The sequence below is a fragment of the Bradyrhizobium guangdongense genome (assembly GCF_004114975.1).
Lineage (GTDB): Bacteria > Pseudomonadota > Alphaproteobacteria > Rhizobiales > Xanthobacteraceae > Bradyrhizobium > Bradyrhizobium guangdongense.
The window spans coordinates 2615896-2673566 of sequence record NZ_CP030051.1; the positions used below are offsets into that span (position 1 = coordinate 2615896).

Consider the following 57671-nt stretch of genomic DNA (forward strand, 5'->3'; position numbering starts at 1 on the left):
GTCCAGCGGGGTCTCTCCAAATCTAGCGGAATGTCTATTTGCCCTGCCTGGGGGCTGTTTGCGCAACTCTGCATAGCGTTAGTTGCGTCGGCGCAGCCTGCGGATGCGACTTCGTGGCGTGATTGCGGCATTCTTGCGATGCTTGCTGCAAACTGCGCCCGCTTTCTGGTTGAAAAGGCGGGCAACCTTGACTACGCAGGAACCCCAGTGCCTCGCAGTCTTAGGAGTCGCGGCGTGCCTCAGGACAAGACCAGCGACCCCCGGCAGTCGTCGGGTAATAAACTGTCCGTCCTGCGGAAGCATCCGATCTTCGCAGATCTGGATCCGGAAGCGCTCGATCAATTGTGCCGCTACGCCAAGCACATCACCGTGAAGCGCGGTGCAACGATTGCGGCCAAGGGCGATCCCGGAAACAACTTGTTTGCGGTGATCTCGGGCACAGTGAAGATTTCCTCTTCTTCGCCCGATGGTCGGAACGCCATTCTCAATCTGATCGGCCCTGGTGAAATCTTCGGCGAAATTGCCGTTCTTGATGGTGCACCTCGGTCAGCGGACGCGACTGCCAACACCAACTGCGAGCTCTATATCATTGACCGCCGCGACTTCCTGCCGTTTGTGAAGAGCCAGCCCGCGCTCGCAATGAAATTCATCGAACTGCTCTGCGCGCGGCTGCGCTGGACTAGCCAGCAGGTCGAGCAGGTGATCCTGCAGAATCTGCCGGGGCGGCTCGCGAGCGCGTTGCTCGGGCTCACCGAGGAGCGCAAGCTCGACTCCGGCAGCGGCACGCTCTCGATCACCCAGCAGGAGATCAGCGAGATGGTGGGAATGACGCGCGAGAGCATCAACAAGCAACTGCGTGCCTGGGCCGGACGAAGCTGGGTGCGCCTCGAGCATGGCGCCATCGTCGTGCTCGATACCGATGCGCTCCGCGAACTTGCCGAGAGCGGGCTCGACGGCGAGTGACCTTGCCAGTCAGGGGTCGCTGATGGCCTCCACGCGGGTCCAGCCCCGCGATGCGCGCTCGGTCTTCCGCGAAGAGCCTGGTTCAGTGCAGGATGTGACGCGGCAGCCAGAGCGAAATCTCCGGCAGGAAAGTGACGAGCATCAGCACGAACAGCATGACGCCGTAAAACGGCCAGATCTTGCGCATGACCTCTTCGAGCGAGACCTTGCCGACCGCACAGCCGACGAACAGGATCGCACCGACGGGCGGATGGCACAGGCCGATGCCGAGGTTGAGCAGCATGATCATGCCGAAATGCACGGGATCGACGCCGAAATTCTGCATCACCGGCAGGAGTATAGGCGTGGCGATCAGGATTGACGGTGCCATGTCGAGCAGCGTGCCAAGCAGCAGCAACAACACGTTGAGCAGCAGCAGGATGACGTATTTGTTGCTCGAGATCGACAGGAAGAACGCCGTCATCTTCGCTGGCATTTGCGTCAGCGCCATGATGTAGCCGACGGCGGAAGCGCAGGCGATCAGCGTCATCACCATCGCGACCGTTCGCAAGGTCCGGTGTAGCAGCACCGGCAGATCGCGCCATTTATAGTCGCGGTAGATGAACATGGTGACGAAGAACGCCCAGATGCATGCAACTGCACCCGCTTCGATCGCAGTGAAGATGCCGCCCAGAATGCCGCCGAGGATGATGACGAGCGTGATCAGCCCCCAGGCTGCGTCGATCGTGATCTTGACCGCATCCCTGGCGGGCACAGTGCGGCCGTGCGGGTGCCCTTCGCGATAGGCGATCACCAGGCACAGGATGATCAGCGAAAATCCGATCAACAGTCCCGGAAAGACGCCGGCCATGAACAGTGCGCTGATCGAGATGGTGCCGCCGGTCGCGAGCGAATACAGCACGGCGTTGTGGCTCGGCGGCACCAGGAGCGCCTGCACTGACGAGGAGATGGTAAGGTTGGTGGCGAATACGCGTGGGTAGCCGTTCCTCTCCATCTGGGGGATCATGACCGAGCCGATCGCCGAGGTATCGGCCACCGCCGAGCCTGAGATTCCACTGAGGAACGTCGTCGCCAGTACGTTGACGATCGAGAGCCCGCCGCGCAGCCGCGTCAAGCCGACCAGCACGTCCGCAAAGGCGACGAGCCGCCGCGCCATGCCGCCTTCGGCCATGATCGCGCCGGCGAGCACGAAGAATGGGATCGTCAGCATCGCAACCTTGCTGACGCCGTCCGATATCTTCAGCATCAAGGCTTCCAGGGGGATGCCGACCGACAGGGCGCCGGCGATCGCCGCCATCGCCAGCGAATAGGCGATCGGCATGCCGATCAGGAAGCACACGATCATCGTGCCGAGGAGGATAAAGATGTCCATTGCAATGACTCCCGGCTCACTCGAAGGGGGCGGCTTCGGAATGCTTCCCGATCGGATCGGGCGGCACGCCGAGGAAAATTCGCTCGATCACGAAGAGCAGAAGGCAGACTCCGCCGATCGGAATTGGCAGATAGGTGACGCCGACCGACAGTGAGGGGAAGTCGGGGATAGTGTTGTACCAAGTGACTTCGACCAGGCGCTCGCCCCAGATCACCATGAACAGTGCGATCAGCGCCATCAGCAGCTGCACCAGGATGTCGGTTGCCCGTTGCAGAGGCGGAGGCAGTTTCTTGGCGAAATAGGCGACATTCATATGCAGGTTGAGTCGATAGCCGGCGGCGGCGCCGATGAAGGTCAACACGATCGTCAGCAGCACGGCCGTCGGCTCCGGCCAGGAAGCTGCACTGTTGAGCACATAGCGCGTGAACACAGCCCAAGGGATCACCGCGGAGATCGCGACCAGCGCGGTGCAGCCGACGATCACGCATGACAGGTAGAGAAAGTCCATCGCTCGGCGAAACAGTGCGGCCATCGGCGTTTCCTGCTCTGTCAGTGGTTCGAATAGTCAATGCCAAAGCGCGAAGAGTGATGGTCGCGCTTTGGCTTTCGTTTGAGATCGCTCAGAGCGCCTGGATGCGCTTGATCATAGCCTGGTATTTCGGACCATACTTGTCCCACACCGGCTTGACCGCGTCCTGGAATGGCTTCTTGTCGGCAATCTCCACGATCTCGCAGCCGGCCGCCTTGGCCTTCTCCATCGCAGTCGTTTCATACTTTTTCCAAAGCTCGCGCTCCTCGAGCTGGGCTTCGCGCGCGAACTTCTTGATCAGCGCCTGGTCGTCGGCCGAGAGCGCGGTCCATGACCGCTTGGAGAAGCAGAGGATCTCCGGAATGATCAGGTGCTCCGTCAGCGAATAGTATTTTGCCGCGGTGTAGTGGTTGCTGAATACGTAGCTCGGCGGGTTGTTCTCGGCACCGTCGATCACCCCGGTCTGGAGCGAGGAGAACACCTGATCATAGCCCATGGCGATGCCGTTGCCGCCGAGCGCATTCACCATGTCAATGAAGATCGGGTTGCCGATCACGCGAAGCTTCAGGCCATGAACGTCGGCGATCGACTTGATCGGGTGCTTGGTGTTGTAAAAGCTACGCGCGCCGGAATCCATCCAGCACAAGCCGACCAGATTGGCGTTCGGGCTGGCAGTGATCTTCTCGAGCAGCTCCTGGCCGACCTCACCGTCCATCATCTTCCAGGATTGTTCCACGTTCTTGAACAGGAACGGCATGTTGACGACGTTGATGTCGTCGACGATCGGGCCGACTGCGCCGGCGCTGACGCGCAGCATCTGGATCGCGCCGATCTGGGTTTGCTCGATCGTTTCCTTTTCGGCGCCGAGCTGGGCGGAAGGATAAGTCTGGATCGACAGACGCCCTTGGGTCGCCTCTGCGAGCTTCTTGCCCATGCTCTCGACGGCGGCGACCGTCGGATAGCCGACCGGCTGCACGTCGGCAGCTTTGAACACGGCCTTGGTCTGGGCGCGGCCCGAAGAGATCGGAGCCAGCGTGGCAGCACCCAGTCCGGCGCTCAATTTGATGAAATCACGGCGTAGCATGGTCGTCCTCCCTCATTGATTCTTTCGGTGTGTGTTCGTTATTGACCGGAGATCCGGTCATTCCGTGCTGGCGAAAAACTCCGGATTGGTATGTTGCGTCTCCGAGATGTCGCGGAGCAGCCGGTCGAGATGCCGCTCCATCGCAATCCCCGCACGTTTCGGATCGTGGGCCTCGATCGCCGCGAGGATCGGCTCATGCTCGGCGATCACCTGCGTCATGCGCCCGGTGACCGGCAGCGTCAGTTGACGATACCGGTCGACATGCACCTTCACCTGCAGGATCAGCCTCCAGATTCCGGGATGTCCGGCGACATCGGCAATAGTGGCGTGGAACAGCTCGTCGGCCTGATGAAAGGCAACACGGTCGCCGGCCTCATCCGCCTCGCGCTGGCGTTCCACGATCGATCGCAATTGCAGAACCTGGCTCGCTGTCGCGCGCTCTGCCGCGAGCCGCGCCGTGGTCTCTTCCAGCGCCTTGCGGATGATGATGGCCTCGGGCAAGGCGGCGAGTGGGATGCGGGAAACGAAAATACCCGATTGCGGAAAAACGTCGAGCAGACCCTCATCCGACAATTTGAGGACCGCCTCGCGCACCGGGGTGCGGCTGACGCCATAGCTGAGCGCGATCTCGGCTTCGGAGATCACCTCGCCAGGCCGGCGCCGCATCGAGACCAACTCGCTGCGCAGCTCGCTATAGATGCGCGACGAAGCCGTCGCTCGTTGCGGTGGCTTGGCGCGGCGAGGGCCGGTGGCGGCTGAAGCAGACGAGGCTTCAGTTTTCTTTCTTGATCGCGCGGACATGCGAGCTCTGGAAACTGATATATTAGTATGCGAGACGAGCTACAGGAAGATCAACTAGTAGATTAGGAGGGGGGCAGCTTCGGGAAGGCGACAGGAATCGGAAGTTCTCGAACCAAAACCCGGGCGCGAAATGTTGCTTTGCGGCCATGCCGGATATCTCGCGCTCAAGCGCCTCTCCTTGAGTCCATTCCCCGTTTGCCTTCCTAAGGGCGCGCGAAGGAGGGAGTCAAAGTTGAACCCAGCATCGATCGATGCTGTTTTTGGATTGATGGGTCGGCAGCCGCGCGTGCGAATGTTGTACCCAAACCTCTCGCGACTCGGCCCTTTGGCTCGCAATGAGCGATCTGGCTGCAACATAAAAAGGGATGTGACCGTGACTGACTATCGCAAGCTCTTCGATCTCACCGGCAAAACGGCTGTCGTGCTCGGCGCCGCATCGGGCATCGGCAAATCGTCGGCCGAAGCGCTCGCCGGGCTCGGCGCTCGCGTCGTCTGCGCCGACCGCGCGCTTGATGGGGCAGAGACGACGGCTGCGGGCATCCGCGAGAAGGGCGGCTGGGCCGAGGCTTCCGCCTGCGACGCTGCGAACGCTGCCGACGTCAATGCGCTCGCCAGCACGGTGATGCAGAAATTTTCGCGGCTCGATATCGCCGTGACGACGCCCGGGCTCAATATCCGCAAGACCATTCTCGATTATACCGAGGAGGATCTCGACCGTGTCCTGAACCTCAATGTCAAAGGCACGGTCTGGTTCTTCCAGGCGTTTGGCCGCATCATGGTCGAGCAGAAGGGCGGCAGCATCATCGCCTGTTCTTCGGTGCGCGCGGTGACGATCGAGCCGGGCCTGGGCATCTACGGTTCGACCAAAGCGGCGATCGGCCTCCTGGTGAAGGGCTTTGCCTCCGAGGTCGGACATGCCGGGGTGCGCGTCAACGCGATTGCGCCGAGCATCGTGGAGACGGCGTTGACCAGTCCGTTCAAGCAGCGGCCCGACATCTACAATCTCTATGCGGGCCACACCGTGTTCAACCGCTGGAGCAGCGCCGACGAGGTCGCGACCGCCGTTGCCTATCTCGCCTCGGATGCCGCGAGCTATGTCAGCGGCAGCACGCTGTTCGTCGACGGCGGCTGGACCGGGGTCGACGGTCCGCCGACCGGTCTGACGCAATTGCACAAGTAAGGTTCGCATCTAGCCGGCAAAGCCGACGCGCTGGCGCAGCTCTCTGTGCGCTGCGCCGGTCAGCAGTGCGATCAGTGCGGATGCCTCGTCCGGATGCGCGGCCCGTGCGGTCACGGCGGCCGTGTACATCGTCACCAACTCGCATCCGGGCGGCAGCGCCCCTGATAGGGCGATGCCGTCGGTCGCGATGATTTCGGTCGCCTGTGTGCATCCGATCGGTCGGGTCGCAGTGGACATGGCCAGCTCACGCATCGCCGTTGCGCCATTCGCAAAGATCTTCAGGCGCGAAGCCACCTCATAGGCGATGCCGAGCTGATCCAGCACCTTTGCGACGTGCTGACCCGCGGTCGAGGCCTTGGTATCAGGGACGTAGATGGCGTCCGCGGACCGCAGCACCTCGCGCAGATCGGCTTCGGTCTTCACGCTCACCTTGGGATCGCGGCTGCGGACGGCGAGGGCGGTTTCCACCCGCCCGACATCGGCGATTGAGGAGGGGGTGACCAGCCTGTCCGAGGCGAGCTTGGCGAGGAGGGCTTGTGTCAGGATCACGAGATCGGCCGGCGTGCCTGCGCGCAGCTTGTCGGCCATCACACCGACGGCGCCGAATTCGCCATCGATGTCGAATCCGGTCTGCGCCTTGAAGGCCTCGGTGAGGCCGCGCACCAGCCCTTGCGCTGCGCCGCCGCTCAAGATGTTCACTGACGTCACGATGCGAGCTCCATGGCTGCGATGATTCGGTCGCGGGTGATCGGCAGGTCGCGCAGGCGCACGCCAAGGCAATCATGAACCGCATTGGCGATAGCTGCCGTCACTGGGCCATGCGCGGCTTCGCCTGCGCCGACCGGCTCGATCTCCGGCCGCTGGATGATCTCGACATCAACCGTTGGCACCTCGCTAAAGGTCAGGATCGGATAGTCCGTCCAGGAGGTCGAGGTGATGTGGGTCCGGTCGAAACGGACCCGCTCCTTCAACACCCAGCTCGTCGCCTGGATCGCGCCACCCTCGATCTGATTGATCACGCCGTCCGGATTGATGGCCTCGCCGACGTCGACCGCCAGCGTCAAGCGCCTGACGCGGATGTCGTCGGTGCCTTCAATCTCGGCAATCGCGGCGCAATAGGCGCCTGTGTTCTTGTAGCGAGCAAAGCCGACGCCATAACCGATGCCGGATTGCCTCGCAGGCTTCCAGCCGGCGCGTCGCGAGGCGGCGCGGATGACGTCCTTCGCTCGCTCGTCGCGGAGATGTCTCAAACGGAATGCGATCGGATCTTCACCGCGCAGGGCCGCGATCTCGTCGAGCAGGCATTCGATGGCGAACACATTGCCTTGCGCGCCGAGGGTCCGCAGTGCCGAGGTGCGGACTGGCATGGTCAGCAGGCGATGGCTCGTGATCGTCCAGGCCGGGAAGTCGTAGAGCGGAACCGAGCTGCGGTCGCCGCCGCCGCCATTGGCCGCCGGCGGATTCGTCGAGATCATGCGCGGATAGGGATTTGCGAGCTCGCTTGCCGCCAGCAGGGCGGGCTGTGTCGCGCGTCCGGGTCTGGCGGTGTGACCGTTGCTCCAGATCGCATGGCGCCAGCCGACGATCTCGTTCTCGGCATCGAGGTCGGCTTCGATCTCGATCGCCATCGCCGCACCAAACGGCGCGTGGCACATTTCGTCGTGACGCGACCACTGCACGCGTACCGGGCGGCCGCCGGCGGCTTTGGCCAGCAGCACCGCATCGAGCGCGACATCATCGGCCGCATTGTGCCCGTAGCAGCCCGCGCCCTCCATATGCTCGACGACGATGTTCTCGGCCGGCAGCTTGAGCACGATGGCAAGGTCGGCTCGCAGCAGGTAGATGCCCTGGCTGTGTGTCCAGACATGAACTCGGTCGCCATCCCATTGCGCCATCGCACAGGAGGGTGCGATCGATGCATGCGCGATATAGGGTCGGGTGTATTGCCGGCGGAGCGTGCGGGTAGCTCTTGTCGTTACCGCAGCTCTGGTATCGATGATGGTCGTCTCGACCGGCTGGCTTCTCAAGAAGCCAGACAGATCGTTTTCATCCGGGAGCGGCTCGCCGGCGGACCATGTCGCGCCCCGGCGCAAGGCTTTCAGCGCCGTTACCGCCCTAGCCTCGCTGTCGGCGACAAGGCCCGCAAAGCTGCCATCGCGCACGACCGCGATGAGCCCGGAAGTGGCGCGGGCGGCTGCTTCGTCGAGCGTGAGCAACTTGGCGCCTGGCATATCCGGCCGCAGCACGCGTCCGTGCAGCAGTCCCGGCAGCGTATGATCATGGAGGAAGCGCGGCCGGGCGAACACCTTGTCGGGAATGTCGACGCGTTGCACCGAATGTCCGGCTACCGCGCGGTTGGCGGCAGTCTTCGCCGAGACGCCGGCAGAAGCATCTTGGTCGAGCGAAACCTCGCTCGCGAGTTCCCAATAGCTGGTCCTGACATTGCCGGGGCCTGAGATCGTTCCGTCCCTGACAGCGAGGGACGCTGCATCGACGCCGAGACGTTCGGATGCTGCGGCAAGGAAGCACTGGCGGACTTCGGCGCACACCTGGCGCAGCGCGCGGCCGGACTGCTGGATCGATAGGCTGCCCGAGGTGACGCCTTCGTTCGGGCTTGCAGCCGTGGAGGCCCGGATCATCTCGATGCGGCCGATCTCGACGTCGAGCTCGTCCGCCGCGATCTGGGCCAGCGCCGTGACGATGCCCTGGCCGATCTCGACCTTGCCGGGCGAGATCGCGACGCGGCCCTCGCCGGTAAACCTCACCCAGGAGGACAGCCTTGGATTGGCTGCCAGGCTGGCCGGCGGTTTCGGGGCAGAGGATGGCCCATTCATGACGTTGCCATTTCCGCTGCCGCTCGCAGTACGGCGCGGACCATGCGGTTGTGCGATCCGCAGCGGCACAGATTGCGATCGAGCGCAGCTCTCACCTGCGCCTCCGTCGGCGATGGATTGCGCTTGAGCAACGCCGCCGCGCTGATCAGGATTCCCGAGACGCAATAGCCGCACTGCGTCGCCTGTTCGGAGATGAAGGCGTTTTGCAGCGGGTGCGGCTGCTCTGCGGTACCGAGGCCCTCAAGCGTGACGACGTCCTTGTCCAGCACCGACCACATCGGAAAGTCGCACGAGGTCATCGCGCGGCCATCGACCATGACGTGGCAGGCGCCACATTCACCGGCGCCGCAGCCGAAATGCGCACCTGTGATTCCAAGCCGACCGCGCAGCACATCCAGCAGGGGCTGATCCGCATCGGTAGCGACCGCAGTCGGCGTGCCGTTGAGCCGGAACTGAATGACGGGCATAAGCAGAACGGCCTCAGGACTTGTTGAACTTCTTGACGACATCGCCCCATTTCGCGATGTCGCCGCGCAGGAACCTGTCAAATTCCTCTGGGGACATTGACATGGGCACGGCACCCTGCTCGGTCCAGAGCTTGACGATGTCGGCGCGTCTCACCATGGCATTCACGGCTGAATTGAGCTTGTCGATGACAGGCTTTGGTGTGCCCGCCGGCGCCATCAGGCCGAGCCAGATCGTCGCTTCGTAGCCTGGGACACCAGCCTCGGCGGCGGTGGGCACATTCGGCAGCACGGTCGAGCGCTGCTTGCCGGTGGTCGCAAGCGCGCGAACCTGGTTCTCTCCGATGTTCGGCGCCATGGCCGGCACCGCATCGATCATCATCTGCACCTGGCCGCCGATCACGCCGCTGCGGGCTTCGCCGCTGTTGCGGTAGGGGACGTGGACGACATCAATTCCGGCCATGGCTTTGAACAACTCGCCGGCCATGTGGTACGGCGTGCCCTGGCCGGAGGAGGCGTAGTTCAGCTTTCCCGGCTGCGCCTTGGCGAGTGCAATGAACTCGGCAAGGGTCTTCACCGGGACTTGCGGGTTCACCGCGATGACGAGATCGGAATAATTCACCGGCGCGACCGGTGCGAGATCGTGCATCAAATCGTATTTGCGTTGCTCCAGCGTCAGCAGCGATTCATTGGCGGTCTGGGTGTTGGACATCATCAGCAGCGTGTAACCGTCGGCCGGCGACTTCGCCGCCTCGACCGTACCGATGACGCCGCCCGCGCCGGTGCGGTTCTCGACCACGAAGGGCTGGCCAAAGCGCTCCTGGAGGGCTTGGCTGATCAGCCGGGCCGCGACGTCGGCTGGTCCGCCGGCGCCGAATGGCACGACGATGCGGACCGCGTGCGCGGGATATTCTTGTGCCGGGGACGGGCTTGCGGCAAACGCGGTGAGCAGGCCGGCAGCCAGCGCCAGCATCAATCGTCGGGCCGTCACACCCACCTCCCTGAGCTCGTTTTTCTTCGATGGCAGTGTAGCGGCAGCGGCCGCAGACTGTCGACGCCTCACAAAGCCGATTTGATTGGGAATATCGGGCCCATTTCGGTGTGGCGGTGGGGCATTTCGCAGTCGCGGGAGGAACAGCCTCGCGCCGCCTCTAAGCATTTTGCATGGGCATTGCAGGATAAATGCCCTCGGCTCACAGGTATTTTGGTGTTACGAAATCGGGCATGAACCAGCACGCCAAGATCGAGATCCGCCACTCCACCTGTCCCCATGATTGCCCGTCGGCTTGTGCGCTCGATGTCGAGGTGGTTGAGGGCCGCAGCATCGGCCGGGTACGCGGATCGAAGAAGCAGACCTATACGGCTGGCGTGGTTTGCGCCAAGGTTGCTCGTTACGCCGAGCGCATCCATCACCCCGAGCGAGTGATGCATCCCCTGCGCCGGATGGGGCCGAAGGGCTCCGGACAATTTGCGCGGATCAGCTGGGACGAGGCGCTGGACGAAATTGCCGATCGCTTCAACCAGGCCGAGCGCGAATTCGGCGCGGAGTCGATCTGGCCCTATTATTACGCCGGCACGATGGGCGTAGTGATGCGCGACGGCCTCAACCGTCTCACGCATGTAAAGAAATATTCGCGCTTTTATCAGACCATCTGCGCCAACGTCGCGCGCATCGGTTTTGCGATCGGCACCGGCAGGATCGCTGGCGTTGATCCGCGCGAAATGGCGCTGTCCGATCTCGTGGTGATCTGGGGCACCAACCCCGTGAACACGCAGGTCAACGTGATGACGCACGCCGCGCGGGCCCGCAAGGAGCGCGGCGCGAAAATCGCAGCTGTCGACGTCTACGACAACGAGACCATGAAGCAGGCCGATATCAAGATCCTGCTGCGGCCAGGCACCGACGGCGCGTTTGCCTGCGGCGTGATGCATGTGTTGTTCCGCGACGGCTATGCCGACCGCGCTTACATGGATAAGTATACCGATTGCCCCAATGAGCTCGAGGCGCATCTGAAGACGCGCACCCCCGCATGGGCGTCGGCGATATGCGGCGTGCCGGTGGCGGAGATCGAGGCCTTTGCCAGGGCCGTCGGCGAGACCAAGCGGACGTTCTTCCGGCTTGGCTACGGCTTCACGCGTTCGCGCAACGGCGCGACGCAGATGCATGCGGCGAACTGCATTCCCGCGGTGACCGGCGCCTGGCAGTATGAGGGCGGCGGCGCCTTCTTCAACAATTACGCGCTGTGGCACTTCAACGAGTCCGTCATCGAAGGCCATGATGCGCTCGACAAGACGGTCCGCGCGCTCGACCAATCGCAGATCGGCCGCATCCTCACCGGTGATGCCGGGGCCCTGCTCGGCAAGGGGCCGGTCAAGGCGATGCTGATCCAGAATACCAATCCGATGACGGTGGCGCCGGAGCAAGCGCTGGTCCGGCAGGGTTTTGCGCGCGAGGATCTGTTCGTCGCAGTCCACGAGCAGTTCATGACCGAGACGGCGCAGATGGCCGATATCGTACTGCCGGCGACCATGTTCATGGAGCATGATGATCTCTATTACGGCGGCGGACACCAGCACATCTCGGTCGGTCCCAAGCTGATCGACCCGCCCGGCGAATGCCGCTCCAACCATGAGGTGCTGCAGGCGCTGGCGCCGCGGCTCGGTGCCAGGCACCGGGGTTTTGAGATGACCCCGCGCGAGTTGATCGACACGACGTTGAGGCTCAGCGGCCACGGCGACATTGCGGGCCTTGAAGCCGACATCTGGCGCGATCTACAGCCGGATTTCCGCACCTCGCATTATCTCGACGGCTTCGCGCATCCCGACGGGAAATTTCACTTCAGGGCGGACTGGGCGCATCCTCCGTTCGGTCAGACCATGGGCGATTTCGAGCAAATGCCTTCGCTGCCGGACCATTGGGCCGTGATCGAGCACACCGATCAATCTCATCCGTTCCGGCTTGCGACCAGCCCGTCGCGCAGCTTCCTCAATACTACGTTCAACGAGACCCCGTCCTCGCAGGCGCGCGAGGGCAAAGCGAGCGTCATGATCCATCCTCTCGATGCAGCCGCGCTCGATATCGCGGAGGGTGACGCTGTGACCCTCGGCAATGTCAGGGGCGAGACCACGCTGATTGCCGTATTGTTTGAGGGCGTGCGGCGCGGCGTGCTGATCGCGGAGTCCGTGCATCCGAACAAGAACCATATCGGCGGCCGCGGCATCAACATGCTGACCGGTGCGGACACCATCGCCCCGATCGGCGGGGCGGCGTTCCACGACAACAAGGTCTGGATCAGGAAAGCCGCAGCTTGAAGCCACGCTTTGAGGGCGGCAATATTGTGTCGAGGCGCTAATGCGGAGCCTCTGATAGATTACCCTTGCACCTTGCGCCCGAGCTGCCGCAAATGGCTGCAAATCGGGAGCAAGGATAACGCGTCATGACCGACACCACAGCCGTCATCGCCGAGAAGCGCGGGCAGGCGTTCTGGATTACCATCAACCGGCCGGAGAAGCGCAACGCGCTGAACGGCGAGGTGATTGCCGGCATCGCGCGCGGCTATCATGACGCGCAAGATGACAAGGATGTCCGCGTCATCGTGCTGACCGGGGCGGGCGACAAGGCTTTTTGCGCCGGTGCCGATTTGCAAAATTCCGGCGCAGCTTTCGCAATGGATCATTCCAGGCCGAATGTCGATTATGCCGATCTGCTGCGCTTGTCCCAGAACGCCACCAAACCCGCGATCGCGCGCCTCAGTGGCGTCTGCATGGCGGGCGGAATGGGCCTTCTGTGCATGACCGACATGGCGGTTGCAGCCGACCATGTCATCTTCGGTCTGCCGGAGGTGAAAGTTGGCGTGTTTCCGATGCAGGTGCTGAGCCTGCTGCAGGAGATCGCGCCGCGACGCCTCGTCAACGAATGGGCGCTCACCGGAGAGCCGTTCGATGCCAAGGCTGCAAAGGAGGCGGGCCTGCTCAATTACGTGGTGCCGGCGGCCGAGCTCGATGCCAAGCTCGACTGGCTGATCGGCCGCATTGTCGACAAATCCCCGACTGCGATCCGCCGCGGCAAATACGCCATGCGCGCCATCGCCTCGATGTCATTCGACGAGAGCATCGCCTACACCGAAAGCCAGATCGCCCTGCTGGCGATGACCGAGGATGCCAAAGAGGGGCTGAAGGCATTTAGCGAGAAGCGAAAGCCGGTCTGGACGGGGAGGTAGACCAAATATCGAATGGAGGGCAGACAAACGCCTTACGTCCGTTTGGGTGCGAGTTGGTCGGTTAAGCCATCCAGTTCAGAGCGCTGCATGAGCCGCTTTTTGGAGGCCACAATCAGTTGCTTCCGCGTGCGCTTGGCGTAGGTTGGTAATTGATAATTTGAGCGATGGCGGCCAGCCGTGCGCAACTCAGAATCTGTGAGATCGCTGTCGGCACCCTCGGTGAAGCCGCCGTGGCGAAATGATGTGAAGGAAAGCTCGTTTCTAAGTCCAGCCGCGGCGATGATCTTTTTAACCACCGAGCGGAGGTAACGCAGGTCTTTGCGTTCCGTGATCCACGGAAGGGAAACGCTTGATCGTCGATGAGGATGGTCGCGGCGGAAAACTAATCCGGAGGTCTGCCTTTGTTTGATAGCGTCGAGCTCTGTCATCAGTTCAGGGAAGAGCGCCGTGCCACTTTCGTCAAAGAGAGGCCACCATGCTTCTTCACCATTCTTCGGATGTAGAATCCTCACACTATCTGGTCGTCCTTCAGGGCGATAATGCGCTATTTCGAAGATTCCAAACACGTGTTCTTCGCGCTGCAGCCACTCCCAGCTCAGCAAAGCGGCAGTAGCAATCGAGGAAAAACCGAGTTTCTGAGCCGCGTGCCTAAACGCCACAAGCTCAGCCCATTTCGCCGTCGGTGTCTCGCGCCTGGGCAGTCCAGGCGTTCGAGACCTTAGCCCCATTCGCGAGAATGGGTTCATTTCGGGCACCTTTGTCTCGTGAGCGCGCTGACCAACAAACCAAGCGCGCCTGCAGGCCGTCATGGCTGCATTTGCGAAGCGCCGGCGTTCGTATTTGACGGTGGTGCCGTCCGCCAGCTGCCGTTCAACGACCAGCAATTTCGCATAGACGGCATCAACAAATCCTTTCGTGAAGGCTGAAATTGGTTTCGAGCCCGCTCGACTACCATCCTTTAGCTCGTGGTTAGCAAAAAGCGCTAAGCCTTGACCGTAAAGCCGCTGCGTTTTGTGATCTATTTCCTTCCACTTCTGGTGCGCTTTGAAACTCCATACGAGCCAATCGAAAGTGCCAGGTGCAAGCGAAGCCGGAGACATGTCGGTTCGCCCCCCAGAACGCCAGCTGTCAAAAGCTGGTAACAGGACATTCTCGACCCGGTCTACAGCCGCAGCGTAATCGCGGCCTAGTGCCTCAGACTTGACCGTACAGCCTTGTTTACAGGCCCAGGTGGGCGGCTCAAAAAAATACGCCCAGCCGCCATGCTTCAATGCTTTTCGTCTGCAGTAGCGAGGAAGCGCAGGTGTAGTGTTGGACAAATTCATACGAGTGAAACCAAGTTTTGGCGGTCTAGCCTTTTGGGGGTTGCGACGCTGGACGGGGCCGCGAAGTCGTCAATGGCTGCCTTTGACCAAGCTGGCTGCCGGCCGCGTCCAGTTCCATGATAATGCGTGGGACGAGGAGCTTCCCCGCGGATTATCGCCCGTGCAAGTTCGACGGTGTCGCGATAATCCAAATAGGCTGCGACCATGTCCGCCCGCATGACGGCTGGCCATGCGCCGACTGGCGGATAACGAGCAGGAAGTGAAATGCGCGATCCCATGAGTCTCCATCCGTTCGGATCGTTCGCCGCAGATCCAGGTGAGGGTCGCTGTCATCTCTCGCTGGTGCGCGCATAATGACGTCAAGCTGCTTGGCCGGCGTCGTCCATGCCTGACCCGACGAGCTTCAGTTCAATCAAGCGCTCGAATCCCAACACGAAGGTTGACTGAGAAGCAAGGCGCGACGACAGCAGGTGCGGGAATCGGCTGGGTTCGAGCAAAATTGGGTTGGAGTGTGAGCGACCAGATCGGGGCCGGTGCAAGCCCTGGAAATACGCAGCGACCGCGATCTGGTTAGCTTGAGAGCTGTGTTGGAAACGACTGGCTGACGTCGACTAGCAACCCCTACAAAGGTGGGCATCGCTCTCAATGCTCTTCGGCAGGATGATATTTGTCCGCTGATCGAGAGACATCTGACTCTCCTTAGCACTCAGACCTTATTCCAACAATCTGTCGCTAAACTCGCACCGAAGGCAAGGTTTAGGGGCTCCAATTGTCGGAATGTCAGCACGCCTCACTCCGAGGGCAAACCGTGTTCCTGCTGAGAGCTCGTCTGGTAAACCTCCCAGAGATCGCGCCTGCGAGCAAATTCAATTCGGTATCTGGTTTACGCGCGTGCGGCCGGGGCCGCATCAGGCTCTCGTTGAACCGAGCCGCGTCGCGTCTCGGCCTTGCGGCTTCGATCCTTCGCGCAAAAAAATGCGGAGCTCCTCGCCGGGGGCACTCGGGAAAGGGGCTCGCCTGCGGCGATCGCTATCACTGCCCCGTTCCCGGGTGCCCTCTTAACCGGTCTCGTCGCTGCACTCGGTCCCGCGTGCCGCCTTCGGCGCCGCTATGCTCACGCTCCTGCGGGTGCCATTTCTCGAAGGCGATGCGCCGCTGGCGCACGCCTGGTTAGGCCTGCGGCCTTGCGTCAAATTGCGCAAAAGGCTGAGAGTAAGAGTGCAGGCTGGGTTTTTTCGTGACGGGTTACAAGCTGCGAGAGAGGCTCGCGGTGCCCGTTGCGGAGAACCGCGATGTTAAACTCTACTGCTTGCACGCGTACTGGCGAGGACCGGGCGAAGCTCTATAACGAAATCACCGACAAGATCATCGCCGAGCTTGAGGCAGGACGCGTTCCCTGGGTTCAGCCCTGGGGGACCGCCGCGGTCAAACCGGCGCTGGCAATGCCGAGAAACGCGTCAACCAACCGGCAATACAGTGGCGTTAACATCCTCATCCTCTGGGGAGCAGTTATCGAACGGGGATTCACCGGACAAAGTTGGCTCACCTTCCGCCAGGTGCTCTCGCTAGGCGGCCACGTTCGCAAGGGAGAGCGCGGCACCACAGTCGTCTATGCGGACCGCTTCGTGCCGAACGATGAGAAGCGGCGCGCAGCGGAGGCCGGCGAAGATGCGAAAGTGTTGTCATTCCTCAAACGATTTACCGTTTTCAACACCGATCAGTGCGATGAACTGCCCGACAACATCACCGCCGTTGCACCGCCACCGCCGGCTGACCTCATCGAACCGACTGTCGACGCCCTGATCAAGGCCAGCAAAATCCCATTTCGGATTGGTGGAGACCGCGCATTCTATGCCACAGCCGAGGACTATGTGCAGGTCCCACCGCCACAGGCCTATTTCGAAACAATCAACTGGCACCGCACAGCGCTGCATGAACTCGGTCATGCGACCGGGCATCCCTCGCGCCTCAATCGCGACCAGAGCGGATCCTTCGCTACGAAGAAATATGCCTTCGAAGAACTGGTCGCCGAGCTGAGTTCAGCGTTCGGCTGCGCCTCGCTCGGGATCGTCCCGACGGTGCGTCACGCCGACTATATCGGCTCCTGGCTTGAAGTCCTGCGCGAAGACAATCGGGCGATCATGCGCGCCGCCTCGCAGGCGAGCAAGGCTGCGGACTATTTGCTCGGCTTCGTTCCCGATTCTATTCAGCCCGCGTCGCTTGCGGGCATCAGTCAGGGCGAGGCTGCGTGATGCCAAGCAATGCCTCCGAACTGGCACGCCGCCTCGCGCGAGAGGCCGAGGCGGTGTGCAGGCACTACCTCTCCCGGGGCAAGCGAGCGGGGCGATACTGGGTGGTCGGCGACGTCCACAACACGCCGGGCCGCTCGTTGTTCGTACGGCTCGAGGAATCGCCGAACGGACCTGCTGGCAAATGGACCGACGCGGCAACGGGCGAACATGGTGATCTGCTCGACATCATACGAGAAAGCATGAGCTTGCGACACTTCCACGAGGTCGCCCAGGAGGCGCGGCGCTTCCTCAGCTTACCTCATTCCGAGCAGCAGCCGGCATCGAAATCAGTTCGCTTGCCAGCGCCGATCGGATCACAAGAGGCGGCTCGTCGGCTCTTTGCGATGTCCAGCGCGATTGAAGGGACGTTAGCCGAGACGTACTTACAATGCCGTGGAATAACCCGCATCCACCATGGTAACAGCCTCCGCTTCCACCCCCGTTGCTACTATAGGCCGGACGAGCATTCGCCGGCAGAGAGCTGGCCGGCAATGATAGCCCCCGTCACGGACCTCGATGGGCAGATCACCGGTGCCCATCGCACCTGGCTCGATCCAGACGGCTTTGATTACGTGCGCCTCGGCAAGGCTCCGATTGACACGCCACGGCGGGCCATGGGCTACCTTCTGGGCAATGCCGTTCGTTTCGGGATGGTCGATGATGTACTTGCGGTCGGCGAGGGGATCGAGACCATCCTGTCATTACGTCATGCACTGCCAACCTTACCCATGGCAGCGGCGCTTTCGGCCAATCACCTTTCAGCCCTGTTGTTCCCAGCTGGGCTGCGGCGGCTCTACATCGCCCGCGACGACGATGCCGCGGGGAATGCCGCGCAGGAAATTCTTACCCGGCGCGCTGAGGCGATCGGCGTTGAAGCGATCCCGCTCTCGCCTTGGCTCGGCGACTTCAACGAAGATCTGCGCATCTTCGGCCTCGACGCGCTGCGAGCAGCATTGGGGCTTCATCTCGTACCAGAGGACGTCGCCCGCTTCCTGCATTCCTCGATGGTAGCTGCGGAATAGCGCCCGTGCTTCGATCGGGTCGATAGGTCGCTCATACGAGGCCATTGCCGGGAGAGGACGCGACCTCGGCCTTCTAGAGGGCGATCGGACGACGACCGGACCGGGCCGGCAATGGCTACGCCCGGCTATTTTCCGCCGCGCGCCGGCGATGAGAAGGCACATCAGTCGTCAGATCGGCGCGCTTTGCATCGCGAGGCAAAATAGCCGGCCTCCGCCATCCTCCGCTACCGCTTCGGCCCTTGCGGGTTCTGGCCCGTTCCGGCCGCCGTCTCAGTGATCGCCACGAAGGCCGCGAGGTCGCGGCCGATCCGACAAAGGGGTCCCTCCAATGACCGACCAAGACGACATTGAACCGCCGCACGCCTCTTCTCCAACTGACCAGGTCCTCACTGAATTACAGCTGTTTGGCTACCGCCGGTTCGAGGACCAGCCTGACCCACGCCCGCTTCCCGAGGGCAAGATGATCGCTGGCGCCGTCGCCGATGTGTTCGACGCCCTGGTCGCGACGTTGAGCGACACGCGACTCGAGCCGGACCTTAATGATCTGCTCTGGTCGACGGTCAACCTGTTCCACCGCGCCGTCGACCGCGTTGAACGCCAACTCGACGACAACGAACGGGCGCAGCAGAAAAGCCAGCGTGAGCAGAATGGCTCGGAAGTCCGATCGGTCGAACTCGAACGTATGACGGCCGAAGGCATCACGTTGATCGAGCGCCGCAACTGCCTGGAACTCTTCCGCGACCAGGCCATCGAGCGGTTTGAGACACACACCGGCTCATTCTGGCGTCCCCGATCGGGCTCCCTGGTGCACCACCGCACGCTGACCGCGGCGATGATCGACTCTCGCGACTTCATCGCTGCCAAGTGCCGCGCCGAGATCGAGGTCATGATGCCCTCGGGGCCGAAGATCGCGCTCACCGGAGGGCTAGACTTCAACGACCATAACCTCATTTGGGATCGCCTCGACAAGGTTCACGCCAAGCATCCCGATATGGTGCTGCTTCACGGCGGCTCCCCTAAAGGAGCTGAACTGATCGCGTCCAAATGGGCGACGACCCGCAAGGTACCTCAAATTGCTTTCAAGCCCGATTGGACGAAACATGCCAAGGCAGCACCGTTCAAGCGCAACGATGCCATGCTCGAACACCTGCCGATCGGCGTCATGCACTTCCCGGGCACGGGAATCCAGGACAACCTCGCCGATAAGGCAAAGCGCCTCGGCATCCCCGTCTGGAGGTTCGGCGGCGCGTGAGCGTCATTCGCTCTCGGTCAACGAAGCGGAGTTGCAGCCGCGGTAACTCCGCTTCGCTTCGATTTGGGCCGGAGGTTGCACCGTGGTGGTGGAAGGCGGACCGGTAAATTTATGCAGCTGGAGCCATCACCAGGCTCGCCTTGGGGATTACTCTCAACATACTCGGCATCGGCTTGTTCTGCTGGGTGATTTTCGCACTCACAGTGTAGGCCCTGCAGGTTTTTCGTCGCGCTGAGTCTCGGGATGAAGGCGTTCAGAGCGGCGCCGGCCTAATTGGCGCGCTACTTATCGCGACGACCGGCGGTGCGCTGACGCTCGTACTTGGCCAGGTCGCCGTGGTTGCTACTCGGTCCTCTGGCCTTGCGCATTGTGATTGCGACAGCATTTGCTTTTCCCGCCGGCGTCGTCGGCTATCATGTCGGTGTTTCGCTGTGTCGCAGATCGGTGTAGCTTCGCTGGCTTGGCGTGCGTTCTCCGCTTGCGTCGGCGCGGTTTGCATTGGCGTTACGTCATGGACGGGCCTGATGATTTTGGCGAAGACCCGCCCGTTCATGCTAGGTGGGATGGTGGAGAAGCGGTCCTAACTAGTTCTTACAGCCGCATGGACCGAGCGATGACCGTTTCCCGTCTTCATCGAACAGGTACGTAGATCGGCGCGGTGAGCGGGAGATGATTGAAACCTGAGCGAGGGAGAGGCCGTCCTCGGACCCCCTCGACCAAGCTGGCGACATTCGGTCTAGCCCACGCAGCCGCGGCAGAGCGATCTTATCTCGATCGGTCTTGGCAGACGATGCCGCCCTTTGCAGGAGATTGCTTCTCTTTCCCCGCTGGATCGTTTCGACCTCTTGTTCATCAAACCGAGATAACTACGCTTCTCCGTAAGATTGTGGTTCAGCACGCGGACGCACGTGGCCTCGTTGATGGCTTGATCTGGCGAAGATCGGCTTCGCCTCGATCGTCTGAGCCGCAACGCCCTTGTGGCGACTTTCTTCCCCTGGGCTTCGCCCATTCCTCGCGAGACAAGAAAGTCGCCACAACGACGTCCTCCGCTGCGCTCCGGCCCGAGCGGGTGCGTCGCCGATCGTCCTCGGCCCTAGATCGCCATCGAGACCGCGGTGGTCGCGGGCTCGAAACACAATAGGAGAAGTGACATGGCTAACATCGGTTCTTTCAAGAAGATGGGCAATGATTTCCATGGCGAGATCGTCACCCTGAGCCTGCAAGCCAAGGGCGTCCGTATCGTCGCGGAGACCAATAAGTTCAATGACAACGCTCCAAGCCATCGCATCTACGTGGGCCGGGCCGAGATCGGCGCAGCTTGGTCCAAGCGTTCCGAGGAAGGCCGCGACTACCTCTCGCTCAAGCTCGACGACCCCTCGTTCAACGCGCCGATCTACGCGAACCTGTTCGACGACGAAGGCGGTGAAGGCTACACCCTGCTCTGGTCTCGGGCGCGCAAGAGCGGCGAGTAAGAGCGCCTCTCACGAAGCCCCGTCCGTCCGCCGGGCGGGGCTTCTCAGAAATTGACTACTCCGATCCAAAGAGCACGATTTCCGCTTAGCCCCCCCTCGTGTATTACGGCCGATCCGGCAACCCCGATCGGCCGTGACGACGCATGTCTGTAGACTGTTGACGGGCTTAGGTTCGATCCTAGCCGCGTATGTGCGCGGCGCGCGGTTCGCCTTTTATTGCGCTCTGAATGAATCAGACCTGGGTTAGCGCGCAGCGACTATTTATCCTTTACACTGAGACGAATCCGTTTTCGGCCCTTTGATAGTGGCTTAGGCGTGGCGGCTCCCTTGGGCGGCTCAACAAAGAATTCTGACAGCCGAACACCTAACGTTTCGGCCAGTCGCTCGAGCAGATCAATGGTTGGATTCTCGGTTTGCCGTTCCAGACCGCTCATATACGAGCGGTCGATCCCAGCATCATACGCCAGTTGCTCTTGCGGAATACCGCGATCAACGCGGATTCGGCGGACGTTCCAGGCCACAAGCGCACGAGCTTTCATGCGCAAAAACAGCCATCGTGTAGACCATCAAACCACTGGCTATAACCGATCTATTCGGATACTTTGATTGGGCTCAATCGAATGCCGCGAACAGATATGAGTGGACCTCCATTAAATCCTGATGTCGCTGACGTCCCGCCGAACGAGCCGGCGCTGACCGCTTATGACGAACGGCATGTCGTCACGTACATGCGCCTTCTGCAGGCCGAAGGGGAGGGGGCGGACTGGCGCGAAGTGGCTCGAGTGGTTTTGCGTATGGACCCCGAGCGGGAGCCAGACCGTGCGCGGAGCGCATATCAGAGCCACCTCGCGCGGGCCAAATGGATAACTGAACAGGGCCGCTTATTACGTGGCACTGGCTTCAAATAGAAGAAATTCGCCGGCCGGCGGCTTGCAGGCAGAACTTATTTTCTTTGCTGATTGGTGGTCACTCCAGTGCACCACGTGGTGCCAAATTAGGGACTACCCACAACCACATCGTTCATGCCTATTGCGACGCAATCGCTGTTAGCATCGTGCAATGGGGCGGAAGCAATGCCTGAATTCGACTGGCGGTCGCCGGAATCCTACAAGAGCCTGCAAGACGCCGAAGTCACCGACATCGCCTGGGAGTGTCTCCGCCGTAACGTCGACTATCAACGTGAGTACGAGGTGATGATTGCCAACAGCGCTAACGGCGAAGTGACAGACGCATTCAGGAGGAAATGGGGCATCTGCTTTCGCCCATGACCCGCAGAGGTCGTTCGACGAGCAGACAATTTTTTGGGCGCCTGAGGTTTTAGCGGCGGTCGTTCCGGTCAAGGTAGCAATGGCCGGCGACGGCAGGGCGTCGTCTCAGCCACTGCTCGACCTTACAGCAGGTCAGGTGCGGCGCGCCGCTGACGGCTGGCATGCCGTTCTGCGCATCAGTGCGGTAGATCACCGTGTCTGGTCCAAGGACCCGCCAGTGCTTGGCGCGTCTTATGCAGCCGAACTGCCGTTTGATGCCGATTTCGATGCGCGTGCGTATGCAGCCCGCCGGCTGTGGCGTGCGATGAATGGACGCGCGCCAGGTCCGGCATTTCACACGCTATCCAGACAGCGTCGCGAACGCCTGAGCGCCGCGATCCGCGCGCTCGATGCACATAGCGCGGGCGGTAGTTATCGCGTTATCGCCGAAGCGCTGTTCGGCAAAAAGCGTATCCCCGATCGCGCCTGGAAGACGCATGATCTGCGCAATCGAACAATCCGCTTGGTGCAAGGCGGCCTCGCGTTGATGCGCGATGGCTACCGCGCACTCCTGCGGCCCGGGCGCAACGACGAGTAGCGCAATCCGAAGGGGTGCCGAAAATCGATCCCTCAAACTTCGGCATCCCCCTCCGAGGTCTTGCTTCTCCATGATGACCGCACACACGCCGGCCTGGCCAGGCGTAGTGCCCTGTCTCCTGGAGTTCTCAAATGCCCGATCCAATGGCCGGTCTTCCCCCGCGCTTCCTGCGTACACCTGAGGCGGCGAGATATCTCGGCCTGTCCGGCCGCACGCTGGAAAAACATCGCACTTACGGTACGGGACCGACGTATCGGAAGATCGGCGGACGCGTTGTCTACGCCTTCGATGACCTGAAAGCGTGGGCCGACCGCGGCGCCAAGACGTCGACCTCAGATCCCGGGAAGGGGACCGTGCTGCCGGCCAAGAAGCATCCGGTGCTGCGCCCTTATGCGGGCCAAGAGCGTCGCTGACCCGAATGGCAGCGAGCAACTGATCTTCGCGGCTACGCCAATTGACCCCTCACGACACGCTTGCGCGGCCGCGGCCTCTTTCCAAATTCGGAGGACAACCTGTGAAACAGCTCGTGCTATCGGGGACCGGATTCTCGTCCTATCGAGGACTGGAATCGAGCTTGAGAGCTTGCTTTTCTGCTCTCTCCAACCGCTCCGAGCTTACTCACCAGAAATCCTTCGGATTTCTTCTAAAAGAGCAGATCGAAAGCGTTCCTTGGCGTGCGGTAACGGCAGTCAGGCAGTCCAAGTTGCGTTCGCTGGCCATGCACACTCTCCGCCGACCCCAAGCTCACGGCCGCCAGCTGTTGCGTCGGGGAGCCGCAGCATGAGTGATCTCACGGAAGTGGAAGTGTTGTGGCTTGAGAAGCGCATCGAAAACCGCGTTCGGTTTGGTCGTGTTGTCAAGGAAAGGAAGCTTGATCATCACCGGCGCGTCCTGTCATTTGCACCCGGCAGCATCTTTGCTTTCGTCCGTTGGACCTCCAGCGATTTTGGAGCGATCATTTCGCGGATCGATATCTTGCGTGCAGTCGCCCCGGGACAGCGCTGCTCGACCGTTCCTTATGTGACGCCCGGCGGAGAGATTTTGCTGCGGCTCTCTGGTTGGCCGAAAGTCGAGCGCGTGCTGCAGATGGTCGAGGCCGTTGAGGCGCTCGGCGTCGATCCGGTTGATGTCGCGCCTGACCATTGGCATCACATTCACAACCGCCTGTCCGTCAACGAAAACCCGCGCCCATATACGAAAGCGCGCCATCAGGCCTGGCTTCACCGCGCGAGGATAACGCGATGACAAGGCATACGAAGACACTGATCGCGACGTTTGGTGCAGCTGCCGCGCTTGTCGCGACGCTCGCTCTGAAGCCGCTTCCGGTCTACGTTTGGAATGCATCCGCGAGTGTGCCAATCGGTCTTTATCGCTTAAGCCCGGCGGTGACCTCCTTTGTCACCGAGCTGGTGGCCGTTCAGCCGCCCGAACCACTTGCGACTTTCCTCGATTTGAACGGCTATCTGCCGCTCGGCGTGCCCATGTTGAAGCGGATCTTGGCGCTGCCAGGGCAAACGGTCTGCAGAATCGGGCTCACGATTTCAGTCAATGGCATTGCAATGGGCGAAGCGCGGGATCGCGATGGACGCGGCCGACCGCTGCCGAAGTGGCAGGGTTGCCGGGTCGTCGGAGACGGCGAGCTCTTCCTCATGAACTGGCAGTCTCGTGACTCTCTCGACGGCCGATATTTTGGATTCTTGCCGACCGCGGCGGTAATCGGCCGTGCGCTGCCCGTGTGGACGTGGGAGGAGTGATCATGCGTGTTTCACGCTGTTGCCCCGCCATTCCTCTGTTGGATCGATCGCGGGACCGGCCCTCCGTCCGGACCGACGTTTGCAGGGCCGACGCGCGCCGCCGCAGTCCAGGGCGGCCGCACAGCCGTCGCGATGCGGCTGTATTCTGGGCCGGGGAGAGCACGACGGGACGCTTTGCTCGGCCGGCCGTGGGTCTTTGGGCTGTCGCGTTGCTGCTGCTTCTTTTCGCTACGTCGGACGATGCTGCTCTAGCCGAGAGTGGATCGGCGTGTGCTCAAGAGCATGCTCAGGCAGGCACCCCGTTTGCAGCTTTCGTCGACGAAGCGTCCAATCGTTTTGCAATTCCAAGGGACTGGATCGGCTCGGTCATTAACATCGAAAGCACTGGGGACGTGCACGCCAGATCAGCAAAGGGCGCAATGGGCCTGATGCAAATCATGCCGGCGACTTGGGCGGAACTTCGCGCACGCTACAATTTCGGGAACGACCCCTACGACCCGCACGACAACATTCTGGCCGGCACGGCTTACTTGCGCGAACTGCTCGATCGGTATGGCTCCCGCGGCGTGTTTGCCGCGTACAACGCGGGACCGTCTCGCTATGAAGAGCATCTCGCAGGCGGCTCTCTGCCAGTTGAGACGCGCGCATACGTCGCAAAGCTTGCAAGTCGGCTGGCCATCGAACTGCCCCCGAGGTGGACGTCAAGCGGACAATCATCGGCAGGCGCGCTATTCGTCACGCGATCCGATCTGATGAAGACTCGCAACCGGTTGCTGGCTCTCAGGCCCTCGAGCGGTGCCACGCCAGCAACCCTGGCGCCTGATGTTGCGCTTATGGTCCCCCGGCCTATTGGTGTGTTCGTCTCTCGATCAGATGCGCGAGCATCGCATTGACCAAATGTGCGGGTTCGCAAGCTGATCGCATATGGCGACCCTTGCCCGCACTCTACTCGTCGCTTCGCTCCTCACGGAGCCACCCTTCCGTTGCCTCGGCCCTTCGGGCGATGATTGCTCTAGCAAGCGCTTGAACTCGGTGGGACTTTGCTAATGGGCCGCCAAGTCGCGGCGGCTATTTTGCGCACCGGTGAGTGGGAAGCCACGACGGAAGAGACAGACCCGACAAATCGAAGAAATGCAGGAACGAGTTGAGTTTGAACGACCCATTAAGAAGGCTCTTCAAATCGGGCTTCGAAATAGCGGTGCACGGGGATAATGCGGCCGTGGCCAAATCCGGAGCCTGGTGCAACGACTTGGAAGGTCGTTGCCACACAGGAGAGCTCCGATGAAACTCTATGTTGGATTGGACGTCGGTCTTGAAGAAACCAGCCTTTGCATCGTCGACAGCGAGGGCCTCACGGTCCGCGAAGTTAAGGTCAGCACCGAGCCAGAGGCGATCCGCTCCGCTGTGGAGAACTACGCGGATCGCCTCGATAGAGTGGGAGTCGAGGCGTCATCGCTTGGTATCTGGCTGTATCGCGAATTGCAGCCAGCCGGGCTTCCAATCATCGTCGTGGAGGCACGCCACATGCGCGTTTCGCTGTCGACGATGCGCAACAAGACGGACCGAAACGATGCACGCGGCATCGCGCAGATGATGCGGTTGGGCTGGTACCGTGCCGTCCATGTCAAGAATATCGACATGCAAAAAATGCGCACGTTGTTGACGAACCGGAAGCTGCTCAAGCGCAAATTGATCGACCTCGAGAACCACGTTCGGGGGGCACTGCGGGCCTATGGATTGCTGGTCGGAACGGTTGCCCGAGGTGCCTACGAAGCTCGCATCCGCGAACTGATCGAGCATTGCGACCCGGTTTTTGTGATGTCTATCCAGGTCATGTTGGACGTGCGCCGCGCTCTCCTCGAGGGCTACGATCGGCTACATCGCGTGCTCCTGCAGGTGGTCCAGCATGATCCTGTTTGCCGGCGCCTGATGACAGTTCCGGGTGTCGGTCCGGTCGTTGCCTTGTCGTTCAAAGTTGGCGTTGATGATCCTCATCGCTTTACCCGATCACGCACCGTGGGCGCCCATTTTGGGCTGACGCCGAAGCGTCACCAGTCTGGGACGTCGATCGATTTTGAAGGTCATATCAGCAAACAGGGCGATATCTCGGTGCGGGAGGCGCTATGCGAAGCAGCTGCAAGTCTGCTGCTGCGAGTCAGGAAATGGTCGGCGTTGCGAGCGTGGGGCCTGCGGATCGCCAAGCGTTCGAGCATGCTGTGTGCGATTGCCGCGGTCGCACGAAAGCTCGCATGCATTCTGCACCGGATGTGGATCAACGAAACCGATTTCAACGTCGGATTCGGCGCCAAGATCACGCAGCGGCTGCGCCTAAAACCGGCGCAATAGCCGCTGAGCAGCCGAGCATAGAAAGCGCTGGGTTTGTGCCCGGCATGTTGAGGAGGAACGAAATTAGAGATCCGCGCGCGCGGTGAGCGGTCCCCCTGGCGGGGCCGCGAAACGGGGAATGTCCGCTATCTCTTGCCTGCTGCCGCCCTTCGGGGACGAGAGCGCAAAACTGCTTGGACAGCCCTGTTTACGAACCTGATGAAGAGCATGCGACGGCCGAAGTGCTGAACGCGAAGGAACGCATGGACCCCGCCTGGTGAATGCACGTCGCGTACGCGGCTGTGGTGAAGTTGTGCGTTGTTGCTGCAGGGAGTCGGTAATGGCTGAAGTACGAAGAGTCGAAGAAAAGCGTAGGAATGAGTTGACTTTGCCCGCCCGATTAGGAAGGCGAGATAAAAGGGTGTCGCCGCTCGAAGCGCAAGCCATTGGCATGGCTTGGGTTCTGGCGTGCAGGTCGGTCGGGGCGCGTGCCACGCCTTGTATTTTGATGAATGCAATCAAAGTCGTTTGCGGCACCGCGTCCGATTTCGACCCTTGGGAGGTCCGACCGTGAGCACAAGCGATAGCGAACTGCGTATCCGGCCTGGGCGCATCCGCAGTACCCGCGCGCCGAAGCACAAGAGCTTCATCAATCAGGTGCTGCGCGCAGCGATGAAGGCAGGACACGCCTCGGGGCAGAGCGTGGTGGGCAGGCGCTCGACAGCTTATGGGCGATCGACGTTCGGCCGTGGTCGGCTCGCCTTTAGCCCAGCCAGATTGTTCGGTCCAACGCGGCGCGTTGTGGTGAAAGCGCGCGTCGTTCGACACAAAGGGCGAGCCTTCCGATCAGCGCCAATGACGACCCACCTCTCATATCTGAAGCGCGACGGCGTGACGCGGAGTGGTGAGGCGGCCGAGATGTTCGATGCCGGCAGCAACCGCGCCGACAGCGCGGCTTTCGCGGAACGGTGCAAGGACGATCGGCATCATTTCAGGTTCATCGTCTCGCCCGAGGACGCCTGCGAAATGACGGACCTGAAGGCCTTCGCCCGAGATCTCGCGAGGCAGATGGAGACCGATCTCGGCACGCGGCTCGATTGGGTGGCTGTGGATCATTGGAACACTGACAACCCTCACCTCCACCTTCTCGTCCGGGGAGTAGATGACAAAGGGACGGATCTCGTGATCTCGCGCGACTACATTAGTCAGGGCTTGCGCTCACGCGCCGAGGAACTGGTCGCGATCGAACTTGGTCCAAAGCCGGAGCTCGAGGTCCGCAATTCACTGGAGAAGGAAGTCACCACAGAGGGATGGACGCGTCTTGATCGGGAGGTCCGCCTGGCAGCCGATGAGACCGGCTATATCGATCTTCGCCCAGAGGATCCCGGCGGGTCCGATCCGAACATCAGGCGCCTGATGGTGGGACGCCTTCAGCATCTCGAGAAAATGGGCCTTGCCGCATCTGTTGCCCCGGGGGAATGGATGGTCGGGCTTGAGGCTGAGCGCAGCTTACGCGACCTTGGCATGCGCGGCGACATCATCAAGACCATGCATCGCGCCTTCATCGAGCGTGGCGAAGCCCGCGGCGTTTCGGAGTTCGTCATCGAAGGTGGGCTGCCGGCGTCCCAGATTATGGGACGACTAGTTGACCGTGGATTGCATGACGAACTGACTGGCGAGGCGTACGCCCTGGTCGACGGAACCGATGGGCGCGCGCACTACGTGCGGTTCGGACGGATCGAGGCATTCGACGACGCACCGCCCATCGGCGGCATAGTCGAGGTGCGACATCTCCGCCAAACCGGCGATCCCCGACCGATGGTGGTGCTAGCGACCCGGTCTGATCTCGATCTGGATGGGCAGATCACGGCTAAAGGTGCAACCTGGCTCGACCATAGGCTCGCCGAACGCGACCCTATGCCGCTCGCCATGAGTGGATTTGGCCGCGAGACCCGCGATGCCATGGAAGCCCGTGCCGAGCACCTGCTCCGGGAGGGCTTGGCGCGGCGACAAGGTCGAGGCCTCGTTTTGCAGCGCGATCTCCTGAACACGTTGCGCAGGCGCGAACTGGACGAGGTGGCGGCAAAGGTCTCGGCCGGCACTGGCCTGCCTCGCGTGAATGCCGCCACTGGGGAGCACGTGGCAGGCACATATCGTCAGCGTCTGACGCTCTCCTCGGGACGCTTCGCCATGATCGATAATGGGCTCGGCTTCCAGCTCGTGCCCTGGTCGCGCGAAATCCAACAGAGGCTCGGCCAACACGTGACCGGCCTCATCAAGGAAGGCGGGGGCATCGAATGGGGTTTTGATCGCAAACGCGACCTCGGCCTCTAATAATCTCTCCAATTCAGTTGTGAAAGGACGCTCGGAATGTCCGGCACCAAAATCCTCTGGGGACAGGTGATCGTTGTCGGCCTGATCGTATTGCTGGCCATCTGGGGAGCCAGCGAATGGGCGGCGTGGCGGCTCGCCTGGCAACCGGAACTTGGGCGACCCTGGTTCGAACTGTTGGGCTTGAAGATCTACTACCCGCCCATCTTCTTCTGGTGGTGGTTCGTCTACGATGCCTATGCGCCTCAGGTCTTTGTCGAGGGCGCGTTCATCGTGGCGTCCGGGACCTTCGTGTCTATCGCGGTGGCAATCGGCATGTCGGTGTGGCGCGCGCGTGAAGCCCAGAGTGTCGAGACCTATGGTTCGGCACGCTGGGCCAGTGCCGAAGAGGTCCGGGACGCCGGACTTCTTGGTCCGGATGGGGTGGTGCTTGGCAAGCTCGAGCGCAACTACCTCCGTCATGATGGGCCGGAGCATGTGTTGTGTTTTGCACCGACCCGATCCGGAAAGGGTGTAGGACTGGTCGTTCCCTCGCTGCTGGCCTGGCCGGGATCGGCCATCGTGCACGACATCAAGGGCGAGAACTGGCAGCTAACCGCTGGCTTTCGCGCGCGGCATGGCCGCGTCCTGTTGTTCGACCCGACGAACCCGAAATCTTCGGCTTACAATCCCCTGCTCGAGGTCCGGCGCGGCGAGTGGGAGGTCCGCGACGTCCAGAACGTTGCCGACGTCCTGGTGGACCCTGAAGGATCCCTGGACAAGCGGAACCATTGGGAGAAGACCAGTCATTCACTCTTGGTTGGCGCCATTCTCCACGTCCTCTATGCGGAAGCTGACAAAACACTAGCAGGGGTTGCCGCTTTTCTTTCCGACCCGAAACGGCCAATCGAGGCTACACTGAAGGCGATGATGTCCACACCGCACCTTGGCGGGCAGGGCGCCCATCCCGTGGTCGCCTCGACCGCGCGCGAGCTGCTCAACAAATCAGAGAATGAACGTTCCGGCGTCCTGTCGACTGCGATGTCGTTCCTTGGGCTCTACCGCGATCCAGTCGTGGCCCAGGTGACCTGCCGTTGCGACTGGCGGATCGCCGATTTGATCGCAGACAGCCACCCCGCGACTCTTTACCTGGTGGTGCCACCTTCTGATATCTCGCGGACAAAGCCCCTGATCCGCCTGGTGCTGAACCAGATTGGGCGGCGCCTGACCGAAGACCTGCACTCCCGTGATCGTCGGCATCGCATCTTGATGATGCTCGACGAGTTCCCGGCTCTCGGGCGGCTTGATTTCTTCGAGTCCGCGCTCGCCTTCATGGCGGGGTACGGAATCAAGAGTTTCCTGATCGCGCAGTCGCTCAATCAGATCGAAAAGGCCTATGGGCCCAACAATGCGATCCTCGACAACTGCCACGTCCGCGTCAGCTTCGCAACGAACGACGAGCGGACCGCAAAGCGTGTGTCAGATGCGCTGGGTACGGCCACCGAGATGCGTGCCATGAAGAACTACGCCGGTCACAGGTTGAACCCCTGGCTAGGTCATCTGATGGTTTCGCGCCAGGAGACGGCGAGACCGCTTTTGACACCTGGCGAGGTCATGCAGCTTCCGCCGATGGACGAGATCGTCATGGTGGCGGGCACGGCGCCGATTCGGGCAAAGAAGGTCCGCTATTACGAGGATCGCCGCTTCACCGAGAGGGCTCTGCCGCCCCCCGATCCCGCGAGCGCCGGCCGGTCATCGCGAACAGACGGATGGTCGGCCCTCGGACCGCTGAAGCCGACGGATGTTCCAGCTGACAGAGTTCCGGCGGCCGAGGAAGACACGGCGAACGGCGGACTTCGTCGTGAGCCCGAGCTCCCCGATCACGTCGCGATCACCAGAGAGACAATCGAGCTAACACCGGCAGAAGAATTCGCTGCCGTTCTTGACGACGACGGTGTGGTCCGTCAGTCACGGCTCGTACGCCAGCAGATGCGCGGTGTGGCCCGTCAGACCGTCCTCGACCCGAATGATGGTATGGAGCTCTGAGGCCATATGCGCAACCGTATGAACGTCTATTTTCCGCCAGAGCTTCTGATGCAGATCTCGGAGCTTGCCGATCGCAAGAAGCTTTCCCGGTCAGCAATCGTGGAGGCGGCTGTTGCATCGTTTCTGTCGCCGGATGGCGCGGACAGGCGGGAGGCGGCATTTGCCCGTCGTCTGGACCTGCTGTCCCGTCAGATGCACAGGCTGGAGCGCGACGTCGGTTTGACCGCCGAGACGTTGGCTCTCTTCATCCGTTTCTGGCTGACGATCACGCCACCATTGCCCAATGACGCCCAAGCGGCTGCGCAAGTCAAAGGCAGGGAGCGATTTGAAGGGTTTGTCGAGACGCTCGGGCGTCGCTTGCAAAAGGGGCAAAGCTTTCTCCGCGAAATCCCGGAGGATATACGGCGTCACGAATCCGCCGACGAAACCTGACCGAGTAGTCTGGATGCGTTAGCGCGCGGTGGTTCCGACCTAACCGGGCAGAGAATTAGCGGAACCAACAAAAGGGGGCCGCGCTATCGGTTCGAACGAGCGGAGAGGAGGAGGCCAAACGACTGCCTCAAGAAGGCCAAGGTAAGAGGGCGCCGCGCTCGAGACCAAAATACCCTGCAGGAGCTGGCCATCGCCGAGGCGGAGGAGGTCGTCTCCACCTGCACCGTGCCGATCACCGTGCTTGAGGCTCCAAGGACTCGATCCACATGTCGCGACCTGAGCTGAAGCGCGTCACGAGTGCGGCGGCTGCGGGCTCCTCGGTGATCTCGCCATTGTTGCCGAGGCTCCGGAGGCTGCCAAGGCGCCAAGCCAGCCAACGCACTCAAGGCAGCGAAGCCGTCGCCGACTGACGCGCTGCAAATCCCTATCCGGCCGCAAGCACATGGGGCCACTCCTCTGGTGCGACCGCCTCGACCCCTCACATCGCGCAACTCCGGGCGTTGGCCCGCGAGAAGAATGTTCGACGCGTCCGACCCCCTAGCAATTTCTCACCTAAAGCATTTGGCTTGTTTTGCGATCTCCGCTAGCTAAATTGTATCCGTGCCAGCTGCGCAATCAGCCGATTATCTCCACCACAATTCGTGCATGGCCTTGTTACCGAAAGCTTAAACCTGATGCCTTTTCCCTCAGCCGAACGGATCGCGCTCTTCATCGATGGGCCCAATCTGTATGCCACGGCAAAAGCATTGGGCTTCGACATCGATTACAGGCGCCTGCTTAGCGAGTTTCAGGGGCGTGGGACGCTGTTGCGGGCGTTCTACTACACTGCAGTCATTGAGGATCAGGAATATTTCTCGATCCGCCCCCTGATCGATTGGCTCCACTACAACGGCTACACGGTTGTCACCAAGGCGACCAAGGAATTCATCGACGCCTCCGGCCGGCGCAAGGTCAAACGCAACATGGACATCGAGCTCACTGTGAACGCCATGGAGCTCGCCGAGTACATCGACCACATGGTGCTGTTCTCGGGTGACGGCGATTTCCGCTCGCTGGTCGAAGCCGTGCAGCGCCGCGGCGTGCGGGTTACTGTGGTCTCCACCATTGCTAGCCAGCCGCCGATGATCGCCGACGAGCTGCGTCGCCAGGCGGATGTGTTCACTGATCTTATAGAGCTGCAATCAAGGTTAGGCCGTGATCCTGTTGAACATCCAGCGCGCGAGCGGGTAGACCGGGAACCGCGCGTGCATGTGCGGAGATCCTTGCAGCAACCTAAGGGAAATGATCATCGAGATTAGCGCCGGGAGCCATCTGGCTGCGGGCGAGGATGCCTTGCATCGCCGTCACCTTCTAGGATTGTGCAAACCAAGACGAGGAGTGTTTGGGTGGCCATCCTTGAAGATTTCGACGGTCGCATTTGCGACGTTCGTAACAAGTCGCGGTCGTGCACATCTCCTGGAGGAGTTTGATGCGCTCGGCACTTTCAAATCGCGGGGCCGCTCGCCGTTTCCCTAGATGACGCATTGCTCAGACTACCGTCAGCGCTGGAATTTTTGCGTTCACGTAACCCGCGCTTTTCGCCAGGGTTGCCGCGGCGGTTGAGCAAGTCGGCTCCGGCACATGGGCTCCGCACCTATCCGGCACGGGAGCGGAAGCCCGTGGGGGCAGTTCCGCCAGGCCGGACCATGCCCCGCTCTGAGTGAAGGTCTGGCGGCCAAGCTGCGGCGCAAACACCTGTTAATGTTGCTCGAAGTTTCATTTTCGGAACCAGCGAAATGATTCGCGGACAGCGGTAATTCCAGTTAATATTCCCTTACCGGGGCTGGCTGCATACTTCACCAATTCATGTGCCCGGTTCATTTGACAAGCGGGCCGCAGCATTCTGACGAGTGCTGCGGCCCATTTGAGTCACGCTGGCGGGTAACCGCAATCAACGTTGTGGTCGGCAGGACTCAGTCGATCCTCCAGGCGTTGTTTGTGGGTGGCGGCAGGGACGCTTCGTAGGCTCCATTCGTCATCGACAAAAAGCCGTAGCGGGGCTTTAACTCCTTCGGTCCGACCTGAAGGGCCTGAGCCTCACGCAACCGCTCACGTCATATGCATTGCAGTCCACAGGGACAGTACTGTAGCGGTGGGTAGGTCATCCGTAGAACGTTGATTTGCCGTAGGACCTGGACTGCAAGCTCCCGCTCCGTCGCGTTCAAGGATTTCTAGGGAACTTGGCTGCAATCTCGCGGGGCGAGGGTTGGTCAATTCGTCGTCTAGTTCGCCAGCGGCGCTTTCCTCATGTCCCCCGTCCGCTGTTAACGGCTCTCTAGCACCGGCTATCCCACGGTCCTTTCCACAGCTGGCTCCAACAGCCTCGACCTTCTGGATGCCAACTCGAATTCATTGGCGACGGCCGCCCTAAAGATACGGCGGAGTTTGGCTAAGCCACAGCTTCCTTGAAGGGGCGCTGTTTGATCGGCGCACGTTCTCCAGGAGTGCCTGCCAGTATTCCAGGGAGTGCTTCTGGAAATCGGCAAGGGCAAGAGAACCCATTTTCTCCATCTGCTTATGTGTGGGTACGCACCTCTATCGCGAACGTCCGGAATTCGCTGGCATTTAGATACCGCTCTAGTCGTCAGCTCTGCGCGCCATTCATCTTGATCAAGTTCGCAACTGGCAGAGACCGCTTCGAAGCAGCGCCTTTCGATTCTGTCGTTGCGTAGGGAATTGGAACGTGGGAGCGACGACGGCCTCGTCGCTCGCATCGGGCCGAATGTCGCATAGCCAAGCAACTCGACGCCTGCTGCATTTGCGGAGCGGGGGGCCGACAAAGTGGCCGCGACCGAAGTTTTATGTTTCCATTCGGCAAGAGTGGTTACATAATCCCCAGGTTTCAGTTCGCGTTTTTCCATGAGGTCTTTGCAATGCCACACAGCGTCGAAGATCTGCAGATGCTACGCTTAGTCAAAGCGTTCCAGAAGCTGTCCGATCAGGATGCGCGGCGTTCGGTCGTACTTTACGTGGAGGAGCAGGTCGAAAGGCAAATCCTGAATTCGCGTCAAAAGCTCAAGCGGACAGAGCACTAGATGCCTGAATCCTTGCGGGCTGCTCGGGTGTGCTGGTAGCGACTTGGCTGTAAGCTGTTTTCATTTGCAAATCCCAATTTGTTGCGGGGTAGCGTTATGTCGAGTGCGATTGAGATGATTGTGGATGGTTACTTGAAACTCAGCGACCGCAAATCGCTGGAAGATCTTAGGATGCACCGTCGACGACTGGCGGTAGACCTGAAGGCCCGCACGGATCACTTCGATTACCGGTCGTCCATCGCTCAGATTGAGCAAGACATTGCAGCGATCGAGGAGGGGCTGGCAACCCTCTCGGGGCCGATAAGCGGGTAGACAAACTACGCGCCTAAATGGAAGTGATCAATTTCCGCTCGCCGCCAATGTTTGACAGGCGCGTCTCTCAGACGGCGATTTGAGCTCAAGATTGTTCAAGCGAGGCTTGAGCACTTTGGAGACGAACGGGTAGGTCAATGGTCTAGTTTGCCCCTGAAGCTGTGTGTGGAAAGCTCAGCGAACGGGTCACTCTCTATTTCAGATCGGGCAGCACGCGAGCCGCAGGCCGCGATCGTGGAGCCTCCGCGGTGCTGTGGCCAGGTTTACTTTGAGGATCATTCCCTTCGTCGCCTCAAAATACAGTCGAGGCCTCGCACCGGGATGCGCGCTTCGGGATCTGCACCGAGCGGTTCAGCGCAGGCCTTGCGACAACATCGGCGCGCCACACGGCAAGTCCGGATACCATCGATCAACTTGGGTTGGCGCCTGGTGGTCGGCCGGCGGCAAGCTTTGCAAGACGAACGATGCAACCTCAAGCAAGGACAGCCTGAAGAATTATGCGCCCAGCTGAGAATGCGTGTTCAGCCAGCGGAGGAAAGATGCTCGAATACGCGTGAGCTGTTCTCGAACCCTCGCCCTCATCCCGCCTCCCGCTCGGCGACTATGCCATGTTCCGGCAGCGGGCGAGTCCAAGCCTGTCATTTCAGACAGGGTCTTGCCCACGAGCGACTGCGAAGTCTTCAGTCATCCATCGGCGCAGATGCTAACCGCGGGCGTCTACGCTTGCGGAGGCTAGCCGGCGGCGTCGCGCATGCCGTTGAACCTCTTGACCACATTCGCCGCGCAATCTTGCGGCTCGGGAGCCCAGCTAACCTCGTCCGAATAAGCTTGCGCGCGCGGCCCGTTGCAAGCCAGCGGCGCTTCTTACCCGATCAAGATGCAAATCAATACGTGCCGGGTCTCGCGATAGAATCCGCGAGCTGAGTAATGCTCGCTCTTGTGGAGCCCTTAAGAACAATTCCGGCCAAATAGCTAATTTGGAGCAGGACGGCGAAGATCAAAGCGGATAGCCACGGTTGCGATGAAATCGCAGCGATTACTAGCCAGCCCACCAGAATGACCGGCGGCAGAACGAGGACGCGATACCGAAGGCCGAGTACCAGTCCCGTCATGATTGTATAGGCAGCGAGCATCGTCATCGGGTGACTCCCTCCTCACGATGCTACGCGGGCGGGTCTAACACTGGATTAAATAGGTAGAATAATTTGTTGTTTTGAGCTGGATGCGTGCATCGCTAGCCTCGCGAGCTCCCATGCAATGGGCCATCCGGTCGTTCGTCTCTGCGGTCGGCCGTCCCAGAGTTATTACCTATTGGCCTCTCTTACCTCGGAACGAATGAAGCCCCTCACGCGTTTGAGACAGCATTAGGACCCCGCCGAAGCTGGATGTGAGCATTGAAGGGAAACCGTTAAGCCGTCGTTATCCATCTCCGCTCAAGCGCCGATGTCGCCGTCGGAAATGAAGCAGTCGGTAAAAGTGTAGCAATCGGTTTGAGCCCGGGGAAACAGGCGCCGTATTCAAATGCCTCCGTGGAGCCCGCAACAAGCTTGCGACGGGGGCGTTAATGTCTACTAGCAACTACCGCATTTTGACCGATTTTGCCGTGCCTCCCGGCAGGGATGCCGTGGACGGGCTTGCAGCGATCGCTGCGGCGCTCGACCGGGGCTTCGATGCTGTGCCTCATTCGCGCGCACAGAAATCACTTGATATCGTCGCCATCGTCTGCGGCTGGGCCGTGCTTGTTACGGTCGTGCTGCACCCTGAGCTACAGCTCGCTGCCATCGGCCTCTGTGCCGGTTTCATGGTCCTGCGCACGGCGTTTCGCACTGCATTTGGCGCGCGGGCACCGTCGTATCTGTAGGCCGACCTAAGTCGGCGAACGGGCTCCTGAACTCAGGAGGGGGGCGGGGCCGGATCAGTCGCGATGGGAAGTTGAAGCTCGCCCATCTGGATCGGATAAGAGTGAGACGTCTTGTCCCAGACCAACGGTTTCCCTGATAAGCGATGGCTGGTGTAGATGCGAACCGCACGCCATGTCGCAAAGAAATTGACGAAGTTGCCGACGATGAGCCGCGGCGCCGACATCAACGCGTGCCGCAAATTGTAGATCATGCCCGTGAAGATCATGCGGTTTAGCAGGCGCCAGATCAGGAAAGAGAAGGTTACCCAAAACAGGGTCCTGACCCACTCGGAGGACAACAGGGAATAGGTCAACTCGCGGCTCGGGTCGAAAAACCAGCGAAACATTTCAAAAGCAATTAGATTGGCCATCGCAAAATAGGCGAGCATCACGGCCGGGCTGGTGATTACGCCTTTTCGATCTCGCGCCAGAAAGTATTTGGTTCCGAAGGCGCCCTTCCAGCCGATTTCCTCCATCCCTTGAAAGACGATTCCGAGCAACCAGCGCGCGCGCTGCCGGTAGGCGGCCTCCAACCCTGAGGGGAAAAATTCCCGAGTGGCGATCGGAAGAGTCCGACGGAGGATCCCAGGAGCGCCCGCATCGATGTCGATATCGATGGAATAAGTTGCGGGATAGGCGATGAAAGCAGACCTGAAGCCAAGTTCGGAAACACGGAACGCGATGTCGTAGTCTTCAGTGAAGGATGCGACGCGGAACGCTTCGCCCTGATTCTTGTCTACGAGGCGCAGGATAGCCTCGCGGCTGAAGCAGGCGGAAACGCCGGCGCAGGGAATGACGCCTGAAATGCGCTGCCGGACCTCGAGGTCCTTGGTGTGCATTTCCGCAAACTCGTCCATATAGATTCCGCCGATCAGGGACAGAATGGGACGGGAGAACGAGTAGACCGGGAGCTGGACGAAGTCGTAGATGTCGACCAGCTTGTTGAAGAGCTTCAACTCCAAGGGGTGGATCAGATCTTCGGAGTCATGCATGACCATTCCGGCAAATTGGATGCGGTGCTCAGCCTCGAACATGAAGATGTCCGAAGTGATCTGATTGAGGCAATCCGCCTTGCTGGTTGGGCCATCGCGAGGAACCAAGACCATATGGATATTCGGATAAAGACTTTGTGCCTTGCGAATCTCATCCTGGGTCAGAGGGTCATTGAGGTAGACGCCGACGAAGTAGTGGGCTTGGCGATAACGTACAAGCCGGGAATTGGACGACAGCATCGAGAAGATCACATCGTGCTCCTTCCAGCACGGGATCATGATCGCGAGCGGTCGCTCCGGTAACTGCTCGAGAAGTTCGACATCGGGTAATTCGCTCGATTTGGTCTTCCTGCCACCGAGCAGTCTGCCGCTCCAGTACAGCAGATCCACGATAAGATCATCGAAGCTGGAAATGGCGATGATGATGCCCGCTGTGAGCATCATGATTTCGATCAGATATAGATATTGGGCCAGGATGCCAGTCAGAAGTGTCATGGATTAGGATGCATATTGAAGAGCGGCAATCGACGCATCTTGCCTCTGCGGAGCGGTCGAGAAATGTCGATAAAGTGCGTCGACTATTCTCCGGCTGGCATGTCCGTCGCCATAGGGAAACACTGGACGCGCCATTTGGTTATATTTTGTCGGAGACTTGTGAAGGGCGTCGAGCGATCTGAAGACGCCTTCGCGGGAGGTGCCGACGAGCTCGACGACGCCAGAGGCGACAGCCTCGGGGCGTTCCGTTAGATCGCGAAGCACGAGGACGGGCTTGGCAAGCGCTGGAGCCTCCTCTTGCAGGCCCCCACTGTCGGTGACGACGCACCATGAGTTCTGGATCGCAGCAACCATCTCGCGATATCCGAGCGGTTCGACAAGATGGATTCTCGGATTGCCGGCCAGGATTTCGATGGCAGCCTCGCGTGCATTCGGGTTCGGGTGAACCGGGAAATACACGCCCACATCGGGCGTCAGATCGACGAAGGCGCGAACCCCTGTGAGCGCATCCCGCAGTTTCGAACCGAAGTTTTCCCTTCGATGCGCCGTCAGCAAGATCATCCGGCGAGATCCGAACTCGGGTGGAGGCGATGGCTTGGTCGCGGCGACTTCCAGCAGCGAATCGATCACCGTATTGCCCGACACTACCACGCTGTCCTTCGGCACATTCTCGTCTATCAGATTGCGGGCCGCCGCCGAGGTCGGGGCGAAGTGCAGGGTGGCCGAAACCGCAATGGAGCGTCGATGAAATTCTTCGGGAAACGGGGCATCGAGTTCGGAAGTTCGCAATCCGGCCTCGATATGGGCAAAGGGGATCTTGCGGTAGAAGGAGGCAACGGACGCTGCATAGGCCGTCGTAGTGTCTCCCTGGGCGAGGACACAGTCCGGTTTCTCTTCGCCGAAGATGCGGTCCAGTCTATGGATAAGACGGCTGGCAACCTGCGCCGGGCCAGATGAGGCATCGCGATGGGAGATCGTCACATCGGGCTTCAGGTCGAATTCGGCCAGGGTCTGACCAAGCAGCTCCCTCTGCTGGCCACTGGCGACAATCTTCACGCTGGCCCAACTCACACTGCGCAAGCGACGAACGACAGGAGCCACCTTGATGACTTCTGGGCGGGTCCCGACAACGATTAGGAAAGTTCGAAAGGGAATAGAATGTGAAAATTGAACCTGAGGCGGTTGATGCATGCATTAGCCCAAAAAGCGGTGCTAGCGCCGCCGAAATGGTGCCGCGCAAGGCCGGTGACGTCTCAATGTTTGATCAATAGCAGTTTAAACCGACGGTCCGCGTCAGACAATTGATGCTTCAGCGTTTTTGCCCCAATTTAAGAAAACTACTGGGGAGGGTAAATAATGTCGCTCCAGTCGGGCCAAGGAAAGGAGCGGAACGGCGCTGCAACCTAGTTAGGCTAACGCCACCAATGGCCCACAGTCACAACCTAGGCATCCGGCCGCTCGCGCCACATGCTTGCCTCGTACCCGTCAATAATCTGGTTCGTGTGCGTGAATTCCTCCAATTGTCTAAGGGGTTCGATCACCTTCCTTGCAATGAGCACGGTGTTTGGCTCGGCGTGCTTTTGCATATGGCCAGCGATGTCGATAACGCGATCAGAGATGGTCTCCAACTGCGTCGAGTCGTCGAAATAGACTAGACCGGCATTGACGCCACAGCGCACCGAAAAATCAGCCTTGGAAATCTTCACGTCACGATTAAATGCTCTTAGGCTCTTGATCACGTCCTTTCCTGCTTGGCAGGCATCCTCCACGTGGGTAAAGCACGCCATGACGCCGTCGGGCGTCCAGGCAGTTTTCAGCACTCCGCGCGCACGGAAGATGCGCTCCACGAGTTTTCGATATTCTGCGAAATCGTACTGAACTGATGCCGGATCTTCGCCGGCCTTCATTGCGGCTGATCCGACGACGTCGATTGCCAGAAAGGCAACTTCGCGGCCAAACGAATCGAGCTTCTTCTTGGTCTCGGCGAAAACGCGCAGAAGCTCCTGTCGGTTAACAGCGTTTCCGGCCTCGGCGACCCTCAAGGTGCTTTCCAGCTCTTTGTCCAGCGCAGATCCCGGCTTTACACCTTGCTTCGTGCGCCAAGCCTGCGCGGACTTTCGGAGTATCCGTCGGTTGAGCGATTGCTGGCTTCTTTGGGCCAGGGAGCCAGCGACGAACGTGACGATCATGGCGAGCCCAATCAAAATCCAATCTGAGCGATCTGCGCCAGCGATGTTGGTGGGAACGTAGTGGTGCAGGAACGGAGCCGATTTCCTCAGAACAATCTCACGCGCCTCGAGCAAAGTCGCCGAGAAGCTTGCGTTCTTGGGATTGTCGAAGAACAGAAACACCTTGGGGACGAGCAAGACGAGGATAAGTAAGAATGTTGCGATTCCCAGTAATCGTCTCACCGCGAAAAGGAAACTCACAAGGAACGATTTAGGAACTTCGCCATGAACCACTTAAACACTCCAAGGCCATCGAAGGGGTAACCGGACGGGAAAACTTTATAGTCCGCCAGCGCGGCGGGCCGCAATTCTTGGGAACGTCAAACTCGCAAGACTCTGGACAATGTTGATTGTCGCAAATTTGCGGCCCGCCAAGGAGAAGGCGGATAGCCCTCCGGACCGCCAAGGGCAGCACCCCGATCGTATTGGGCTCTACCGGAGCGAGCCGCGCTCAGAGAGTGGGCGGTAAAATTGCAGTTTGGCCCCGGTGCTGGCCAATGATCGGCCAGCGAAAGAAAGATATTTTCCTAACCATGAAGGCCGAAGGGGAACTATCCGGTTGCTTCGGGCAGATATTAAGTTTAGTTTAAACTATATTAACAAAGAGTTATCAGCAAACTCATTCTGTGGCTCAATTTCCTGATTATTGCGTAGGGTTGGGGTGACGTTCGATGTCGATCGGATCGGATTTTCACGAAGAGTCCCGTAAGGTGGTGAACCAGGCCCACAACCAGGGTTCTCTGTGGTCGCTGGACCTTATTCCCTATGTGCTCGCCACCATGGATGCGTTTGTCATCATCCTTTCATGCGTCGGCGGAGGTCTAGGCTACCATCTCGTCGTCGGCATCCCAATTCCAAGCCTTCTTCCGTGCTGTGCCGTCGGTCTCATGGCCAGTTTCATCTACATCTTGCGGATGAGCGGGATCGGTTACTATGACCTTCCCGACAGTGCGAAGCCCGGGACCGAGATTACGCAAATCCTGCTCTGCTGGTTCAGCACCGGCATCTTGCTGGCGTTCTTCGCATTTCTGCTCAAAATCGGCGAGAATTATTCCCGAGGCGCGTTCGTTACATTTTATTTCGTCGCCCCGGTGGGGCTGCTCGCCGTGCGAAAATTCACGAAGGCGAACCTGGCTTCGGCGGTAATGAGCGGTGGCATCAGGCGCTTGGATGCGGTTTTGGTCGGAGATCATCGAGAGCTGGCCGCCCTTGGTCCTCGCGATCGCCTCGCCCTCTTCGGGGCGACCGACGTCAAGGAATTCCGCCTGAGCGGAGATTCTGATCCCGGAGAGCGGCTGGTTGCAGACAACAAATTGTTCCGCGCAGTAGGGGATTTCATTCGCCGCAACAATTGCCGTGAAGTGTTGTTGGTCCTGCCGTGGAATGATCACGAGCGGATCGATTTCGTGCGCGAGCACCTAAAAAGGCTTCCGGTCTCGGCCCGATTGTTGCCCGACTTGCACGTTCGATCATTGTCCAACTTTGTGTCGTCAGCGCGCCAACGCGTGCTTGCGGTCGAGGTGCAGCGTGCTCCGCTCAGCAGCGCCGAGCGCTTTGTCAAGCGGGCCATGGATGTCCTGATCGCTGGAATCGCGTTGAGCCTGCTATTTCCAATTCTCATTCTCACCGGAATTGCCATCAAGCTGGATAGCGAAGGGCCCGTTATTTTTCGCCAGCGTCGCAAAGGCTTTAACGGCAAAGAATTTGTAATGCTGAAATTCCGCACCATGAAGGTGCAGGAGGATGGCCTTGTCGTGGTCCAGGCGACACGCCAGGATCCCCGCGTGACATCAATCGGGCGCTTCCTGCGCGCCGCCAGCATCGATGAGCTGCCGCAGCTCTTCAATGTTCTAAAAGGGGAAATGTCCTTGATTGGCCCCCGACCGCATGCCCTCGCTCACGACAGCTATTTCGAAAAGATCCTGGAAGACTACGCATTTCGCCATCATGTGAAGCCTGGCCTTACAGGATGGGCCCAATGCAACGGTTCGCGAGGCGCGACGCCAACGGTTGAAGCCATCGCTGAACGCGTGAGGCTCGACCTCTGGTACGTCAACAATTGGAGCCTTTGGCTCGATATCCATATCTTGATCAAGACCTTCTTTGAGGTCGCGCGGAAGCGAAACGCCTATTAGGCGGACCAGTTTGTGCGTTTATCAGTCTCTGCCTTCAGATTACTGCGGCCACGCAGCTTCTAATAAGCGTCTGAATTGATTTAGGTTTAGCCCAATTGTGCCCCGGTTCGGCTTGTCGCCATGCTATGACCAAGATAATTGGCGATTGGAAAATGGAAGAAAACAGCCCCATTATTAGAAGATCGAATCAGGAGTCTGGATTGGGCAGCCGGAGACAACTAGGTCATGACGAACCGATGAAGAAACCGAACCTTGACGACCTCTCGGTGGACGAGCTCTGGCAGCTGCACGAGGAGCTCAATCGGTTGTTGTCGGTTCGGCTGACTGCCGAAAAGCGCGCCCTGGAGTCGCGCTTGGCGCAGCTTCGACGAGAGAATGAAGCTGCGAAAGCTCCCTCCGAGCCGCCATCGTCGCGCCCGAAGCGGCCCTATCCGCGAGTTAAGCCGAAATATCGCAATCCCAACCTTCCGCACGAGACCTGGTCGGGCCGAGGGAAGCAGCCGAAATGGCTTGCTGCCGCTCTGCGGACCGGCCGCTCGATTGAGGATTTTCTTATCTCGAACAGATAGTCCTGTGGCCGCCGTCGAGTGCGCGGCGCGTTGCGGCGGGACGCTGCACCAAGCAGGAGGTTTCTCGTGAGAATCGCTCTGGCCTTTTTTGTTTGCTTGGCGTTGTCTCCGCTCGGGCCCGTTTGGGCTGGGAACTTGAGCCCGGCGAAGCTTCGGCTGGCGGACGCCGCCGCCGAAGCTTGCCTGTCGAGTTGTGACAACCAAAATGCGGCATGCAAGCGGGTTTGCCCTACCACCCTCGGGACACCGTGCATCGCCTCCTGCGACAGCCAAGCTCAGGTCTGTCGCCAGCTGTGCCAATCCAAGTGAGGGCTGCCGGTCGCGAGCTTTTCTGACCTGCTTCATCAGGCGCGCCCAGGCCTGCGGGCGCCTGCGTCGGCGGTTCGCTGGGGGCGTCTGCTGCCCGCGGTAACTAATTACTGGTCAGACAATCCCGGCTCATTCTATTTTTTTACCTTGGGTTAACCATGATGATTTACCCATTCTTTACGCTCGAATTCCCGCGCGTGCGCCTCTTCATGGTCGGAGCACCTTTTGCCGATGTCTCGCGGCCCTCTCACGGGTTCTGTGGTTTGCTTGCTCGCAGGCCTGGTTGCTGGCTGTGGCGCTCCGGGAATCGTCAGTCCAACCATGAACGTTCAGCCCAAGCTATCCGGCCAGCCCGTATCCATTGAGGCAAACGCTCAGGATCTGATGCCGACGGGCGCTATCGCGCTTCCAAGCCCGTCCTCGAAGGCGGTCGCCAGCGTTGAGGGAGGCGATGGCCGAATGATCGGTTCGAGTGCCGGGAAATCGACTTCCCCCGCGTCCAACGGCAATGTGGTCCTCAATCTCGCCAACGTTCCTCTGCAGCAGGCCGCCAAGACGGTCCTGGGCGATTTGGTCGGTGTCAATTACGTGGTCGACCCGCGTGTCGACGGGGTTGTTTCGGTCCAGACAAGCAGCCCGGTTTCCAAGGCTGACGCCCTCGAGCTGTTCCAGACGGCCATCGCACCTATAGGCGCTGTATTGGTGCAGAACCATGGGATCTACCGGATCGCGCCGGCCGACCAGGCTGCGACTGGCGCCGTGAGCACTGTCCGCGATGCCACCAACAGCACGGTTACCGGCAGTAGCGTCCGCATCGTGCAGCTGAAATACGTCGCGGCCACCGAGGTGGCTCGTGTGCTTGAGCCGATGGTGCCGAAGGGAGCAATCGTCCAGGCGGACGACGCGCGCAACATCATCGCTTTGAAGGGGTCACAGGCCGAAATTGACAGCATGCTCGATTCGGTTTCGATCTTTGATGTCGATGTGATGAGGGGCATGTCCTTCGCAATTGTGCCCGTGAAGGCCCCTCAGCCTGAAAAGATGGTCGACGAGCTGAAGGCGGTATTTGCCTCTGATAAGGAAGGCCCTCTGAAGGGGAGGGTGCGGTTCATTCCCAATACGAGGCTTGGGGCGATCCTCGTGGTGGCCTCCAATCCAAGCTACCTCCCGCGTGCGCAATCCTGGATTAAGCGCCTCGATGCCCGCGCAAGTGGCACAGAGCCGCAACTGCACGTCTATCAGGTTCAGAACCGGACCGCGGTTGAACTCGCTGGTATCCTCCAGTCTATGTTCTCGCAAGAGATGAAAGTCGTGCGCCCGACGAGCCGTAACGTCTCGCCGAAATCCAAGCAGGTCTCCTTCGCAAGCGAGTCGACGAAATCATCAACAGCTGGCACGGGTGTTTCGGATCCCACAGTGCTCGCCGGATTGGGAAAGACAGCGGATCCGCTGGGAGCATCGCGTTCCCAGAACAATGACCTCGAAAGTCAGGCCGCCGATATCGCTGACAATAGCTCCGCATCGAGCGGCACTCCCGAGCCGATCATGAAGATCGTAGCCGACGAAACCAAGAACTCGTTGCTGATCATGGCCAATGATCGCGACTATCAGCGCGTCTTGCGCGTCGTGCAGGGGCTCGACGTGGTGGCCAGCCAGGTGTTGATTGAGGCCGTCATCGCCGAGGTGTCTCTCAATGACGATCTGCAGTTTGGCCTGCAGTGGCAGTTTGCCAAGAACGGCACTCCGACTGCGGCATTCTCGAATGCCCTAACAGGTGGCGTGGCAGCCGCCTTCCCCGGCTTTAACTATGCGGTCAACACGGCAAACATAGCTGCGACCCTGAGCGCACTGAACGCACTAACTCACGTCAATATCATCTCAACGCCGTCGCTGATGGTGCTCGACAACAAGACGGCGCGCCTCCAGATCGGCGATCAGGTTCCGATCACGACCCAGACGGCGACGAGCACCGTCACCGCGCAGACCGCGATCGTGAACTCCATCACGATGCAGGATACCGGTGTGATTCTTTCAGTGACGCCGCGGATCAATGAGAGCGGGCGTGTACAGCTCGACATCGAACAGGAAGTCAGCAGTGTGGTGAAGACCACGACTTCGAACATTGATTCTCCAACGATTCAGCAGCGTCGTGTCAAGACGACAGTGGTCGTGAATGATGGTGAGGTCCTGGCGCTCGGCGGCATGATTCAGGACAGCGCGAGCAAGAGCAGCAACCAGCTGCCGATCCTCGGAGACATCCCTGGCATCGGAGCGGTGTTCGCAAATCGAAAGGATTCGGTTCAAAAGACCGAGCTCGTCATTTTGATTACTCCGAAAGTGGTCCGCGACGGCACTGAGAGCCGGTTGGTCACCGAGGAGTACCGGCGCAAAATGAACGTCTATATGCCGCACGCTTCCACGCGCCAGCGGGCGCCTTACAATACGGCGCAGCGATTGGTGACGCCGTGATACGCTCCGCTGTCAGGAACTTCTGGTGGGGCAGGGCTTGCGCTTTGCCGCTTCTCTTGGCCGGCTGCGTGACTGACCAGCCCATGGTGATGGATCCGCCGGCGCCCTACATGCTGCTGCCCGTCGATGAGTCGATGTCCTGCAGCGCGATCGCGGGGTCGTTTCGCTTTTCGGTCAGGCGCGCTGCCCGCCTGGAATACTGGCTCGCGGCCGGATCCCTTGCCGGCTACGATTCGGACAGATTTCCGCTTGATGCACCCAAGCAGCTGGTGGACGAGCGCCGGCGGCTCGATGCCTTGACGGATCTTCAGCGCACAAAGGGCTGCACGGTGATCGAGCCTGGTCCTGCCGTCGCAGCGGAGAGAGAGCGGTTGGAGGAGTCGGCAAGAAACTCCAGGCCTCAGCCTGTGCTTCAGTCAAAGGGCTAACCGATCCTCCCCTTCGGCTGTTAAAGCTTGATGCAGGCCTGCGCCGGCTTGCGGGCCGGCAGAGGACGCGCAGAGCCGCCCATGATATCGCCACGGCGCCATTCGCGAATGGCAAAGGGTTGGGCAGAAGATGCTCCGAATGATACGAGAGCTTCCCGTATGTACCTAGACCCATCGCTGGCGCGAACGTCCGCTCGAATCGTGAATTGTCCGGGCAGTGTCGGGCGCCTGGGCTCCATCCCGCCTTGATCGAGACCCATCAGCAAACGCAAGGCCGGCGTCATTGCGTCTGGTGCTGGCTCAACCCGGCCCGAGAGCGTCGTTGTATAGCGCAGGGCGAAGCGGAGCAAGGCGGGCGACATGCCATCGACCTGATCCAACTCGAGGATAGTCGAGAAGCCGGAGCTCTTGATTTCGTTCGCGGGGTTCGTCGGTGCGGGCTGATTGCTGGATGATGTCGTCTGAGTGGCAGTCTCTCTGCGCTGAAGCGGCTTCCGGAAATTGACTATGTTCTGCGCGATCCTGCTTCCAAGCGCCTTGTCATGCGCGGCTGCCGAAAAAAAATGCTCGAGTGTTGTGAGGCTGGCGGCGTTGATATCGATCTTGCCGACCTCCTCTTCAACCATGATTTCAGCCTGTTCGCCTCCGGGCAACCGGCATTTCATCGGAAAGCTGATATTTGGCGTCGGCGAGAGAATGCTCGCGATGGCAAAATTCACCGCACTTTCCGCAGCCGCCGCCGACGAAAGCACCGAGCCATCGGCGGTAGCGGCTCGCGCCCGGTAGCGAGCGCCAACGATCACAGCTGCGCCGAGCAACGTGAGGAGACCTAGACCCCAGACCACCGTAATCAAGGCGAAGCCGCGACGCTCACGGAGGCTCGGTCGGGGCCCGTTTGTGGCGCCCCGGCGATACCGCATGCGGTGAAGTGCAGGCCCAACCGACATGGATTGTGCTCGCACGGATCGGCCTCGTTCGCACATCGATTGCGAGTTCGTAAATGAAAATGGCAAATAAAGTATGAAAAGCCTTAATTAACAAAATCGTTCTAGCGTGAAGTCCATATTCTTAGGTCAGGACTTTTGAGAGCCGATGCCCGCCCACCTGCAGACGCTGATACGCGAGGACGAGCCTGCGGCGGGCGTTCCCAGGGTCCTCACGCCGAAGGAAGACGGATTCGCCGAGGCGTTCGCTGGGCTTCTGGTGCGCGAGGGTCTCGTCGACGCCGGCGCAGTTGCGAGAGCCAGGCGTGCTTCGGAAGCTGCGTCCGAACGACTGGACACCGTCATGGTGAAGCTGGGTCTACTCTCGGAGGCAGATCTCTGCGGCGCATATGCTGTCTATTGCGGGCTCAAGGTCGTGCGATCGTCCGACGTTCCCCCGCAAGCGGTGTTGGCTGAGCGACTGAAGCTGCCTTTCCTCAAAGCGAGCCGCACCTTGCCGATATCGGCGTCGGACGGTGTGCTGCTGCTGGCGACAGTCGATCCGTTCGACGAAGAGGCACACAGAGCGATCGGCTACATGCTCCGTTGCAAGGTCGAGCTGGCGGTGATCGCCCCCGCAGACATCGAACGTGCATTTCGCAAGCTCTACCAGGATACGGGCGTCCCATCGAGCGGTGACGATCAGGAAATGATCGGCGTCGGCGCGACCGATGGGAACGAGATGGACATCGAGCGCCTGCGCGACATCGCCAACGAAGCGCCGATCATACGCCTGGTGAATCAGATCATCGCTCATGCAGCCGAGCGCGGAGCATCCGACGTTCACATCGAACCGGGGCGAGACAATGTTCTGGTGCGGTTCAGGCTTGATGGATTCCTCCAGCAGGAACGGCTCGTGCCCTCCACACTCAAGGCCGCGCTGACGACACGTATCAAGATCATGGCCAAGCTGGACATCGCCGAGCGTCGTCTGCCGCAGGATGGCCGCATCAAAACCGCCGTCCGCGGCACCGAGATAGACGTGCGTGTGTCAACTTTGCCGACGGCTTTCGGCGAGAGCCTTGTCCTGCGAATTCTCGATCGCACCAGGGTTGAGCTCGATTTTTCCAAGCTCGGCCTCGATCAGGACATTCAGGCCGGATTGCGCCAACTCATGGCATTGCCGAGCGGCATTATTCTGGTGACGGGCCCGACGGGAAGCGGCAAGACGACGACGCTCTATACTGCGTTGAAAGAACTCAATCGTCCGGAATTGAAGCTCTTCACCGTCGAGGATCCGATTGAATATCAGCTCGCTGGTATCAACCAGATCCAGGTTCAGCCACAGATTGGTCTCGACTTCCCGGCCGCGCTTCGCTCCATCCTGCGTCAGGATCCGGATATCATCATGGTCGGCGAAATTCGTGATTTGGAGACGGCGCGGATCGCCGTCCAGGCATCTCTGACGGGACACCTGGTCTTCTCGACGCTTCACACAAATAGCGCCATCGCCGCCATCACGCGTCTCATGGACATCGGCATCGAACGCTACCTGCTGGCTTCGACGCTCACCGGTGTGATGGCTCAGCGTCTGGTGCGCAGACTATGTCCGCATTGTGCGCGCCCGGCCGTCTATCGTGCCGAGACCCCGTCGCGCTTGAAGTGGCCTATTCCGGAAGGTCTTGCAATTGATTGGTCAGGTGCGCGTGAGGCGGTCGGCTGTGAGACTTGTCATGGCACCGGCTATCTCGGCCGAACGAGCGTTGCGGAGCTCCTTGTCATTGATGACGAGATGCGAGAAGCGATCGGCAGGCGGAATGATGATCGACGAACTATGATCGCTCTCGCGCGACATGCAGGCTTCCACACTCTCTATGAGGCCGGCCTCATCAAAGTCTCACGTGGTGAGACGACGATTGACGAGGTGCTCAGGGTTTCGCGATTTGATTAGGAGAGCATCGCGTGTCCACGTTCCAGTATCGCGCTTATACCAGGCAGGGCGTCGTTACTTCGGGCACGATCGTCGCTGAAGAACGCGATGCGGCCATCGAGGCACTCTATGGCTCTGGGCTGACGCCGGTGGATACGGTGCTTTGCCCCGACCATGATCCGCCTTCGGCTAAACGTTCGATCGAGCGGAGTGCTCTTGGCCTGCGTGGTCAGGGGGGGAAGCGAATCGGACTAAAGGAATTGTCTGCATTCACGACCGAACTGGCATCACTGGTGAGTTCCGGCGTTCCCGTCGATGCATCGTTTCGGGTGCTCTCCGGCGCCGGTGCGTCGCCCAAGCGGATCGCGCTCGCGAACGGATTGCTGAAGGACATTCTGGCCGGTCTGCAGCTGTCCGAGGCGATGGGAAGAAGGCCTGAGGTTTTTCCTGCTGACTATATTGCGATCCTGGCCGGCGGCGAAGCTGGTGGCCAAACTGCGCAAGCGCTTACCTTGCTGGGAGAGATGCTCGCCCGGCGGGTCGAGATCAGAAACAAGATTCGCGGATCTCTGGTCTATCCTGCAATTCTGCTGATGATGTCGCTCATGTCGATTGCTGTGATCGTCTTCGTGCTGATCCCGAATCTGGCGCCCATCTTTTCTGACGCAGACCTGCCTCTGCCTGGCATCTTGGCAGCGCTTGCCGACCTGCCAGACAATTGGCCCAGACTTCTGCTTTGGAGCGCGCTTGCAATTGTCGTTGGCTGGATCGCCTGTCGCAAGATCGCCGGTGACGAAACGATGATGAAGGAGGTTGATCATTTCAAATGTCGACTGCCCATCATCGGACCGCTTGTTCAACGGCGTGAGGCAGGCCAGTTTGCGCGCTCGGCCGGCAGCCTTCTCGAGGCCCGGGTGCCGCTCATGACCGCCTTGCAGACGGCCGTGTCGCTGGTGAGCAATCGATATTTGAGTACTCGCTACAGCGAGGCAATCAGCCGGGTCCCTGAGGGCAGGGCGCTGAACCAAGTCCTCGAAGGGCCGGGGTTGATACCTCCCGCAATGTTACGCCTCATCGCTGTAGGTGAAGAGACCGGACAGCTCGCAAAGATGCTCATCCGCGTCGCCTCCAACTTGGAAAACGAGGTTCAGAGCAAGATTGATCAACTCGTCGGGCTCCTTACCCCGTTGCTGACCGTCGGCATCGGTGGGCTTGTCGGCACGTTGATCCTGCAGGTGATGAGCGCTGTGCTTTCCATCAACAATCTGGCCTATCAATGAGGCGGGTGGCTTCAACCTCCGGGGGCTTCTCGCTGATCGAAACGCTCGTCGTTCTTTCGATCATGGCGCTGGTCTCTGCCGCCGTCCTGGCCGCCAAGCCAAGAACGGCGGCCGCCCGGATCAATGCCGAAGCTCGCTCGATAGCAGCGAGCCTTCAACTCGCCCGCAGCCAGGCCCGCGCCCGCAATGCTGAAATTGTCGTCGGCCTTGACACCCAGAACAGGCGTTTTGGAATCACTGACGCCATGCGTCCGTTGCCTGCGGGCATGGAAGTGTCCTTAACTGTCGCAACAACTGAGCAGCATGGCGCCGTAGGCGGCGTGCGGTTTTATCCCGATGGTGGTTCGAGCGGCGGGGAGATCCTGCTCACCTATCGAGGACGCAGGGAGCGTGTTGTCGTTAACTGGTTTACCGGCGAGGCGAGGATCGAATGATGCCCGCTCCTGCTTCGACATGCGGATCATCGGCTCATTGCAGTCGTCGTACACTTGAGCGCGGCTTCACCTTGATTGAAGTGCTGATCGCCTTCATCGTGCTTGCCGTCGGTCTCGGCACCTTGATGGTCGGAATTACGACCGCTTTGCGAACCGATGCCAGGGTGCATAATAAGCATATTCTCAACCAGATTGCCCAATCCAGGCTGGAGGCGGCTGGCCGGAGCGCTCCGCTGAAGAGCGGTCGCCGCGAGGGACGCATCGGGCGATATCGCTGGCGGGAAGTCGTGACCGCTGTCCAGCTCGGAAAGAGCACGACGCAGGATGGAGCCGCTACTCCCGCCAACATGGTCGTGCCGTCCTGGGTCGAGGTCGTCGTGCAGGACGAAGCCGGCTTGGAAACGAAGCTGGCCGCCCTCAAGCTTGCCTCGGGAGCTGCACCATGAGCGGATATCGAGAGCCGCGGAGGTTTCGCTGCATCCATCGTCGCCATTCCGAGTGCGGGCTCACCTTGATCGAGCTTCTGGTGTCTCTCGCAATCCTGACCATTCTGACGAGCTTCATCGTTGGCGGATTGTCCACCGCTATCCGCGCATTTAGCGCAGATCGCCGCAACAGTGTCGAAGCGGCGACCAACGCGGCCGGGGAGAGCCTCCGTAGCTTGATCGCCTCGGCCATGCCTGTGGCCAATGCGCTGCAGCCTGGCAGCTTACTGTTTGATGGGCAACGTGAAGAACTACGCTTCGTGACTCTGAGCGAAGGGCGAGCACTGCGTGGGGGGCCACAGGATGTCCGTATTCGTCGGCGCAACGACGAGTTGGTGATCGAGGTCTTCGGAGCGCTGAGAGAAGGGGGGTCTCGCAAACCGCCCGTTTCCTCGACCACCATTGTGGCGGGTCTGCGCGACATACGCTTCCGCTACTTTGGAGTGGCGGGCTCGAATGGCGAAGCGATCTGGCGCGATGACTGGATTAAAGCGCGGCGATTGCCTGCGCTGATTGAGATTGGCTTCAATTTCAAAGAGGCGGAGCGCAATGGTCCCGCGGTCGTCGTGGCGTTGCGCAACGAAGGGGCGCCTGGCGGCTCTTAAAGCCACGGCTGGGGTTACCCCTCGTAAACAATTGGTAAATATATTGATCAGATCGATGTTTGGATTTGCAGGGGAAATGGACCGATGACGGACGTCTCGGTGACAAGAGTACAGGCCCCTCGTGCGATTGCGCAGGGGTGGCAGAAGTTCACGCGCTGGTGGATCAATGAGCTGCGTGAATGTTCGCCAAAGGCCTGGCATCGCATCTTGCAGGCTGGCGTCGAAACGCGCCTATTCCTCACGGCAGACAATGATACCGTCCTTTGTCATTTGGTTGCTCCATCAGGCGTACAGGAATGCCGCTTTCGAGCCGGGCATCTGAACCGCGCAGGGCTGGATGATTGGCTTGCGGAATGTGGGTGCGACCGCGATGCCGTGCAGGTCGGCATCGCCTTGGAATCCGATCTCTTCTTTCAGCGCGAGTTCAGGCTGCCGCGATCGGAACTCGACGCGCTGAAGCGGATTCTCGCGCAAGAGGTCGTTCATCGCACGCCATTCCAGCTCGCCGACATCTGGCATGGGGTGACGCCGGACGCGCCGTCAAATGAGGGCGTGGCGTCCTTTCGGCATTGGATCATTCCGAAGGATCGGGTCGAGGCCGAGATCGCTCGGTTGGGGTTGCAAGTGTCGGAGATCGACTTCATCGCGGTCACGCCGGCGACTGGTGCACCCATTATTGTGGTGACCCTGGAGGAAACTCGGCAAGATGATCCGCCCTGGGTGTTGCGGGCAACCCGCATCCTTGGGGGCGCTTTGGCGATTGCCACGATCGCTGGATTGCTCGGATTCGAGTGGTGGCAGTCAAATCGAGCCGCGGGACTGGAGGACGAACTCTACGAAGCAAAGCAGGGCGTTCAATTTGGGCAACAGGGAGTGGGAGCGACCGCTCGTCTTGTGGCGCTCAAGGCCGTGCCGGGCACCCTGGCAGCTTGGGACGAGTTGTCTCGTGTCATTCCGGACCATACGTTCCTAACGGAAGTCCGAATTGCCGCGGGCACCATCACCTTGTCAGGTGTGTCGTCCGATGCGGCCCGGCTCGTGCGAACTCTCGATGGCTCCCGCCTTTTCACAGGTGCAACTCTGGTGGGCCCGATCACACCTGACGCGGCCGAGCGGCGGGACCGGTTTCGCATGAGTCTGAAACTGCGAAAGGCTGGTGCAGGCCGTGTTTCGAAGCCGGCGGAAAGGCCTCAATCATGACGGGCGCGCTCCTCCGGCGGCGGCTGATTTTCTTCGGCCTGAATGGTGCGATCGCCCTGGCGGTATGCTTTACCATCCTGGCGCCCATCGCTTCTCACTTCGCTGAGCGCAATGAAGACATACTCGATAGCGCAGCGCAGCTAGCGCAGATCCGCGGCATCGCGGAAGAAGCAGCCAAGCTTGCCAGGTCCTCGACACCAGATCTTGACCCTTATCTGCCTGGAGCCGAGGAGCGCGTCGCGAGCGCTGACTTGCAAGCCAACCTTCAGGCCCTTGCCGGCGCGAAGGGATTGGCAGTACAGGTTGTTCGCGGATTACCGGGCCGCGAGGCGGGACAATGGCGAGCAGTCCCGGTCGGGTTGGAGGTAGAGGGGGCGGCAGCTGCTTTGCGCGAGTTGGTTGCCGCGATCGAGACCCAGATGCCATTCCTGTTCATTACAGACTTGTCGCTGCGAACACTCGCCGACGGAGACGATAGTCGTATGCGTGCGAACCTGACGGTCGAAGGAGCACTGCGCATCGCGCCTGCTTCCTCTGGACCGTTGTTGAGTGATAACCGGCCCGTCGGCGATGCGAAGGTAAACAACCGATGACGGAGTTGGCACCCCAAAACGACCGGTGGCGGCTTAGGCAGCCCCTTCAGAGGTTGCCTATCGAGATCTCGGCGGCGAGCATTCGCTCGCTCTTGGGCAAGCTAATCCCTAGCAGGCGAGAGCTGATGTCTCTGGCCCCGCTCAAACGGGGCTTGCTGCTGGGTCTTGCCGCGTTGACGGCGCTCGCGGTCATCACTCCTATCGCGGCCATCCTGTCATTGGAGCTTGCGATCGCCAGCCAGTCCGCCGTGAGAGGCGGTCGAGCCCCAATGGGCCCGGAGAGCCGAAGTGCCGGGAGTTTTGAGAATATATTGCAGCGTCCGCTCTTTTCGCGGAACCGCCAGCTTTTGGTGGTTGCCACGCCTCCCGTCATTGTCGATGCGCCAGCGCCAGCGGGACGGGCGATGCTCGACCCAAGCGTTGCGCTCAGAGGCGTGTTCATGAATGGCGAGCGAGCCAAAGCATTCCTGACCTCATCGGACAATCCTGCAGGGGTCTGGATCGCCATGAACGACCAATGGTCGGGCTGGCGCCTCTCCGAGGTGAAGCCGAACGAGGTCGTGCTCGAGGCCAATGGTGAGCGGCAGACCCTGCCGCTGACCGTCCTGAAATGATCGTGCAGTTGAGCAAAACGGCGAGGCGCACCGCCCAGTACATGACGCGCTCTCTGGTTTGCCGCGAGCCCTACCAAGACCAGGTGCTTGTCGTCTGGCTCCTGGTCTTCGGATTATTTTGGATCCTTCTGAACGGCCAACCCGACCAGAGCTCGATCGCCTATCTCTCGCTGAGCGTTGCCCTCGTGACGCTCCTGACGGCGATCTGCGCCATTGATGCGCGGTTTGGCATCATTCCTGACAAACTTGTCGCCGTAACGGCTGCAAGTGGTCTGGTGGCCGCCTGGTTTCTGGAACTGGACGACATTATGTACCGCATAGCGGAAGCGGTCTTCGTCGCGATCGCAACCGCCGCTTTTCGTGTGATTTATCGTTGGATTCGCGGATATGATGGCCTTGGCTTTGGGGACGTGAAATTCCTGGTTGCCGCGACATTGTGGGTCGGTCTTCGCTCGCTTCCTGCATTGCTTCTGATCGCAGTCATCTCAGCGCTCGCCAGTGCCTTTCTGTTAAAGTCGATGCGCTATGAAGTCGACGGCCGACATGCCATCCCGTTCGGTCCCCATCTCGCCGTTGGGCTTTGGCTGGCATGGGTGTTTGATCCGATGAGCTTCGTGCTGGGCTAGGCACGTCACATTGGATAGATGCGCGAGTCTCACGCTTCCTTCTTACCCGCTAAAATGAATTGGAAGAGTCTGACCGCGGCAATGCCCGCGCAGCCTGCGGCGATCTTCTCGGATGCGTCAAACACCGTCCCGTGGCGGTCAGGGGTCAGCGTCTGAAGCAGCTCGAAGCTGACCGCGCTTCCGATCACGATCGCACAAACCATCAGCGTGCGCCGAGGATAGGCCAATGCGAACAGGCTGCCGAGTGTGAGGAATGCAATGGCGTGCTCCAAATGCGCCCATGTCGAGACATTCACTCCGAAAAGGAACGGTTTGACCCTGCTGTAGACGAAATAGATGAACTGCACCTTGGTCAGCGTAGCATAGCCGATCAGGGCGACCGCGGACCAGGCGGCAATGGAAAGGATGGTAGTAATAGTCGATCTATTCATTCCCCGCTTATGCAAGGCAAAGCGCGAAGCGTCTATGGTTTTGCGAGGACATCCTTTCCGACGGTTATGCTCTCGGCGGTTAACCGGCCTCCATCACTTTCGGCGCGCCCGAAAGCTTAACCACGTCTCGGGCGAACAGTACTCGCCGCGCGCGAGAGTGGGATAGACTGCTCACCGTCGCCAAGGGGAGGGCGAACGGAGCGAGGAGACCAATGAAAACTACGACATTTACTGCAGCTGCTATCGCGATCATCGCGATACTCGCTCCCTCCCTTGTCGAAGCAGGCGGCGGGGCGAGGCACTACGGCAACCCGCGTTGGCACAGCGCGTACGGTTACGACCGGATTGCACCTCCGGTGGCGACCTTTGTGACGCCAGACCTCTCCTATCCGGTCGCAGGTTACGTCTACAGCAGGCTGGATGACAGTTACGAATATCCGTTCGGCTACGGCGAATATGCGATTTATGGAAGGTGGGCGCGCGACGCTTATGGCCGCCCGGATGTGACGCGATGTCGTCTGGTTTGGCTGGACGGTTCGCGACTGCGCAGTCTTAATCGCTGCTACTAAAGGCTACGTCTCTGCGCTGAGGCAACGGAGACGGGCTGCGCTTTAGCCGGTGAGGACAACAGACGCATCCCCGCTCTGTGTGAAAGGCGCTGCGTGATGGTGAAAGGCGCTTCGTGAGCACCAACTTCACTTGCCGTTCACACGCCCGCGTTTGTTGCCGGTGCGCCTAAGCTTCTTCGCTGCCGCGTTCGAGCTCTCCTTTCGCACCGCTTCGCGAAGCGCGAGAATCTCCGCATAGCGCAAATACAAAGATTTCTCGATCGGGTCGCGTGTAATCCTGGATATATGGATGCGCTGCAAGTCGAATACTCCAACAAATATCTAAGGAAGTTCTGTTTTTCAATCTGTGGTTCAGATCTATAGGAGCGGCCGCTTTTCGGTACAAATGAACTCGCTGGTTAAGCTTGACGACCGGGTCGCCAAGGGAGCCGGTTAACTTGCCGAAAAGCTTAACGCCTTGCTTTGCGATGTCTGTGCATTTTCCTCCTTTTACTACCCCGTATTCACACTGGTTCGAAGTCGCGGGTTCCGTTAACCCGGTGAACACGAGGCGCGATGAGGATAGCCCGAAATGCAATGGTATTGGTTTGGGGACATCATGAGCGTCGACGCGAAAGGAACTTTGGCTCAGCAACGTGCCAGGAACATTCGTTATGGGGGACGGCGGCCGGGGATGGCCGGCTATACCCTGCTTGAGTTGCTGGTCGTGATGGGCATTCTCGCGGCTCTGACAGCAATGGCGACGCCGCAAGTGATGGGCTATTTCGGAAAGGCCAAGACGCAGTCCGCCCAGCTTCAGATCGAGAACATCAATACAGCGCTCGAGATGTACTATGTGGAGAATGGTTCGTATCCAAGTTCGAGCGCCGGACTGAAGGCTTTGGTCGAAGCGACGCCGGAAGCACCTCGTTGGAATGGCCCGTATTTGAAGAATGCTAAGACTTTGCTCGATCCGTGGGGGCGCCCCTATCAGTACTCCGTCTCGGAGCAGGGCGAATACAATGTCTACTCCCTCGGGCCGACGGGCAAGAGGACGAGTAAGCCTACCTCCGCAACGAGCGCGAGCCGTAACTGGTCAGACAATGGGTGAAACGAAGGATTTGGTTAGCGCCCCCTTCGGTCGCTGATCTCTGGCTGGCCTGGTGACTTCATCATTCAGTGAGTGGCGGCTCAAGGACCAATACGATTTGCGAATTTCCAGAAGTTGGTTGGTTTGGAAATTTGACTGGTTCGGAGGATTGGGAAACGCGGTGCCCGCGAGGTTGTCATCGATCGGCGGCAGGGCTTGAGGGCAGGAGCCCGATATTCTTTCTTCCTTCGGCCAACTTAATTGACGACTGCGGCGCATCCGCTAAACTCGCCTTTTTACGCGAGATAACACCCATGTCCTTTTTGCGTTCTGGTGGTGTGCGCCTCAAGCCCAAGCTGACCCTTAGGTCATTTTCCGAACTTTCGAGAGTGCGAGCGTCGGCAGGTGACGGGAAGGCGGATGACCGAAACGGGGCCGAGCAGGCAGTCTTGGCTCAAAGAGTTGTCTCTGCGATGAGAA

54 protein-coding genes are annotated in these 57671 nt (G+C 60.2%); 37 read left to right on the forward strand and 17 right to left on the reverse strand.

Annotated features, from left to right (window positions below):
* Positions 1 to 234: 234 nt before the first annotated feature.
* The gene (locus tag X265_RS12525; RefSeq protein ID WP_128965094.1) at positions 235 to 963 is read left to right on the forward strand and encodes a Crp/Fnr family transcriptional regulator; all 729 of its coding nucleotides are present in this window, start codon (positions 235 to 237) and stop codon (positions 961 to 963) included.
* 82 nt (positions 964 to 1045) lie between these two features.
* On the opposite strand, the gene X265_RS12530 is transcribed toward X265_RS12525, so the two are convergent.
* The 4 genes from X265_RS12530 to X265_RS12545 all read right to left on the reverse strand — a co-directional run bounded on the left by X265_RS12530 (position 1046) and on the right by X265_RS12545 (position 4749).
* On the reverse strand, positions 1046 to 2335 hold the full coding sequence (locus X265_RS12530; RefSeq protein ID WP_128965095.1) for a TRAP transporter large permease: 1290 nt from the start codon (positions 2333 to 2335) through the stop codon (positions 1046 to 1048).
* 16 nt (positions 2336 to 2351) lie between these two features.
* Entirely contained in the window at positions 2352 to 2867 is a 516-nt protein-coding gene (locus X265_RS12535; RefSeq protein ID WP_128965096.1) for a TRAP transporter small permease, read from the reverse strand.
* 88 nt (positions 2868 to 2955) lie between these two features.
* Positions 2956 to 3948 (reverse strand): TRAP transporter substrate-binding protein, encoded by a 993-nt coding sequence (locus tag X265_RS12540; RefSeq protein WP_128965097.1) that lies wholly within the window; start codon positions 3946 to 3948, stop codon positions 2956 to 2958.
* A gap of 57 nt (positions 3949 to 4005) precedes the next feature.
* Positions 4006 to 4749 (reverse strand): GntR family transcriptional regulator, encoded by a 744-nt coding sequence (locus tag X265_RS12545; RefSeq protein WP_128965098.1) that lies wholly within the window; start codon positions 4747 to 4749, stop codon positions 4006 to 4008.
* A 373-nt stretch (positions 4750 to 5122) separates the two neighbouring features.
* Between X265_RS12545 and X265_RS12550 the strand changes: the two genes are divergently transcribed.
* Positions 5123 to 5929 carry an SDR family NAD(P)-dependent oxidoreductase gene (locus X265_RS12550; protein ID WP_128965099.1) on the forward strand — a complete coding sequence of 269 codons (807 nt, stop codon included), beginning with the start codon at positions 5123 to 5125 and terminating at the stop codon, positions 5927 to 5929.
* 9 nt (positions 5930 to 5938) lie between these two features.
* Here the strand turns inward: X265_RS12550 and X265_RS12555 are convergent, their stop codons facing one another.
* From X265_RS12555 to X265_RS12570, 4 genes are read right to left on the reverse strand one after another with little or no spacing between them, the layout of a single operon-like run.
* Positions 5939 to 6637 carry a molybdate ABC transporter substrate-binding protein gene (locus X265_RS12555; protein ID WP_128965100.1) on the reverse strand — a complete coding sequence of 233 codons (699 nt, stop codon included), beginning with the start codon at positions 6635 to 6637 and terminating at the stop codon, positions 5939 to 5941.
* Positions 6634 to 8763 (reverse strand): xanthine dehydrogenase family protein molybdopterin-binding subunit, encoded by a 2130-nt coding sequence (locus tag X265_RS12560; protein ID WP_128965101.1) that lies wholly within the window; start codon positions 8761 to 8763, stop codon positions 6634 to 6636. The genes X265_RS12555 and X265_RS12560 overlap by 4 nt, the downstream gene beginning before the upstream one ends.
* Positions 8760 to 9230, reverse strand: coding sequence for a (2Fe-2S)-binding protein (locus tag X265_RS12565; protein ID WP_128965102.1), 471 nt, complete (start codon positions 9228 to 9230; stop codon positions 8760 to 8762). Before X265_RS12565 ends, X265_RS12560 begins: the two co-directional genes overlap by 4 nt.
* A gap of 13 nt (positions 9231 to 9243) precedes the next feature.
* Positions 9244 to 10200, reverse strand: coding sequence for a tripartite tricarboxylate transporter substrate binding protein (locus X265_RS12570; protein WP_188637458.1), 957 nt, complete (start codon positions 10198 to 10200; stop codon positions 9244 to 9246).
* Positions 10201 to 10451: 251 nt separating this feature from the next.
* Between X265_RS12570 and X265_RS12575 the strand changes: the two genes are divergently transcribed.
* Both X265_RS12575 and X265_RS12580 read left to right on the forward strand, forming a co-directional pair.
* Complete coding sequence (locus X265_RS12575) at positions 10452 to 12539, forward strand: molybdopterin-dependent oxidoreductase (protein ID WP_128965104.1); 2088 nt, start codon at positions 10452 to 10454, stop codon at positions 12537 to 12539.
* A gap of 125 nt (positions 12540 to 12664) precedes the next feature.
* Complete coding sequence (locus tag X265_RS12580) at positions 12665 to 13447, forward strand: enoyl-CoA hydratase/isomerase family protein (RefSeq protein WP_128965105.1); 783 nt, start codon at positions 12665 to 12667, stop codon at positions 13445 to 13447.
* Positions 13448 to 13479: 32 nt separating this feature from the next.
* On the opposite strand, the gene X265_RS12585 is transcribed toward X265_RS12580, so the two are convergent.
* Positions 13480 to 14718 (reverse strand): hypothetical protein, encoded by a 1239-nt coding sequence (locus X265_RS12585; RefSeq protein WP_128965106.1) that lies wholly within the window; start codon positions 14716 to 14718, stop codon positions 13480 to 13482.
* A gap of 1346 nt (positions 14719 to 16064) precedes the next feature.
* Here X265_RS12585 and X265_RS12590 point away from each other — a divergent pair.
* From X265_RS12590 to X265_RS12610, 4 genes are all read left to right on the forward strand, one after another.
* Positions 16065 to 17024: an ArdC family protein gene (locus X265_RS12590; RefSeq protein ID WP_128965107.1), complete on the forward strand. Its 960-nt coding sequence runs from the start codon at positions 16065 to 16067 to the stop codon at positions 17022 to 17024.
* On the forward strand, positions 17024 to 18085 hold the full coding sequence (locus X265_RS12595) for a DUF7146 domain-containing protein (protein WP_128965108.1): 1062 nt from the start codon (positions 17024 to 17026) through the stop codon (positions 18083 to 18085). The genes X265_RS12590 and X265_RS12595 overlap by 1 nt, the downstream gene beginning before the upstream one ends.
* Positions 18086 to 18413: 328 nt before the next feature.
* A complete protein-coding gene (locus tag X265_RS12600) occupies positions 18414 to 19337 on the forward strand; it encodes a DUF2493 domain-containing protein (protein WP_128965109.1) in 924 nt (307 codons plus the stop codon).
* A gap of 1151 nt (positions 19338 to 20488) precedes the next feature.
* Complete coding sequence (locus tag X265_RS12610; RefSeq protein WP_128965110.1) at positions 20489 to 20809, forward strand: DUF736 domain-containing protein; 321 nt, start codon at positions 20489 to 20491, stop codon at positions 20807 to 20809.
* 257 nt (positions 20810 to 21066) lie between these two features.
* Here the strand turns inward: X265_RS12610 and X265_RS12615 are convergent, their stop codons facing one another.
* Positions 21067 to 21348 carry a helix-turn-helix domain-containing protein gene (locus tag X265_RS12615; RefSeq protein WP_128969234.1) on the reverse strand — a complete coding sequence of 94 codons (282 nt, stop codon included), beginning with the start codon at positions 21346 to 21348 and terminating at the stop codon, positions 21067 to 21069.
* A 96-nt stretch (positions 21349 to 21444) separates the two neighbouring features.
* On the opposite strand from X265_RS12615, the gene X265_RS41320 reads away from it, so the two are divergent.
* From X265_RS41320 to X265_RS12680, 13 genes are all read left to right on the forward strand, one after another.
* Positions 21445 to 21717 (forward strand): DUF2285 domain-containing protein, encoded by a 273-nt coding sequence (locus tag X265_RS41320; RefSeq protein WP_128965111.1) that lies wholly within the window; start codon positions 21445 to 21447, stop codon positions 21715 to 21717.
* 165 nt (positions 21718 to 21882) lie between these two features.
* Positions 21883 to 22077: a transcriptional regulator domain-containing protein gene (locus tag X265_RS12625; protein ID WP_128965112.1), complete on the forward strand. Its 195-nt coding sequence runs from the start codon at positions 21883 to 21885 to the stop codon at positions 22075 to 22077.
* Between the two features lie 79 nt (positions 22078 to 22156).
* Positions 22157 to 22654: a DUF2285 domain-containing protein gene (locus X265_RS12630; RefSeq protein ID WP_128965113.1), complete on the forward strand. Its 498-nt coding sequence runs from the start codon at positions 22157 to 22159 to the stop codon at positions 22652 to 22654.
* 131 nt (positions 22655 to 22785) lie between these two features.
* On the forward strand, positions 22786 to 23067 hold the full coding sequence (locus X265_RS12635) for a helix-turn-helix transcriptional regulator (RefSeq protein WP_128965114.1): 282 nt from the start codon (positions 22786 to 22788) through the stop codon (positions 23065 to 23067).
* A 367-nt stretch (positions 23068 to 23434) separates the two neighbouring features.
* Complete coding sequence (locus tag X265_RS12640; protein ID WP_128965115.1) at positions 23435 to 23899, forward strand: DUF2840 domain-containing protein; 465 nt, start codon at positions 23435 to 23437, stop codon at positions 23897 to 23899.
* Entirely contained in the window at positions 23896 to 24408 is a 513-nt protein-coding gene (locus X265_RS12645; protein WP_128965116.1) for a S26 family signal peptidase, read from the forward strand. The genes X265_RS12640 and X265_RS12645 overlap by 4 nt, the downstream gene beginning before the upstream one ends.
* Before the next feature lie 209 nt (positions 24409 to 24617).
* The gene (locus X265_RS12650) at positions 24618 to 25301 is read left to right on the forward strand and encodes a lytic transglycosylase domain-containing protein (RefSeq protein ID WP_164938543.1); all 684 of its coding nucleotides are present in this window, start codon (positions 24618 to 24620) and stop codon (positions 25299 to 25301) included.
* 388 nt (positions 25302 to 25689) lie between these two features.
* Positions 25690 to 26754, forward strand: a complete 1065-nt coding sequence (locus X265_RS12655) for an IS110 family RNA-guided transposase (RefSeq protein WP_128965117.1) — start codon at positions 25690 to 25692, stop codon at positions 26752 to 26754.
* A 549-nt stretch (positions 26755 to 27303) separates the two neighbouring features.
* On the forward strand, positions 27304 to 29067 hold the full coding sequence (locus X265_RS12660; protein WP_128969236.1) for a relaxase/mobilization nuclease domain-containing protein: 1764 nt from the start codon (positions 27304 to 27306) through the stop codon (positions 29065 to 29067).
* Positions 29068 to 29103: 36 nt separating this feature from the next.
* A complete protein-coding gene (locus X265_RS12665; protein ID WP_128965118.1) occupies positions 29104 to 31089 on the forward strand; it encodes a conjugal transfer protein TraG in 1986 nt (661 codons plus the stop codon).
* A 6-nt stretch (positions 31090 to 31095) separates the two neighbouring features.
* The gene (locus tag X265_RS12670; RefSeq protein WP_128965119.1) at positions 31096 to 31521 is read left to right on the forward strand and encodes a ribbon-helix-helix domain-containing protein; all 426 of its coding nucleotides are present in this window, start codon (positions 31096 to 31098) and stop codon (positions 31519 to 31521) included.
* A 674-nt stretch (positions 31522 to 32195) separates the two neighbouring features.
* Positions 32196 to 32819, forward strand: a complete 624-nt coding sequence (locus X265_RS12675) for a LabA-like NYN domain-containing protein (RefSeq protein ID WP_164938544.1) — start codon at positions 32196 to 32198, stop codon at positions 32817 to 32819.
* A 1908-nt stretch (positions 32820 to 34727) separates the two neighbouring features.
* Positions 34728 to 34907 (forward strand): hypothetical protein, encoded by a 180-nt coding sequence (locus X265_RS12680; RefSeq protein ID WP_373291757.1) that lies wholly within the window; start codon positions 34728 to 34730, stop codon positions 34905 to 34907.
* A gap of 884 nt (positions 34908 to 35791) precedes the next feature.
* On the opposite strand, the gene X265_RS12685 is transcribed toward X265_RS12680, so the two are convergent.
* Positions 35792 to 36046, reverse strand: a complete 255-nt coding sequence (locus X265_RS12685) for a hypothetical protein (protein ID WP_128965121.1) — start codon at positions 36044 to 36046, stop codon at positions 35792 to 35794.
* A 425-nt stretch (positions 36047 to 36471) separates the two neighbouring features.
* Here X265_RS12685 and X265_RS12690 point away from each other — a divergent pair, with 425 nt between their 5' ends.
* A complete protein-coding gene (locus X265_RS12690) occupies positions 36472 to 36768 on the forward strand; it encodes a hypothetical protein (RefSeq protein ID WP_128965122.1) in 297 nt (98 codons plus the stop codon).
* Positions 36769 to 36800: 32 nt separating this feature from the next.
* Here X265_RS12690 and X265_RS12695 read toward each other — a convergent pair whose 3' ends face one another.
* From X265_RS12695 to X265_RS12705, 3 genes are all read right to left on the reverse strand, one after another.
* Positions 36801 to 38294: a glycosyl transferase family protein gene (locus X265_RS12695; protein WP_128965123.1), complete on the reverse strand. Its 1494-nt coding sequence runs from the start codon at positions 38292 to 38294 to the stop codon at positions 36801 to 36803.
* A gap of 3 nt (positions 38295 to 38297) precedes the next feature.
* Entirely contained in the window at positions 38298 to 39485 is a 1188-nt protein-coding gene (gene wecB, locus X265_RS12700; RefSeq protein WP_128965124.1) for a non-hydrolyzing UDP-N-acetylglucosamine 2-epimerase, read from the reverse strand.
* Positions 39486 to 39736: 251 nt separating this feature from the next.
* Positions 39737 to 40756 (reverse strand): adenylate/guanylate cyclase domain-containing protein, encoded by a 1020-nt coding sequence (locus X265_RS12705; protein WP_128965125.1) that lies wholly within the window; start codon positions 40754 to 40756, stop codon positions 39737 to 39739.
* Between the two features lie 437 nt (positions 40757 to 41193).
* On the opposite strand from X265_RS12705, the gene X265_RS12710 reads away from it, so the two are divergent.
* The 4 genes from X265_RS12710 (at position 41194) to X265_RS12730 (ending at position 46432) form a co-directional block, all read left to right on the forward strand.
* A complete protein-coding gene (locus tag X265_RS12710; protein WP_128965126.1) occupies positions 41194 to 42657 on the forward strand; it encodes an undecaprenyl-phosphate glucose phosphotransferase in 1464 nt (487 codons plus the stop codon).
* A 236-nt stretch (positions 42658 to 42893) separates the two neighbouring features.
* Positions 42894 to 43226 (forward strand): H-NS histone family protein, encoded by a 333-nt coding sequence (locus X265_RS12715; RefSeq protein WP_128969238.1) that lies wholly within the window; start codon positions 42894 to 42896, stop codon positions 43224 to 43226.
* Positions 43227 to 43856: 630 nt separating this feature from the next.
* Complete coding sequence (gene gspD / locus X265_RS12725; RefSeq protein WP_164938546.1) at positions 43857 to 46004, forward strand: type II secretion system secretin GspD; 2148 nt, start codon at positions 43857 to 43859, stop codon at positions 46002 to 46004.
* Positions 46005 to 46072: 68 nt separating this feature from the next.
* A complete protein-coding gene (locus X265_RS12730; protein ID WP_128965129.1) occupies positions 46073 to 46432 on the forward strand; it encodes a hypothetical protein in 360 nt (119 codons plus the stop codon).
* Positions 46433 to 46452: 20 nt separating this feature from the next.
* On the opposite strand, the gene X265_RS12735 is transcribed toward X265_RS12730, so the two are convergent.
* The gene (locus X265_RS12735; protein WP_164938547.1) at positions 46453 to 47286 is read right to left on the reverse strand and encodes a type II secretion system protein GspK; all 834 of its coding nucleotides are present in this window, start codon (positions 47284 to 47286) and stop codon (positions 46453 to 46455) included.
* Positions 47287 to 47524: 238 nt separating this feature from the next.
* Here X265_RS12735 and X265_RS12740 point away from each other — a divergent pair, with 238 nt between their 5' ends.
* The 9 genes from X265_RS12740 (at position 47525) to X265_RS12780 (ending at position 55122) form a co-directional block, all read left to right on the forward strand.
* A complete protein-coding gene (locus tag X265_RS12740; RefSeq protein ID WP_244659503.1) occupies positions 47525 to 49306 on the forward strand; it encodes a GspE/PulE family protein in 1782 nt (593 codons plus the stop codon).
* Between the two features lie 11 nt (positions 49307 to 49317).
* Complete coding sequence (locus X265_RS12745; RefSeq protein ID WP_128965131.1) at positions 49318 to 50565, forward strand: type II secretion system F family protein; 1248 nt, start codon at positions 49318 to 49320, stop codon at positions 50563 to 50565.
* A 5-nt stretch (positions 50566 to 50570) separates the two neighbouring features.
* Positions 50571 to 50999 (forward strand): GspH/FimT family pseudopilin, encoded by a 429-nt coding sequence (locus tag X265_RS12750; protein WP_164938548.1) that lies wholly within the window; start codon positions 50571 to 50573, stop codon positions 50997 to 50999.
* Positions 51000 to 51079: 80 nt separating this feature from the next.
* Positions 51080 to 51445 carry a hypothetical protein gene (locus tag X265_RS12755; RefSeq protein ID WP_244659506.1) on the forward strand — a complete coding sequence of 122 codons (366 nt, stop codon included), beginning with the start codon at positions 51080 to 51082 and terminating at the stop codon, positions 51443 to 51445.
* Positions 51446 to 51510: 65 nt separating this feature from the next.
* Positions 51511 to 52089 carry a hypothetical protein gene (locus X265_RS12760; RefSeq protein WP_164938550.1) on the forward strand — a complete coding sequence of 193 codons (579 nt, stop codon included), beginning with the start codon at positions 51511 to 51513 and terminating at the stop codon, positions 52087 to 52089.
* Between the two features lie 84 nt (positions 52090 to 52173).
* Positions 52174 to 53289 (forward strand): PilN domain-containing protein, encoded by a 1116-nt coding sequence (locus X265_RS12765; RefSeq protein WP_128965135.1) that lies wholly within the window; start codon positions 52174 to 52176, stop codon positions 53287 to 53289.
* Positions 53286 to 53882, forward strand: a complete 597-nt coding sequence (gspM, locus tag X265_RS12770; RefSeq protein WP_128965136.1) for a type II secretion system protein GspM — start codon at positions 53286 to 53288, stop codon at positions 53880 to 53882. Before X265_RS12765 ends, gspM begins: the two co-directional genes overlap by 4 nt.
* Before the next feature lie 404 nt (positions 53883 to 54286).
* Positions 54287 to 54496: a hypothetical protein gene (locus X265_RS12775; RefSeq protein WP_128965137.1), complete on the forward strand. Its 210-nt coding sequence runs from the start codon at positions 54287 to 54289 to the stop codon at positions 54494 to 54496.
* The gene (locus X265_RS12780) at positions 54493 to 55122 is read left to right on the forward strand and encodes a prepilin peptidase (protein WP_128965138.1); all 630 of its coding nucleotides are present in this window, start codon (positions 54493 to 54495) and stop codon (positions 55120 to 55122) included. Before X265_RS12775 ends, X265_RS12780 begins: the two co-directional genes overlap by 4 nt.
* Before the next feature lie 29 nt (positions 55123 to 55151).
* Here the strand turns inward: X265_RS12780 and X265_RS12785 are convergent, their stop codons facing one another.
* The gene (locus X265_RS12785; RefSeq protein ID WP_128965139.1) at positions 55152 to 55553 is read right to left on the reverse strand and encodes a VanZ family protein; all 402 of its coding nucleotides are present in this window, start codon (positions 55551 to 55553) and stop codon (positions 55152 to 55154) included.
* A 212-nt stretch (positions 55554 to 55765) separates the two neighbouring features.
* On the opposite strand from X265_RS12785, the gene X265_RS12790 reads away from it, so the two are divergent.
* On the forward strand, positions 55766 to 56122 hold the full coding sequence (locus tag X265_RS12790) for a hypothetical protein (protein ID WP_128965140.1): 357 nt from the start codon (positions 55766 to 55768) through the stop codon (positions 56120 to 56122).
* Positions 56123 to 56248: 126 nt separating this feature from the next.
* Here the strand turns inward: X265_RS12790 and X265_RS40430 are convergent, their stop codons facing one another.
* Positions 56249 to 56422 carry a hypothetical protein gene (locus X265_RS40430; protein ID WP_164938551.1) on the reverse strand — a complete coding sequence of 58 codons (174 nt, stop codon included), beginning with the start codon at positions 56420 to 56422 and terminating at the stop codon, positions 56249 to 56251.
* A 298-nt stretch (positions 56423 to 56720) separates the two neighbouring features.
* Between X265_RS40430 and gspG the strand changes: the two genes are divergently transcribed.
* Positions 56721 to 57212: a type II secretion system major pseudopilin GspG gene (gene gspG, locus X265_RS12795; protein ID WP_208764273.1), complete on the forward strand. Its 492-nt coding sequence runs from the start codon at positions 56721 to 56723 to the stop codon at positions 57210 to 57212.
* Positions 57213 to 57671: the final 459 nt, after the last annotated feature.

Excerpts from the sequence above, each read along its gene's own strand:
- X265_RS12530 (WP_128965095.1), bottom strand. The coding sequence starts at position 2,335 with ATGGACATCTTTATCCTCCTCGGCACGATGATCGTGTGCTTCCTGATC.
- X265_RS12535 (WP_128965096.1), bottom strand. The coding sequence starts at position 2,867 with ATGGCCGCACTGTTTCGCCGAGCGATGGACTTTCTCTACCTGTCATGC.
- X265_RS12540 (WP_128965097.1), bottom strand. The coding sequence starts at position 3,948 with ATGCTACGCCGTGATTTCATCAAATTGAGCGCCGGACTGGGTGCTGCC.
- X265_RS12545 (WP_128965098.1), bottom strand. The coding sequence starts at position 4,749 with ATGTCCGCGCGATCAAGAAAGAAAACTGAAGCCTCGTCTGCTTCAGCC.
- X265_RS12560 (WP_128965101.1), bottom strand. The coding sequence starts at position 8,763 with ATGAATGGGCCATCCTCTGCCCCGAAACCGCCGGCCAGCCTGGCAGCC.
- X265_RS12565 (WP_128965102.1), bottom strand. The coding sequence starts at position 9,230 with ATGCCCGTCATTCAGTTCCGGCTCAACGGCACGCCGACTGCGGTCGCT.
- X265_RS12570 (WP_188637458.1), bottom strand. The coding sequence starts at position 10,200 with ATGCTGGCGCTGGCTGCCGGCCTGCTCACCGCGTTTGCCGCAAGCCCG.
- X265_RS12575 (WP_128965104.1), top strand. The coding sequence starts at position 10,452 with ATGAACCAGCACGCCAAGATCGAGATCCGCCACTCCACCTGTCCCCAT.
- X265_RS12580 (WP_128965105.1), top strand. The coding sequence starts at position 12,665 with ATGACCGACACCACAGCCGTCATCGCCGAGAAGCGCGGGCAGGCGTTC.
- X265_RS12590 (WP_128965107.1), top strand. The coding sequence starts at position 16,065 with ATGTTAAACTCTACTGCTTGCACGCGTACTGGCGAGGACCGGGCGAAG.
- X265_RS12595 (WP_128965108.1), top strand. The coding sequence starts at position 17,024 with ATGCCAAGCAATGCCTCCGAACTGGCACGCCGCCTCGCGCGAGAGGCC.
- X265_RS12600 (WP_128965109.1), top strand. The coding sequence starts at position 18,414 with ATGACCGACCAAGACGACATTGAACCGCCGCACGCCTCTTCTCCAACT.
- X265_RS12610 (WP_128965110.1), top strand. The coding sequence starts at position 20,489 with ATGGCTAACATCGGTTCTTTCAAGAAGATGGGCAATGATTTCCATGGC.
- X265_RS12615 (WP_128969234.1), bottom strand. The coding sequence starts at position 21,348 with ATGAAAGCTCGTGCGCTTGTGGCCTGGAACGTCCGCCGAATCCGCGTT.
- X265_RS41320 (WP_128965111.1), top strand. The coding sequence starts at position 21,445 with ATGAGTGGACCTCCATTAAATCCTGATGTCGCTGACGTCCCGCCGAAC.
- X265_RS12625 (WP_128965112.1), top strand. The coding sequence starts at position 21,883 with ATGCCTGAATTCGACTGGCGGTCGCCGGAATCCTACAAGAGCCTGCAA.
- X265_RS12630 (WP_128965113.1), top strand. The coding sequence starts at position 22,157 with ATGGCCGGCGACGGCAGGGCGTCGTCTCAGCCACTGCTCGACCTTACA.
- X265_RS12635 (WP_128965114.1), top strand. The coding sequence starts at position 22,786 with ATGCCCGATCCAATGGCCGGTCTTCCCCCGCGCTTCCTGCGTACACCT.
- X265_RS12640 (WP_128965115.1), top strand. The coding sequence starts at position 23,435 with ATGAGTGATCTCACGGAAGTGGAAGTGTTGTGGCTTGAGAAGCGCATC.
- X265_RS12645 (WP_128965116.1), top strand. The coding sequence starts at position 23,896 with ATGACAAGGCATACGAAGACACTGATCGCGACGTTTGGTGCAGCTGCC.
- X265_RS12655 (WP_128965117.1), top strand. The coding sequence starts at position 25,690 with ATGAAACTCTATGTTGGATTGGACGTCGGTCTTGAAGAAACCAGCCTT.
- X265_RS12665 (WP_128965118.1), top strand. The coding sequence starts at position 29,104 with ATGTCCGGCACCAAAATCCTCTGGGGACAGGTGATCGTTGTCGGCCTG.
- X265_RS12670 (WP_128965119.1), top strand. The coding sequence starts at position 31,096 with ATGCGCAACCGTATGAACGTCTATTTTCCGCCAGAGCTTCTGATGCAG.
- X265_RS12675 (WP_164938544.1), top strand. The coding sequence starts at position 32,196 with ATGCCTTTTCCCTCAGCCGAACGGATCGCGCTCTTCATCGATGGGCCC.
- X265_RS12685 (WP_128965121.1), bottom strand. The coding sequence starts at position 36,046 with ATGACGATGCTCGCTGCCTATACAATCATGACGGGACTGGTACTCGGC.
- X265_RS12690 (WP_128965122.1), top strand. The coding sequence starts at position 36,472 with ATGTCTACTAGCAACTACCGCATTTTGACCGATTTTGCCGTGCCTCCC.
- X265_RS12695 (WP_128965123.1), bottom strand. The coding sequence starts at position 38,294 with ATGACACTTCTGACTGGCATCCTGGCCCAATATCTATATCTGATCGAA.
- wecB (WP_128965124.1), bottom strand. The coding sequence starts at position 39,485 with ATGCATCAACCGCCTCAGGTTCAATTTTCACATTCTATTCCCTTTCGA.
- X265_RS12710 (WP_128965126.1), top strand. The coding sequence starts at position 41,194 with ATGTCGATCGGATCGGATTTTCACGAAGAGTCCCGTAAGGTGGTGAAC.
- X265_RS12715 (WP_128969238.1), top strand. The coding sequence starts at position 42,894 with ATGAAGAAACCGAACCTTGACGACCTCTCGGTGGACGAGCTCTGGCAG.
- gspD (WP_164938546.1), top strand. The coding sequence starts at position 43,857 with ATGAACGTTCAGCCCAAGCTATCCGGCCAGCCCGTATCCATTGAGGCA.
- X265_RS12740 (WP_244659503.1), top strand. The coding sequence starts at position 47,525 with ATGCCCGCCCACCTGCAGACGCTGATACGCGAGGACGAGCCTGCGGCG.
- X265_RS12765 (WP_128965135.1), top strand. The coding sequence starts at position 52,174 with ATGACGGACGTCTCGGTGACAAGAGTACAGGCCCCTCGTGCGATTGCG.
- gspM (WP_128965136.1), top strand. The coding sequence starts at position 53,286 with ATGACGGGCGCGCTCCTCCGGCGGCGGCTGATTTTCTTCGGCCTGAAT.
- X265_RS12775 (WP_128965137.1), top strand. The coding sequence starts at position 54,287 with ATGCTCGACCCAAGCGTTGCGCTCAGAGGCGTGTTCATGAATGGCGAG.
- X265_RS12780 (WP_128965138.1), top strand. The coding sequence starts at position 54,493 with ATGATCGTGCAGTTGAGCAAAACGGCGAGGCGCACCGCCCAGTACATG.
- X265_RS12785 (WP_128965139.1), bottom strand. The coding sequence starts at position 55,553 with ATGAATAGATCGACTATTACTACCATCCTTTCCATTGCCGCCTGGTCC.
- X265_RS12790 (WP_128965140.1), top strand. The coding sequence starts at position 55,766 with ATGAAAACTACGACATTTACTGCAGCTGCTATCGCGATCATCGCGATA.
- gspG (WP_208764273.1), top strand. The coding sequence starts at position 56,721 with ATGAGCGTCGACGCGAAAGGAACTTTGGCTCAGCAACGTGCCAGGAAC.